Raw genomic sequence first — 57,671 nt, 5'->3', positions numbered from 1 at the left:
CGCGCTTCGGGCACATCCGGACTGATAAGTTGCAATTGGCTACTTGTATCGGCAAAGGCGAAAAACACCCCTTTATTGGCTGTAGCAAATGCCCATTCTTTGGTATCCAGCAAAAGGACGTCGGTAATAATCAAATCATAGAGCAATTCGTTGCTCAATCGCTTGGGATTTTGCCCAGACAAATCATCCATGACCCACCACTCGCCCTGGTCATTCAGCGCCGCAAAAGATCCTGAATGAGGCCCAGGAGCTAAGGCCGTAAAGGAAAATCCCCGATGAATCCAATGGACTTTGTTGGGGTCATTTAAAGCAATTCGGGCAAGGCCGTCACTCGTAGCAATAAGCACTTCGCCACCAAAAGATTGAGCCTGAAATGAGTACACTTCATCCAACCCTTCAGGATTGAAAGAGATCACCGTATCCTCGGTCAAAAATGAAAGTCCGCCGACTTGAGTCAAGGCCACCACACCGGAATCCGAACTCAAAAGGCCAATGATTTTGTTTCCTTCTAAATCCCCAATCAGGTGAAAGGTATCGGTTGTAAAATGGGCTAATTTACCGGAGAAGTAACCGGCATATTTATGGTCTAATGCGCCTTCGGCCAGGTGGGTAGGAAAATCACTTCCATCTTCCAGCAAAGGCCGCTCTTCCTCAAGAGCTCTGTAATTCTCTCCCGAATAACGGGTAATTCCCTTAGCTGTAGCCACCCAAAGGTAACCCCAGCGATCCTCCATCACATCGTAGATGAATTCATCCGGCAGTCCACTTTCCACATTGAATGACCTTACCTGGTAGCGGCTAAACTGCCCCAGCATCACCAGCGGCAACAAACCCAACCCGATAAGAAGCGGAAGTATTTTTCTCAAGGCTATTTGACTTTGACCTGTAAATTGTAGTCATAGGCCGGCTTCCCTCCAATCGGAATAGCGAAGAAGGGTACGGGCTTATCGTACTGATTGGTGATGTATACGACCATATCGTTGGCCGCGTTACCTGCTTTTACAAATTGCATATCTAAGCTGGCATTTTTCTCCCGATCTACAATCTCATGGGTCTGCTCTGCCCAATCTCCGTTTCCGGAAGTGGCAGATACGTGACGGTTTTTGGCCACGGAGTAAATCAGAATTTGTCCATCGGAATCGAAATCGAAATTGTGTTGCTTGATCGAAACCACATCACGGCTAAGAAAGGGGTACAAGTGAGCCACTGAACTCGGCTCCGATTTCATACGGAAGGAATACTCGTAAGTAAAGGCATTGGCGCCCAGAATGGCTTTGTTGGCCCCTACATTTTGACTGATAAAGTAGCGGTACAAGTTGCCATCATCTCCAGACAAACCTTCTGCAATAATCTTGAAAATACGGGCTTTTTGCTCAGGTGAGTACTCCCCTTCTTTGGGGTTGAACGGACCAAAGGTGTACCATCCGTTTTCGTATCGAGCTTCGTTGGTAAAGGTTTTAGTAGCCAACATGACTCCTTTGCGCAAATCGTTATTGGGCTCTACGCTTTGGTTGGCTTCGTCTGAAAAACATCCTTTTCCACCAAATACGGTATAGCGGAACTTAGAATCATACGCACCACCATGTTTGGCGTCAATTTCTCCACCTACTTCCGGATCATATACCCGAATGTAGAAGGGGCGAGTGTGAGATTCAGGAATAGCGAAGAAGAAAACCTGGGTAAAGTCATCATCCCCATAACTTTTTGACGCTTCCGGGCAAAAAGTAACGAGGTAGTCAATATTCTCAATTACATTGGGAACCTGTTGAGCTTCAAGCCGTGAGGCGAGCAACAAAAAGATTACGACCACAAAATTTTCCCACTTCATACCATCTCCAATTGTTGCCGAAAAATAATAGAAAAAACCTTAGCCCTGTCGGGGAATCACTGATCGAGCCAGGCTTTAAAAGCATTCACGCGATCGCGGCTTACCAAAGTTTCAAAAGGAGCAGCAGGTTTTAGCGACAACTTCAGCCTTCCGTTAAACCAGGTATGGATCTTGGAGATGCTGCGGTGATGGACGATAAGCTTTCGAGAAACGCGGAAGTATTCCTTGGGATCAAGCATTTCGGTCAACTGGTCCAGGGGATAATCAATCAAGCTCTTTCGTCCATCGAAATCCACCAGATAGGGTGTGCTCTGCTCCGAGTAGAACAGGGCAATTTGATCCACTGGAATGTACTTGAGCTGATCGCCAAGTCGTACCAAAAAGCGCTCCTTGTAGGGATTCTCTTTGATGGATTGTTGAACCAACTTCATCCAATCCATTTGTTTCATCGAATCCCCTTGACTGCGTTGTTCAAACTTGGTAATGGCCTGCTGAAGTTCGGCCTCATCGATCGGCTTCAGTAAATAATCAATGCTATTTACTTTGAATGCCTGAATGGCATAGTGGTCGTAGGCCGTGGTAAAAATCACCGGGCAGGTCATGGATACCTGTTCAAAGATGTTAAAGCTAATTCCATCGGCGAGTTGAATATCCATAAACACCAAATCAGGCAAGGACATGTTGCGGAACCAATTCACTGAATCTTCCACGGTATCCAACACATCGAGCACCTTCCAATTGGGCCGATGAGATTTGATCATTCGCTCCAGGCGTCGTGAAGCAGGCTTTTCGTCTTCAATGATTAGAATCTGCATACTATTCCGTTTCAATTAAGGGTAAGGCCACTCGAAAGTGGGTCTCACTCACAATGACTTCGGCCTCTTCTCCATTGAGAATTCGGTACCTGCGATTGATATTTTCAAGTCCGGTTTGAGTAGAGGCTTCCACCTGATTTTTGAGCTGCAAATTATTCGAAACCAACAAGCGACCATTCTCGATAGATGCGATTTCTATCGTTAGCGGCCGTTTATTAGACACCACATTGTGCTTAATGGCGTTTTCCAAAAGCATTTGAAGGGATAGGGGCACGATATGCTTGTCCATGTCCTCTGGGCTAATGTGGTTTTCGATGCTTAGGTTTTCTCCAAACCGGATATTGAGCAAAAAGCGATAGGCTTCGATACACTTCCATTCCTCCTGTAATGAAATCAATTCCCGGTCTCGGATCTCCAGAATGTATCGATAAACCGTGGAGAGCTTTTGAACAAATTCCACCGACTGATCCGGGTTCTCTGGAATAATGGAACTCAGTGTATTCAAACTATTAAACAGGAAATGCGGATTTACCTGACTCTTCAACGTCGCTAATTGAGACCGTAGATTCTCCTTTTTTAAACGCTCTCCTTCCAGGGTGGCATTTCGTAAGAGAAAGATGGCGTAAATACTCTCGTAGGTGGCCGTAATGGCCAGCGTAATAATTAGACTAACCAGGTAGTATCGATATTGTTCATGGTGGTATTTAGGCGAAAGCTCGGTTCGTAATTCCGGAAGTAAAAGTCCCGCCGCATAACAAATCCCAGGTGTAAAGGTTAGGATAACGATGGCTTGTAGGAAAATCCTCTTATTGTACTTGTAGTAACCAGGGAACTTCTTCCGGAGGTAGATCAAAATTTTTCGATCACCTAACCAGTAAGCCGCAGTAAAACCGATGGAGATTAAGCTAAACTTCCAGTATTCTATACCTCCGGTGGGTAATAAATCGAAAAAGACGATTGGAATCAAAATTCCAGTCACGGGAATACCCAAGAGAACCAACCAGAAATCGTTGAAACCCAGGAGTTCGATTCGTCTTTCCCGTCTTGTCATCCTTTCAAATTTAACCCTTCTGACTGCTTAGAAATAAATCTTGTACTGCACATCAGGAAAAAAGCCGCGCTGGTAGGTGGTTGCAATTTCTCCAGTTCGTGGATTATACCCGTAAGCAAACACATTCTGGTTGTTGGTCAGGTTTTGAATATCGATGGCAAACTGCTGCGAAATCTTTTTGAAATTGTGACGTAGCGTAATTTTAAAATCCCAACGGAAGTAGTCATTGTAGCGCTCGGAATAGGCCAGATCATCTTTCCGGATTTCAGTACCAGCCTGGCGAGAAGCCTCCAGATCGATGGGTGTGTATCTTCTTCCACCTGCATAGGTCACCTTGGTATCGAAGGAGAGGGACATCCCCTTTTTCAACTTAAACTCTTTTCCTGCCAAACCATTGAACACGTAGTTGGTGTTAAAGGCCGTGTTGCGAACGATGCCATCACTTCCCCGGTATTTGGATTCAAACAGCGATCCGGTGGTCAAGAAATAATAACCCCGTGAAAAGAACTTCTCCAGGGTCAACTCAAGACCATAATTGTAACCATCACCCTGGTTAACCATTCCAGTATTGGTGGTGATTTCAAAGTCCGACCCCTGATTGATCATGCTGAAGGAAGAGGAAGTGGCGTCCACAGGCACGTTGAACAGATACTGGTAATACACTTCTGATTTAAGGTGAAGGTTTTCGTTGATCAGGTAATTGTGCCCCAATACGAAATGAGCGCTTCGCGAAAAGTCGAGGCCTTCGTTGGGTAAAGTTGAATTCCCAGCGGCATCTTTTTCTTCTACAAAGTATACGGTGATGGGCTGAATCTGGCTGTACAAACCAGTTCCAAATTCAAACACATGCTGTCCGCTTGCCCTGTACTTAGCGGCAAACCGCGGCTCCAAATTAAAAGAGCCATTGTCTAACAAATGCTGGGAATGAAGTCCCAAATTCACTGACAGATCCTTATTGAATCGATGCTTCCATTGCACGAAGAGCTGCATCAAGTTAAACCCTCCGTTGAAGTCCGTAATGACTCGGTAGTAATCGCCCTCTGGTTTGTAAATGGAGTCGTTCACATCCATTTCGTAGCGATCAAAGATCACCCCACCATTCATCGTGTTGCGGGAGTTGAATTTCTTATTCAGTTTGTAATTCAAGGAATACTTGGTTTGCTGAAAATTCTGCCCGTAGGTATGAATCTCTGAACGATCCACATCGCTGATGGAGTCAATGTCTGCCAGCGTTTGGGTATAACTTGCCGCCACGGTCAGCTTGGACATAAGTTTTGGGTTGAAGAAGTATTTGTGGGAAGCACCGACAATGGCTGTAGTAGACGAATAACGGGTATTCGTGTAGGCATCGGAGAACAAGTCCAGGGAATCTGAATCTTCTGCTTTAAACTCGATGAAGGATGTTCCCCCTACTCCAAATACTGAAAAGGTTCCTGCTTTTTCCGTTGGAAAATTCATTTTAAAAGTCAAATCCTGGTATTGAGGAATGGCCGCTCCGGTACCCAAGTTGATGCCCAAGGCCTGAAATACGCCCAGGGTGCTGTAACGGTAGTTGGCCAGAAACGATCCTTTTTTCTTTTTACTAAAAGGCCCCTCGGCTCCAACCTCAAATCCATTAAACCCTACCTGGGCCAGGAACTCATATTTATCCCGGTTTCCTTCCCGAAGGCGCAAATCGAACACACCACTTAAAGCATTTCCATAATCCGAACTCCAGGCACCCGTTAAGAAATCGGAGTTGGCCAGGTTATTCAAGTTGAGCATACCCACCGGGCCGCCTGTTGTACCTAAAGTAGCAAAGTGGTTGGGAGATGGAATATCAATTCCCTCCATTCTCCAGAGAACTCCAGAAGGTGAATTACCTCGAATAATGATATCATTTCGGCTATCGTTGGCGCCACTCACTCCGGCAAAATTGGTGGCCATTCGAGCAGGATCCTGAAGAGCTCCCGAATAACGGGCAGCCTCTTCCACTGAAAACTGTCGAGCACTTACCATGGCCATTTCATTGATGGCTTCGGTCTTTTCTCCTTCTGAGGAAACAACCACCTCTTTCAATTGGGTAAAAGACTCCACCAGTTCAACCTGAATCTCCAATTCCTTTGCTCCCACAACCAACAGGTTCGACATCGTTTGGGTTTCATAGCCCAGAAAACTCACCTGAATCTGATGACGGCCAGGAGCCACACCTTCGATTCGAAAGCGTCCTTCGGCATCTGTACTCACTCCTTTTTTAGGTTCCACAGAAACCAAAACAACATTTGCTCCTGGAATGGTAAACTGGGAGGACTTATCCATCACCACACCTTTGATCACCGAAAGCTTTTCCTGACTATGAGCAAAGCCTGTGAACAGAATCAGGGCGAGAAATGCTAATACCGAGTTTTTCATGAGTCCATTTGAATTTGAAGGTACAAATGTTGAACAAGCAGCTCGACTACCCAAGCATTCTAGGCCGAGTGGTTAATTGAATAAACTGAATCGTAAATAAAACTGGTTCACTGGTAATCCCAAAAACGGGAAGTTATCCTATCAACAACGGGCGTCTTTTCGCTTTTTACCTACGCGACCCTTGTCGATAATGTTGTTGAGATAGGGCACAATGACTGGCACTTTGCAAGCTGTTCCACCCATTTCCACCGACACCTTACCAATTCGCTCTCCCATTTCCAGTGCCTTGTCGGTAAGAGAAGTGATGTAGGCTCCGCAGGCAATAACAAATCCGTTCATGGTGTAACGAACCCGGTTGGGCGCAGAGTGCACTTCCCGTTCCGCCCGATCCATCAAATTGGAATAGAGATCGAGGTCCAAATCCTCATCGGCCTTGCGAGAGGCCAAACTGGACAAGGTACACCAACCTGCTGCAGCTATACCCTCTTCTTCCGATTCAATCCACTCCAGGGCCAACTCCAACCCATAAGGGCTTTCCGCGGCCGTCCAGGGAACGGTGTATTCACTAATCATATACCAATAGGCACCTTTCACCCACTTCTGAAGTTCGTCTTTGGTGATCACGCTTTCGTCTGAAATCAATCCAGCGAGATACATTGCATCCGAATTGCCCGTTGCGTAAAGCTCCGAAGCCAGGGGTTGATCCTTTTTGACCTTTCTACGGATCTTCTGAAGATCACCCACCTTTACTCCAAAAAAAGGCTCTCTTGCTCCATGTCGGGTAAGTACCTTTTTGGTTTGTTCGCTCCCCATGGTTTCCAGTTGGCTTAAAACTTCTTGTGCAGTCATGACTTTGTGGATTTCAGTTATTCAAAACTATTAATTCCCAGCGAGCCAAAACAAAAGAACCCCGGCTATCCATGCTAGCCAGGGTTCACTCGGAACTAATGCTTTTAACTTCACCCGGATTCGGAACGCGCCGAATGAAATCGCATCAGTGCATAACTACTACTTTACCACCTGTATACGTTCGTACTGTTGATGATCTCCCACTTGAATGCGTAGAATGTACATTCCAGTAGTCATGTAAGTCTGTTCGTTGAGGTCAATTCGTTCTGTAACTTCCTGACCTGTATTCTCCAGATTCTGCTCGTAAACCAGTCTTCCTGAAGGATCCAAAACTTGAATCATAATCTGATCATCTTCATTCAACTGATTAAGGTCAATAGTGAAGGCTCCGTCGTTAGGATTCGGGAATACGGATACTACGGGTCCAGTCACCTCATCCGGCAGGATGTCTTCTTCCACCTCATCGGCGATGAAATCAGAACGGGTTCCGCCTTTAGAAGATCCACAGGTAGAGCTGCAGTTACCCAATTTGTATCCGCATCTCAATAGGGATTTAACAGCCCATTTACTTACCTCAATCTTAATGTCCTTGGTGTAAGTATAGGTTCCACCTTTGTGTTTGCAATTGCGGTGGTGGCGGTGGCCATGGCACTTATAGTGACATTTGTGCTTTTTGGTGTAAGTGATGGTTTTGCACATGATGACTTTTTCCACCTTGTACTCTACTTTCACCCATTTGCCTTTCTTACCCCATTTACCTCTTTTACCTTTCTTACCCTTCTTGCCTTTGTTTTTCACGTATTTCCACACGTAATACACTTTGGTCTTAGCCACATTGGCCACGTTCACGTCTACGGAATAGGTAGCCGTACAACCGTTGCTATCCGTCACCGTTAGGGTGTAGTGATATACATGACAAGAATCCTCTGGCAAGCTTGGCTTGAACACTGGGTTCGGGCTTGTTGGGTCATCCAAATCGGTCGTTGGGAACCAGCTGTAGCTATAACCTGGAGTTCCACCAGTAGCACTTCCAAAGAATTGGATTGAATCCTGTCCACCATAGCCTAACACGATGTGGGTCTGGTTACCAAAGGCATTGGTGTTTAATGAAGAATAAGACAGTGATGCAATCGAAGCAGTGAGCAATGGTGGCTCCGTAACGGTGTCACCCAAAGTGATATCACAGGAATTGGCATCCAATACAGTCACCTGATAAGTTCCTGCGAGTAGATTACTGATGTCCTCGGTGGTATCACCATTACTCCAGCTATAAGTGTAAGGCAATGTTCCGCCTGAAATGCTCAGGTCGATAGCTCCAGTTGCATTGTCTTTACAATCCACCTGGGTAACCACTGTTGTTGTTTCAAATTCAGCATTTCCTTCAACGGTTACCTGAGCGGTTTCAGTGGATACGTTTCCGTTGTTATCCGTTACCGTAAGCGTCACGGTGTTGCTGCCTCGATCGGCACAGGTGAAGCTACTCGGCGATACAACCATGGTATCAATTCCACAGGCATCGCTTGAGCCATTGTCTACTTGACTGGCCGTGATAGAGATAGTACCTGTTGCGTTCAAGGTCACATTCAAGTTTTGAGTAACGACCACAGGAGCTACATTGTCCTGAACGGTTACCGTAGCAGTGGCCGAAGACACATTGCCATTAGCATCCGTTGCAGTCAGGGTAACCGTGTTCGCGCCCACCTCACTACAAGTGAACGTCGCCGGTGATACCGTGAGGGTATCGATACCACAGGCGTCGTTCGATCCATCGTCGACATTATTCACATTGATGGAAACTTGTCCGGTGGAGTCAAGTTGAACCGTAATGTTCTTGGTGATCACCACAGGAGCAATCAAGTCCTGAACTGTAACTGTTGATGAGGTTGAGGACACATTGCCGTTGTTATCGGTCACGGTAAGTGTTACGGTATTGCTACCCACTTCCGAACAAGTAAAAGCATTGGGTGCAACGGCCATGCTGGCGATTCCACAAGCATCGTTTGAACCATCATTTACATCGGCTGCTGCGATTGAAGCATTCCCAGTTGAATCCAACTGGATCGTTATGTTTTTCGCCAAGGCGATCGGCGCTACGTTATCCTGAACGGTTACCGTAGCAGATTGCGTAGAAACATTTCCGTTGTTGTCCGTTACGGTCAAAGTCACTGTATTGCTTCCAACCTGAGCACAGGTAAACGAACTTGGTGCAACGGTCATACTGGCGATTCCACAAGCATCATTTGAACCATTGTTTACATCCGCTGCAACGATCGAAGTGTTTCCGGTCGAATCCAATTGAACCGTGATGTTCTTGGTCAAAGCTATTGGAGCTACATTGTCCTGTACCGTCACAGTTGCAGACTGAGTGGATACATTTCCGTTGTTGTCTGTAACCGTTAGGGTCACCGTATTGCTTCCAACCTGGGCACAGGTAAAGGCGCTTGGTGCAACCGTCATACTCGCGATTCCACAAGCGTCATTTGAACCATCGTTCACATCTGCTGCCGTGATAGAAGCATTACCCGTTGCATCCAGCTGAACCGTAATGTTTTTTGTCAAGGCTACTGGAGCTACATTGTCTTGTACCGTTACAGTGGCAGACTGAGTGGAAACATTTCCGTTGTTGTCCGTAACCGTCAAAGTCACGGTATTACTTCCAACCTGAGCACAAGTAAAGGCGCTTGGTGCAACCGTCATACTCGCGATTCCACAAGCATCATTTGAGCCGTCATTTACATCCGCTGCAACGATCGAAGTATTACCAGTCGAATCCAATTGAACCGTGATGTTCTTGGTCAAAGCTACCGGAGCTACGTTATCTTGTACTGTCACAGTTGCAGACTGAGTGGATACATTTCCGTTGTTATCCGTTACGGTTAGAGTCACCGTATTGCTTCCAACCTGGGCACAAGTAAAGGCACTAGGTGCAACCGTCATACTCGCGATTCCACAAGCGTCACTTGAACCATCGTTCACATCTGCTGCCGTGATAGAAGCATTACCCGTTGCATCCAGCTGAACCGTAATGTTTTTTGTCAAGGCTACTGGAGCTACATTGTCTTGTACCGTTACAGTGGCAGACTGAGTGGAAACATTTCCGTTGTTGTCCGTAACCGTTAAGGTCACCGTATTGCTTCCAACCTGAGCACAGGTAAAGGCACTTGGTGCCACGGTCATGCTCGCAATTCCACAAGCATCACTTGAGCCATCGTTTACATCTGCGGCTGTGATGGAGGCATTACCCGTAGCGTCCAACTGAACGGTAATATTCTTGGCAATTGCAACTGGAACCACGTTGTCTTGAACGGTTACCGTAGCATTCTGAGTAGACACGTTTCCATTGTTATCCGTTACAGTTAGAGTAACCGTGTTGCTTCCAACCTGAGCACAAGTAAAGGCACTCGGTGCAACCGTCATACTGGCGATTCCACAAGCGTCATTTGAACCGTCGTTTACATCCCCTGCAACAATTGAGGCGTTACCTGTAGAGTCCAATTGAACGGTGATATTCTTGGTCGATGCAACGGGTTGAACATTGTCTTGTACCGTTACTGTCGCATTTTGAGTGGATACGTTTCCGTTGTTATCTGTTACGGTTAGAGTCACGGTATTGCTTCCTACCTGAGCACAGGTAAATGAACTTGGCGAAACAGTCATACCCGCTATTCCGCAAGCGTCATTCGAGCCGTCATTAACATCGGCAGCTGCGATGGATACCGTACCAGCGGCGTTCAACTGTACAGTTATGTTTTGAGTCAAAGCAACCGGAGCAATAGAATCAACTACTGTTACTGTAGCGGTACAGCTGTCTGATGAACCAAAGGTATTGGTAGCGATCAGGGTTACGGTTTGGGTGCCTACGTCTGCACAACTAAATGCTGTTTTGGAAAGCGTTAGAGACGATAAACCAATCAAACTGTTACTTCCATTATCGATATCGCCAACCGCCAGGGTTGCATTTCCAGAAGCATTCAAGTAAATCGTTGCATTCTGGCAAAGGGCCACAGGTGCAGGCTCAATTACATAAACGTTTGCGGTACAGGTAGTCGAATTACCAGAGCTATCGGTTACTGTAACTACCACAGAATTATCACCCACGTCAGCCGTAGTAAATGTTGTTTTACTGGCCGAAATACTGGCAACTCCGCAGTTATCCGAAGATGAGGCTACCAAGTCATTAGCCGAATTTGAAACGGTTCCACTTGCAGTTAACAGCAAGGTGTCGGGTTGACAAGAAACGCTTGGAGCAATGGTATCTAAAACGGTAACGATGGAAGTTGCTGTTGAACTGTTTCCAGCAACATCGGTCACGGTGAGTACCGTTGACACGCCTGAAGAAGAAGAGCTGGCAGCCTGTCCAACCGAAATGTATACCGGGTTATTCAATCCTGTCTTCAAAACCGTTTTACCGGTACCATTTGCATTAATAACACTTACCCGCTGTGCACCGGATGTTTCGGTGAAATAGATTTTACCATCTCCATCATTGAAGAAAACACCGTAAGGCTGAACCAATCCGCTCACCAAAGTAGTTACGCTTCCGGCACCCACTTTTTTATAAATACGGCCTTGATTTCCTCTATTCCAGTATAGGGTTGAAGTAGCAGCATCAAAAGCAACATCGCGGCAATCACCCTGACCGGAAACGACGGTGGTAATTCCTGTACCGTTGGTGCTCATTCTTTTGATGGATCCAGATCCCAAATCAGCCCAATAGATATGGTTATTTACCCGATCCAGGTAAATACCCAGTGGACGAACGGCAGATCCAGAAGCCAGGGTAGTAAGTCCTGTCCCGTCGGTATTCACCCGTTTAATGTATTGCCCTCCGTAGTCACTGAAATAAACATATTGTCCATCCGGATCAATGGCTACGTCACGAGGACTTCCCATTCCTGAAGAAACCAGCGTTACCTGGTTTGCTCCGTTTTGATCGGACTTCATCAACCTCTTCGAAGAAGCATCAATCCAGTACAATTTGTTCGTTGAAATATCGTAAGCTGCTCCGCTCATATATTGGCCGCCATTGGTTACAGGGGTGCTGAAACCAGTACCATTATTATTCATGCTGTGGAGCTTGAAAGCACTTGGGAAGTACAATCCATTTGGCGATCCAGCACTTGAATTTCCGGTGGAAACATCGCTACACCCAAAAGACGTTACCGACAATGTTCGCGAAGCTATTGAACAGTTATCCGTAGAGTTGCTATCTACATCATTCACGGTCACTGAAGCAGAACCATTGGCATCCAGATAAACGGTCAAATCATTTGCCGAGGCTTGTGGTGGCACGTTGTCAATGACGGTAACTGTGGCTTGACCTGTTCCTACATTTCCAGAGGCGTCGGTAGCCGTGATTGTTACGGTATGAACCCCTGCATCACTGCAATCAAAAGCGGTATCGCTAAGGGTTACACTAACTACACTGCAATTGTCACTGGTGGTGCTCACGTCGCCGGCCGAAATCGTGGCCGTACCATCGGCACCCAAGTACACGGTTAAATTCTGAGGTTGAACGACCGGCGCCAAAGTATCCAGGATGGAAACATCAGCTGTGGATGTGGCTGTGTTACCCTGGGCATCGGTTGCCGTTACAGAAACTGTTTTTGCCGTGGAAACGAAGGTTTTGAAATAAGCATCAACATTGGAATTAGGGTTCCATGAACCGCTGATTTCTTGAATCAAGTCACCATCTGGGTAAGGATTGCCCAAATCGTTGTGGAAGTACACCAATCCACTTGGAGACCCGTTTTTCACCACCCATACATAATTCTGACCCGCCGTTACTACAGCCGGAGTTGGGAAGTTTACTTTGTACGTAGTCACGGTTGTGGTCAAGGCAACTGGAGCAGATGCCAATAGCGTCCCTCCCACTGGATTTGACCCGGTGCGCAATTCAAGCGTACAAGTCACATTGGAAGGATGTATCCGAGCCATGATCTCAATATCGGTGAGAGGCCCTGTTTGACCTGCCTTAAAGCTTTGTCCGGCTCCTCTAAATCCACCAGCCAGGAACCATCCGCTGGGCTGACTTTGATCCACGGGGTCTCCTCCTGCATCGGCACAGGTAAATGCCGATTGACTCAAGGATAATGTGGGGTTACCACAGTTGTCGCTGGACGAACTAACTACATCGGTTGAAGCCAAAGTGGCCTGACCATTCGCATCCAAATACAGGGTTGTATTTTGAGTAGTCAAATTGGGCGCAGTGGTATCTTTTACGTCTACAATGGCTGTTGCCGAAGCAGTATTTCCACTGTTGTCTGTACCGGTTAAAGTAACGGATACGCCGCCAGCACCTGAGGCTGCCGTGGCTTGAGAATTTCTTACAAAAAGGTTCAAACCCTGGTGCGCATTTTTATAGGAACCGTGGGTACCAGGACCCCAGCCATTTTCACCCCAGAGCATACCGTTAAATATGTTGTTCGAGTGAGAACCTTCACCACCAATCCATGGGTCTTCAGGTTGCGATGATCTGAATAGCACATTGGTATATCCACCAGCGGTAATTCCGGTTCCACCTGAGGCGATAACCTGACAGTTTGGTGACTGCGTTCCGGTTACGGCCCGGGCGCAGGTAGGATCCAAAACCAACCACTTGGCGTTGTCTCCACTGGCAAACATCAATTGATCATGACTAACGTTGGAATAGCTCCGGTAGAAATCGGTGCTGGCCTTAGGGTCGGCCACGTAGGTTCCGTAGTTAAATGTGGGGCTAAGATTGGAGTTATAGGGAGCAAAGGCTCCAGTATTTTTTTGGTGAGCTACCAGCATCCAACCACCACCATCGGTAGTCATGTCACAGTAGCACTGGTAAGGTGCTGCTCCTCCAGTTCCGTCAGGATCGATCCAGTAGGTTCCGTCGGTGGCTGAAGAATCTGTTTTCTTAATGGTCGCACAATCGAGACCCGGATTAGAAGAACTGGTTCCCAATGTGGATCCAGAGCCTACATCTGCACAAGAAAAATTGGTCTGACTCAGGGCCAATGACGCAAGGCCACAATTATCAGAGGATCCATTGTCAACGTCTGCTGTAGTAATCGAAGCAGAGCCGTTTCCATCCAGATAAACCGTTACGTTACTGGCTGCCATGGTAGGTGCGGTGTTATCCGAAACGGTCACCTGCATGGTATCCATGGAGCAAGCTCCGTGAACATCAAATACGGTAAGTACATAGGTATGAGTACCTAAGCCTGGAGTCACGGATATGGAAGCTGATGTTCCAATCACGCTTGATCCATTTTTCCATTCGTAGGTCAAGGCCTGACCTTCCGGATCTGAAGATCCGCTACCGTTCAGAGTTACGTTTGCCGAACATGAAACGGCAGAAACCGGAACCGATTGATCAGAACCTGCCACCGCGATAGGGTCGCTGTTACACGTTCCGCTGGAAGTCCAGTTTGAGGCCGATCCATTGAGTCCGAATTGGATTAGGGTTCCATTGTTGTTTCCTGCCTGATCGACAACGGCAGTTACTCCTGCGTTGTTTCCATTGGCAGTACCATTGTTAAAGGTGTAATGGTGGATCAACCCAGGTTCGTTTCCATTGAGCACACAGGCTTTATTGGCAACTTGACCGGCGTTCATGGCATAGTTGTAGATTCTTACTTCATCCATCCATCCGTGGAAGGATGGTCCGCCCGAAGAATTTCTGCGGTCACCGCCGATTCGGGGCGTTGAAGTGAGGTTAATGTCTGAACCAGCCGTTCCATGATTAATTTCCAAAACACCATCGATGTAAGCGTAAAAACGATTAGCCGATTTATCTCGAACAAAAGTCAGACGGTGCCATTTGTTATCCCTTAGATCTTTGGTTCCGAAAGCATTAATCTGCCCGTTGTTCCAATAGATTCTCACTTGGCCTTGGGCGTGAATTTCAAAATTCTGGTTCGGGTTGGAGCTGTAGTTACCCATCAGGATTCCTACTCGTTCATTATTGACCAAATTACCTTGACCAATTTTAGGTACGCGAACCCAAAACTCTGCTGTAAGGCTACTTGAACCGTAAGTTAGAGCCGAGCCCAGTTGAACGTAATCATTGATCCCGTCAAAATTCAAAGCATTGTTCGGCAATACGGTTACGGTTACCTGATCAGTGGCTGAGCAACCATTGGCCGAGCCTGTCACGGTGTACGTTTGGGTGGATGTTGGGTAAAAAGGAACTCCGTTTACCACTCCATTATTCCAGGAATAGCTGGTTGCTCCGCTTCCGGTAAGAGTAACGGCTTGGCCTTCTTGAATAGTAATATCGTTTCCTGCATTCACAGCCAAGGAATAGGCGGTGCAGGTTCCGGATGTTCCACTTCCACTAACGAAGTTGGACGAACTTCCAGACTTGGCCATATTGTAAAGGGTTCCGTTACTGTTCCCCAACTCATCGGTCAAGGTGCCGATTGAACCGTTAGCTCCATTGGCCACGCCTTGGTCCATTTTATAGTAGGCCACCAAGCCGGATTCATTGCCATTGAGGTAGCAATTTTTGGTGTGGTTAATCTCAGCGCCGCAGCGTGCATAATTCCAAATCCTCAACTCATCTATGGCGCCATCAAAATAAGATTGACTACCGCCCAGGTAAGCTCCAATTATTCCACTTCCATTATAGGTTCCCATGGTTCCCGACCAGGTCCCTTGAACGGGTTGAAGAACCCCATCCACATAAAAGAGAATTTTATCGGTTGAAGCATCGAAAGTAAACGCGATGTGATGCCAACCCGTTAAGCTATAAGGATTGTCTACTGCCTTTCCGCCAGAACCAGAATTAAGCTCTACTCGAACATTTCCGCGATAAAAGTGCATCGCGTATCCAGGAATTCCCCAGCCACCGCCATTAAATAGAACGGGACCTTCAGAAGAAGTGCTGTTAGGCTTCACCCAAGCTTCTACGGTGATGGCCTGATTAATATTTAAGGAGGAATGATTTCCAATATTTACATAGTCATTGACCCCGTCGAAGTGAAGGGCATTTTCAGTGATTACATTTACCGAAGTAGCAGCCGAGGCACTGCTTGTGCAACCATTGGAATAGGTAGCTGTAGCCGTATAGGAACCTGAGGTAGAAATAGTAGTTGAAGACCCGCTATTCCCATTGGACCAAGAGTAAGAAACGGGTTTGTTGGACACACTGGCCGAAGAACTAACCCGTGAATTCCCTCCCAGGGTACCGGTGTTTCCATTGGACGTTGCATCATAAGTAGAAGAACCACTGGTTTCATTAAATTTCCAATAGGCCACCAATCCACTTGTTGCCGGATTGATGCTGGTGGAATAATCACTCGCAATTTGCGATCCTGATCGAGCCACATTCCAAAGACGCAACTCATCGATCTGTCCACTCATTATATTACACTGGCAACTTGCCGGGTCTTGGCGACCAATATTCAAGTTACCCGAATCGTAGTTAAGCGATCCACCTCTATAGTGGGTACTCATCAAAGATCCATTGAGGTAAAAAGAAATGTACCCCGTACTTTGATTCCAGGTCATGGCCACGTGAACCCATTGATTGGTGGGCACCACCCCACTTCCATAGGTCCAGCCACCGCTGGTGTTGTAAAACCCAAGTCCAGATTGTCCATTGGGTCCGGCCATGAACAAGAAGTTGTAGTTCCCCTTGTCCACAATCGCATTGTTAACGTTGTCGGTTTGATAGATCCATGCTTCTATCGTCATGCTGTTTGCCATGGCGGTAAACACACTGTTGTGCGGAACCGTTACATAGCTTGAATAGAAGTTAAGTGCATTTCCTGCATCACTTTGGTTAGAAGCCGATGCTGTAAGAGTTACCGACCCACCTTGATTAAAGGTCGTGGGTCCATTTGCAGAAACCGTTGGAGCGGGGCATTGAGCTTGAACCTGCAAGAAGCTCATCAGTCCCATTAGAACTGCTCCAAAACACAATAGCGAAGTAATTTTTGTTTTCATCATCAACAGTCTTTAGAAAAACGAGAATTAAAAGTAGAGGGACCTTTTCGCGTGGGATGCAAAAAGTTAGGTACATAACCATGTACCATGAATTTAAAAAGCTGATAAACAGCAATCTAATTCAATCCGAAAGGATCAGGATTACGGCCCAAATCAAGGAAAAACCGGTCCTCAGGTGAGAATCCCTAAAAAGGGTTAAAAGAATTGACCTTTTCGGCTCCTGGGTGTTACCTTAGTATAGCATATAAAAATCGAAATCATGGCTACCGAAACAACGTCCGAATGGACCGCCGAAAAAATCACCGAAGCCTTTGTTCATCATGTATTAAGAGAGGGTATTCCTCCTCGATCTGAATTTGCTTTCGCCGAATCTTTGGGCTTAAGTGAATCGGAGTTTTATTCCTTTTTCTCTTCGTTCGAATCCCTGGAACGCGATCTCTGGACCGGACTGATGGAAACGACTCTCGAAACGCTGAACCAGGATGAGAATTATGGTTCGTTTACGGCCCGCGAAAAATTGCTGGCTTTCTACTTTACCCACCTCGAAGTATTGCTGAAATACCGAAGCTATATCAAGCTACGCCGAAAAGCTTTGAGGCAGACACCACACACCCCCATTGGATTGGTGGCTACAAGGAACAGTTTCTGGAATATGCTGGAAGTCTTCTAGCGGAAGGAATGGAACAAAAAGAGGTAAAGGATCGCCCACTTATTGGCAACCAATACCACAAAGGAATTTGGGTACAATTACTCTTTGTATTGGACTTCTGGTGCAAGGACAACAGTGCCGAATTTGAACAAACGGATGCGGCCATAGAAAAAGCAGTCAATCTGACTTTTCAACTCTTGGGTGAGTCTGCTTTAGACAGCATGATCGACCTCGCCAAATTTCTGATGCAATCCCGATAACGATGAAGGAACAGCACAAAATTCCCGTCTCCAAAATGCAACGTGCTTCCCGGTTCTTAGGAACGGGAGCAAAAATTGGTGGCAACGTCATTAAGTACTACGCCAAAAAAATGGTGGATCCATCTACTGAAAGGAGTGAATTGGATGAGGCCAATGCGGAGGACATTTACAATTCATTATCCCAACTGAAAGGAAGCGCCCTCAAGGTAGCCCAAATGATGTCGATGGATGAGAATGTACTGCCAAGAGCCTACACTCAAAAATTTCAGATGGCCCAGTACAATGCCCCGCCCCTTTCCTATCCGCTGGTGGTTAAAACCTTTCGGCGTTTTTTTGGGAAAAATCCGGATGAATTGTTCGATTCCTTTTCGAGAAATGCGGTGAATGCAGCATCCATTGGACAGGTTCACAAAGCAACGATTGATGGAAAAGAGTTTGCCGTAAAGGTGCAATACCCAGGCGTGGCGGATAGCGTGAGCAGCGACTTGAAAATGGCGAAACCCATTGCCATGCGCATTATGAACATCAAGGCCAAAGATTTAGACAAGTACATGCAGGAAGTTGAAACCCGGCTTTTGGAGGAAACCGACTATGAGTTGGAGCTCAAAAGATCGGTGGAGTTGAGTGAAAAGTGCTCTCATTTCAGCAACCTGGTTTTTCCAAAATACTACGCCGATTTTTCCAGTAAACGGGTTATCACCATGGACTGGATTGACGGTATTCACCTCAGCGAATGGATTGAAACCAATCCTTCTCAAGAGGAACGCAACGAGATGGGTCAAAGGCTGTGGGACTTCTACAACTTTCAGATGCACGAACTTAAAATTGTGCACGCCGATCCGCACCCAGGAAACTTTATCGTCACTGAAAACGGGGACCTGGGCATCATCGACTTTGGGTGTGTGAAGGAAATTCCCGAGGAATTTTACTATCCCTACTTCCAATCCATGGAGCCGGGTTTGGTTGAAGATCAAAAACGATTTGAAGCTTTGTTGGAGGAACTGGAATTTTTCCTCCCATCAGATACGGATGAGGAAAAAAGGTATTTGCTCAGTATCTTCACCAAAATGGTAAGGCTCATTGGACGCCCCTTTTCGGAAGAGGTATTCGATTTTGGAGACAAGGAATTCTTCGGCTCCATTTTCAACTTGGGTGAAGAGATTTCAAAGGATAAGAAGTTCAGAAAAACCAATGCTGCCCGAGGATCGCAACACGGTATTTACATCAACCGAACTTACTTCGGTTTGTACAACCTATTGCATCAAATTCAAGCTGTGATCACTCCACGGGGAGATGAAATTCGCAAGAACTTTATGCCTTTTCAGGTGGTTTAGATTCGAGACTTGTGGTAGCGAGCTATGAGTTCGCCTTTGCTGTTGATTTCCAATTTTCGATACACCCGGCGAATGTATTTGCGGACAGTATCGATGGAGATATCCAAACGATCGGCAATGAGCTTGTAGCTTAAGCCATCGACAATTCCTCTAACGATATCTTTTTCACGGTCGGTCAGGCCCTCTTCGACGTGGTTGGACGGTTGAAAATAGTCAAACACTTTACGTGCTATGGATGGGGTAATGGGAGATCCTCCCTCTTTCAGAGAGAGTAAGGATTCTTTGATTTTGCTCAGTGAGATTTCTTTATCGATGTATCCCGATGCGCCTGAACAGATGGCCTTGAAAATGCTTTCGCTGTCCGTCAAGGCAGATACAATTACCACCTCAGCCTCGGGCCATTTTTTCTTTACCTCACCAATACCTTCGATGCCCGAAATTCCGGGAAGGTTGATATCCAATACAACGATATTGGGCGTAAAGTCCGGTGCATTTTGAAACAGCATTTCCATGCTCTCATGGCTGGAGATCAACTCAAAATGATCGGTGTCTCGTTCGAGGTATCTGTGCAAGGTATCCCGAATACCGGCGTCGTCTTCAACAATGATTAGATTCATCCTGCTCTTTTTAGTTCCACCAACTGCGGCGAATTTGTTTGGCAACCTTGACCTCGAATCCCTTTTCGGTGGAAATGGACAATTGGGCTCCAATACTTTCGGCCCTCATTTCCATATTCTTTAATCCGCTGCCTGCCTTTCCCTGATTTGCATCCAGGCTACCGTTATCAAAAATAGAGAGCTCCAGGAATTTTCCATCGTGATGTACATGAACATGTACCTGATCTCCATTCGAGTGCCGTAGGATATTGTGGACCGATTCTTTAAAAATAAAGAATAACTCCTTCTTCTCGGTTGGATTTAGAGGAATGGTTTCCAATCCCTTATCCAAATGAACTGCTGCCGTAAATTGACTATTCTCAAACATTCGTGTGGTATGCTCATTGATTTTATCAAAGAGGCTGACCACATCCAGATTCCGGGCATCGATACTCCAAACCACATCACGCATATTGGATAAGGCCGTTCTACAGCTTTCCACTATTCCAATTAATACCGGCTTCTGTTCGGGACTCACTTCATCTTCAATAAATTCAGCCTGCATGGCCACCCGGGTAAGTACAGAGCCCACATCATCGTGCAAATCAGAGGAAATGTGAATACGCATCTGAGCCAGTTCCTTGTATTTTTCCAGGCGTTGACGCACAATGTACCAAGCAATGGAAGCAAACAGGGCCAAAACAGCAAGAATAAACCACGGCGATTTGTAAAAGATTTGAGCCACATGAATGGGGATTACAACTTCCTCCTTGCTCCAAGATCCTTTGGAGCCAGCCCCTCTCACAATCAAGTTGTAATCGCCAGCAGGAAGAGAGGCAAAACGCACTTGATTTTGGGTACCCAAAAAGCTCCAATCCTTGTCGTAGCCTTCCAGTTTGTAGGTATACACATTTCTTCCAATTCTTAGGAAATCGGTATAAGCAAAACGAATGTTCAGGTGCTGATTGTTGGCCGGTAAACTAATTCCAGACGCAATATTGGTTCGACCAAAAAGGCGCACCAGGCTATCCGACTCGTTGAAGTATTCGGCACTGGATAAAAGAATGTGGGTTTGCGGTTGGTCCAGGGTATCCAAGGGCTGACATAGGCTCACTCCATCCACCCCACCGAAAAGCAACTGCCCCGATCTGAGTAGCAGCGCCGAACCATGATTGAATTCATTGTGGGCCAAACCATCATCTCCGTAATAGTTGAAGATTAGGTTTTCTTCCGGATGAATGACCGAAAGTCCAAAATTCGTAGCGACCCATACATGGCCATTCCCATCAATCAAAAGTGCCCCGACTTTATTATCGCAGAGTCCGCTTTCTTTAGAATAATTGGTTACTTCTCCTGTTTCCCGATTCAGGCGGTCTACCCCACCATCGGCCTGCCCTATCCAAATGCTACCATCCTTCCCTTCTCCAATCGAATTGATCTCATTTCCATTTAGAATTCCATAGTCCTGGGCTCCGGATTGCATCCATCGAATAGGTTTTCGGTTCTCATCCAATTCTACAAGTCCCTCGGCACCAGCCAACCAAAGATGCTGGTCGGAAGAAACAAAAAACTGTTTGATACGAAATTGACTGTGGTCCTTACCATCCAATACCACGGGTCGATCAAAAAACTTTCTCCGAACGGGATCAAATCCTTGCACACCAGAATAACCGGCCAACCAAAATGTTCCATCCTTGGGGTCTTCAAACCCAGCAATGAAATACTGATACTTGTGCCGATACTGGTCTGAAAGCGGATGGAGGTAGGTCGTGTATCCAAAGTTTTGTTTGTGCACGCTCATCACTCCATTTCCCTCGGTAATCAGCCAAAGGGAGTCTAAAGTATGAGGTAACAGTGTGTAGAAACCGTAAGAGGTGTTGGGAATCATTTTCTGGGCCTTCCGAGCCCCCTGGCGGCAGACATAAAGTCCACCATAGCTGCAGAAGTAGAGATCTCCGTTGGTGTCTTCATAAAAACCTCGATAACTTGGTATGGGGTTGTTCATAGCCGAATCACCTAAACCATACCGGGCTCGAAATCGGGTGGATTCGTTGGTTACTTTAAAAAGACCGTTGTTGGAACACATCCAAAGGTTGTGTGAATGGTCTTCGAAAAACTGAAAAAAATGGACATTGCTTCCCGGGTCAAACTGCCCAATTTCCAGGCGCTCCATTTCGCCCTGACCATCCAATTTCCAAATCTGCTTTCGCTCTTCACCAATAATCCATTGATCTCCTTTATAATCCACATAGTTTTGATAAACCGACTCTGGGACAGGCCAATTTTTCGGCACCAAAGTGTCTCCGGTAGGATCGTATAAAAAGGATTGATTCTCGACATGAATCAGGATGTCTCCACCCGAGGTATTTCCCAAATTCCAAACTTTCCAAAAGGTATTTTGCAAATGGGCTTTGTGGATGCCCCTGGATTTCAAATCCACCTGAAAACATCCATTGGCCTCCGTACCTAACCACAGGTATTTTCCGTCATCAGCTAAGATGGCCCCGGAGCCAAAAGATCCCAAAGAGTCACTCGGGTTGGTCACATTTTCAAACGATCGCCCCTCGGTCCAGGCAAACAAATCACCGAGTTGATTGGCCGCCCATACGGTTCCATCTTGTGAGCAATGAATTGAAACAAATCGCTGGCTACCGCTAATGGACTTAGGAAAATAAACCTTCAAAGTGTAAGATCGAAGGTCTAAAGCATTGATCCCATCTTCAGTGGCCAACCAAAGGATGGAATCCTGATCTTCAACCAGGTCATTCACATAGTTGGAAGAAAGGGCAACCTCTGTGTTTCTTCCGAAACGCTGAAATTCGTAGCCATCAAATCGATCGAGACCGTTCCAGGTAGCCAGCCAGATAAACCCATCACTTCCCTGCAATCCCGCATTGACGGCACGGTCGGAAAGCTGCTCATGTTCGGTCCAATGCTGAATGGACTGGCACCATAAACACAAGCTGCATAGCACTCCAAAAAGGGTAAGGGGTAATCTAAGAAACATGAATTCCTGCCTAATGCGAATCCCAAATATAACCTAAGTACCTAAAGGAGAACTCATCCACGCCTTCTCAAAAAAAATGAGGCAATTGGGCCAAATTGATAGACAACGAATCGAAAAAACTTCCGTCTTAAGATTAGTTACAGCCTATCCGGTAGACCTCCTTTACAACCCGGATTTCTTTTCTTATTGTCTCAGGACATAATGTGCATTGGACTTACTCGACCAAAAAGGGAAGTCACATTTATGTGACAGGCTGTGACTATTTGTGGCCTATTTGATCCTGCCAATTATCCAGTAATTCTTCCACCACACCGCTAAACTTTTTCTTCAAAATAGGATAAAGCAATCCATGCTGAAGTTTGTTTCGAAAGCGAAAGCTAAATATCATTTTGACCCGGGTAGTCTGAATGGAAACGGCATCAACCTCCCACTCTCCCTGAAGCTCATCAAAGGGATAAGGGTAATCAGGTGCTTTGGTATTGACCTCAAAAGCGTATTTCTTTCCTTCTATCCAAAGGGAGCACGTTTCAGTCCATTGGTCCTTTCCGTGACTGCATTGGCGTACCATACCCCTTCCTTCTCCAGATAGTATTTTCACCCCATCAATGTTAGGAGCAACTGTATAGTAATTGGCTACATCAGAAACCACACTCCAGGTTTTCTCCTGAGAACCCTTCATGATTCGTTCATAGGTCAAGGTCCGAAGTTCTTTGGCTCCCGTTTTTGTGCGGGAAAGAGCAAAGATTTGGTTGATCGCCATGGCCAGAACTAGGAACCCCACAACTTCGATGAGACCAATCCCCAAACCCGATATTTCAAAAGGTTGAAGGATTAGGAGGAGGAGACTAGCTATCACCCAAAGCAAATCCTGCACGATGATCAACAAGATTCCAGCCGTATTTTGATGCTTGATTTGATAGGCAATGGTGCCGGAGAAAAAGAGAAGACCAGCACCAATTAAGGCAAATACAAGTCCTTCATCCAGACCAAACCAATTACTCACAGTTCTATTAGCCGCGATTAGAATGATTCCTGAAAGGCTCGAAAAGCTGGCATTCAGGCTAAGTGCTTTTTGTAGGTAATTCATTTTATACTCGATTTGATTTTGAAATAAGTCGTCATGTTTTGATGCCGTCGCCTAAGCACCCCTTTGGCCCAGAGTGCGGTAAGACCGGTAAGTACTCCGCCATGCAGCACCAATTGATCGGAAAGGATGGAAGTAGAATCATTAAGGGATTTTATTTGAATCTGGTTGTCCCAAACCTTCACATATCCTCCGTATTCCCGGGTTTGTAAAGTGCCCAACTTGGGATCAAAGGATTCCCAATAAATCATGTGCTTTCCAAAAGGTATGATGCGATTGACGGTAAGCTTGAAAGTATCTGTTCTTCCCGGCTTAATCCAGATCGGGTCGGATGTGGGTTGGAGGATTACCTTGGGTCGCAGCATGGCTGTCCAAAAACTCAATACATGCATTTCTTGAATCAATGAATCAGCGGATGTCGGAACCTGAGATTCTACCCGCCACTGGATTCCTTGTTTGGCTTTACCGTTCACTTGTACGGTCACTTTTTGTTTGCTAAACGTAGGTGATTGAAGCGTCGAACAGGCGGCTAAGAGAATCGGAGATAGGGCTAATGCTATCCAGGGAATAATGCGTTTCATACGTGATCATGTTGGATGCAATTTTAGCCCGGACAGGTTCGAAAAGATTGATATTTTACGCCAAAATGAATGCGGCAGGTAGTGACCGAGAAAGATTATACCTACCTTCATTCTTCCAAAAAATGCTCAGAAACAATGGATCGAGTTGCGGCTCCTTTTGTAGCCAGTTTATATGAATATGCTTCGCTTATTGGGGTGGACGAAAACAGGCTAAGAAGTCAGCTAAACCAACCTGATGTAGACCTTTGTTCACCCGAACAATTTGTGACTTCTCAGGAATACCAAGACACCTTCAAGTTTCTTTATGAAGCATCCAAGGACGAGCATTTTGGACTTCACCTCGGTACTTTTCTCAACCTCAAGGCACTCGGATTAATCTATCAACTGTCCATCCAATCCAGCAGTTTCGATCAGGCTCTATTTTTGGTTTCCGAATATTTCTCCCATGCTTTTCCAGTAGTTTCTGTACAGGCCATTCAGGACGACCCTTAGTGCTTGAACTCAGCTGCACCATTGCCGAAGAGGAATGGCGATCACAGTTGTTGGATGCCGTGATTTGTTTCGTTTTTCGGGAAGTCAGTCAAATGGTCAACCCGGAGGATTTGCCCCAGGTTTCAATTCCTCATACCAAGGTCGAAGCCTTTGGACAAGCACTGAATGCACCAGTTACTCAAGGGCCAGGATATCTACTTCGATTTCATCAAAAGGCATCTGAGCTACCCGTGAACCAGAAAAGATTACGAGAAATTGACCTGCTCTTGCCTCCGTTTTTAAAAATGCTGGGCAAGAAAAAAGAGGAATATGGCCCCTTCTCATTTCAGGTGAGGGAAATGCTCCTAAACATGAGTCAGCCCGAATTGCCCAATTTTGAAGAACTGGCACATCAGTTTCCTCACAGCCATCGGACCATTCAACGAAAGCTAAGAGATGAAGGTTTGACTTTTCGAAAAATTGTGGATGAAATCAAGCAAGAGCTCTGGTCTCATTTGGAAATGGGCCATTCGATAAAGAGCAAAGACATCGCTTATATCCTCGGATATTCCGAAACCAGTGCCTACCTACATGCAGTAAAAAGGTGGAAGCAAAATGCATCGATCTCTCTTTCGTAAAACCCCCTTTTGGCCCAGAACGAAACATAAAAATAACACGCCAACCTGATCAGGAATAGCCTTTCGTTTTATTTTTGCAACCATTCTAAATCCATGAACGAGAACCGGTTATTCATCCTTCCTAATTCCCTTTTTGCCCTTCTTTTCGCGGTCCTTGTTATGGGTATTCTTCCCCACTAAAAGCCCAGGATTCAGATTACCAGAGAAAGGGTCGTGTCTATCTTCATTGGGGATGGAATAGAAGCGCTTACACCCGATCTGACATTCAATTTTATGGTCCGGGCTATGATTTCACCTTGTATGATGTGCATGCTCAGGATCGACCTACGGAATTGAGTATGGAAAACTACCTACAGCCCGATCAAATTTCCGTTCCACAAACCAATTTTCAATTGGGTTATTACCTCTCGGATCACTACAGTATCTCCATCGGTTTTGATCACATGAAATACGTGATGACGCGCATCCAAAATGTGAATATGGAGGGTTATATCCGAGGCACGGATACGGATTATGATGGAGTCTATCAAAACGAACAAATTGAACTAACCCCTCTACTTCTTACCTACGAACACAGCGACGGTCTCAACTACCTATTTGCTGAATTCAGTCGGCACGACCGGGCTTTAACGCTTTGGGACAATGCCTTCCAAATTGAGATGAGTGAGGGATTAGGAGCCGGTGCGCTATATCCAAGAACAGCCTCTCGGTTTTTGGTAAATGAACTGGCCGACGACTATCATTTTGCGGGTTATGGTTTTCACGGCCGGGTAGGAATTCAATTCTTGCTCTTTAAGTATGTTTCTATTCAAACCAATCTGAAAGGTGGCTTCATTCATTTACCCGATGTAGTTACCAGCAACCGAGCAGGTGAAGGCGCCCGACAGCACTTTTGGTACCTGCAGGGGAATCTGCTTTTTGGGGTTAGCATCCCCGTCTTTCACCGGGCCAATTAAAGGGACGGTTCATCCCAAATATTCGCTTCTCGTCGTATATAAACCTCACTTTAAGCAACTTACTTCTTTTTTCTCCGTATAAAGCTTGCACGTTTTGAAGGAGTTAGCATGTTCTTATCATTTCGAAAACTCAAATTAAAACGTCTATTCGATTGCTACGACGCCAACGGTAACGGTCATTTGGACATGAACGACGCGGTGGTCATTACGAACCGGTTCTCCCAGGAATTTGGCTGGGATACAGGGAGTTTTGCGGATCGCAGTTTCAAAGGCGCCTTTTTTAAGGGGTGGTCTCGCATGTTCCGTCAAGCCGATGCTAACCACGACTACCGGATAACCTGGCAAGAGTTTCAACACTATCATCAGGAGGCCAGCTCAGATGACTCTCATTTTTACCGTGATCTCAAGCCCTTTTTAGACGACATTTTTCCCTTTCTCGACCCTGATGGGGATGGTCTCATCCATAAATCTACCTACCTGTCTTTTTACCGGGCCATGTGCAATTCCAACTTGGGAGAGGAAGAAGCCTTCGAATCCTTTGATCTTAACCACGATGGCGCGATTTCGCACCTGGAATTTTACACCATGTTCTACCATTTCCACATGAGTGCCGATCCGGATCATGCCAGCAAGTTGTTTTTCGGTCAATTAGAAAATACCCCAAGAAAACCGCCTGATTCCCTTCTCCTCGGTACTTTGTTGTAATTTTATTCCGAACCTAAATCCTAGGGATGAAAGAGGAAAACGAACGTTCGATTTACGCCCTGCTAATCGGCCTAACCGTTGGCTTTGCTTCTGGAGCCTACTTGTTTAGCCGAAAAAATAGCGTTGTTAGAGACAAGATTGAAGCGGAAATCAAAAACTTCTACCACGACAAGGTAGAGTTGAACGATAAACAGAAAAATGAAATCAATCGGATCAAAAGCTCTTTGCTTTCCATTTTGGATGAATTGAGTGGCCGAATCAAAAACTCCATGAACGATGGAAAAGAGTCCTAACGACAGGCTTGAAAAAATGCTTGAAATCGTTCGCGAAATGCTGGACGAAAACATCAAGGATGCCAAGTTGGTAGCCATTGAGTTCTTGGCCCTCATGCTCGGCGCCTTGTCCACCAAATTAATGATGGCTTCCCTGGCACTGATTGGCCTCTTATTTTTGGCATTTGGAGCAGGAAACATGCTCAATGAAATGTTCAACAGCACCTACCTGGGTTACTTTGCCATGGCTGGTTTCTTTTTGGTTGTCATTCTGTTGCTACAATGGATTCAGAGCATTCGCAAAATTCCCTACTTCACCAATTCCTTCATTCGTTTATTTGTAAGCCTGTTTTATTATGGAGAGAAGAAGGATTAGAAACCTCAATGAATTGCGTATTGAGCGTGACTTTCTGAAACAAGAAAGACAACTCAAACGAGCGGAACTCAAAAATGAGTACGACGCTTTTCGTCACGAATTGATGCAAAAGCTATTCGTGGGTGCCGTACAAAAGGTCTTTGGATTTTTCGGATCTCGCAAATGATGAAATACTTTTCTTTTCTCGCCCTTATGGGGCTCCTCGCTGCCTGCCAAATACCTGAGCACAATGGATCCGCTAAATCGGTGGTCACCAGTTCCCGCTTCCAAATTGAGGCCGGCGGCATTCGAGCACTGAAGGCCTATAACGATCAGGAAGTTTGGTTTTCCGGAACAGGTAATCGCTGGGGATATACCCAAGATGGTGGAGAAAATTGGACCATTAGCAGTGTTCCCAATATCTCGGACAAAGTAGAATTCAGATCCCTGGAAAAGACCCCGAATGGTCACCTGTATTTAGTTTCCATTCAGTCTCCCGCAGCCGTATACCGCTCCGTTGATGGGGGCGAAAACTGGAGGCAGATTTTTACTGATACAAGTAGTACTGCTTTCTTCGACGCTGTAAAGTTTTGGGATGATTCCCGGGGCATTTTACTCGGTGATCCGAAGGAGAATCATTTTCAGGTATATCTCACCGCCGACGGTGGCGATACCTGGACCCAAGTCGATACCAGCGCCCTTCCCAAAGCGTTGCCTGATGAATTTCCCTTTGCTGCCAGTAATTCCAACTTCTCCATTTTTGGAAGCCACGTTTGGTTTGCTACCGGAGGAAAATCAGCCTCAAGGGTGTACCACAGTCCAGATTATGGACAGAGCTGGGAGGTCTTTACTACGCCCATTATGAGTGGATTGGCCATGACCGGCATTTACGCGGTCGATTTCAAAGACGAATTAACGGGTGTTGTTGCAGGAGGCGATTGGAGTGCCCCTGATTCTGCGGGCACTTCTCTGGCTCTTACACAGGATGGGGGTAAAACCTGGCAGGTGCTCAACAGTTCTGTAGCATCCGGTTACTTTTCCAGTATTCGCTTTGCCCCAGGTTCTTCCGAAACGATTATCGCCGTTCAGGGTAGAATGCGTGATATCAAATCCAAAATTCTTGTTTCAAAAGACTTAGGCCAAACCTGGAAGGCCTTTCCTGAAGCTGGATGTGTAGCCTTCGAATTTGCCTCCGATTCAAGTATTTGGCTCTCGGGAAGTAACCAATTGACTCACTGGAGCTGGAGCGACTAAAGCAGTTTTGCACGGTTTTTGACTCACGTTTCTCAAAATTCTATTTTTACCGCTGCAAACCCGTATTGGCCATGACGTTTAAACGTACCCTCTTACTATTCCTGGCTTCCTTGACCATTTTGGTATCTCAGGCCGGTGTAAAACCAGGTTTTGATCCCGTGGAAGCTCGTGATATGATTGCGCTCTGCAACAGCTTTACCTTTGAGTTTTTGTACGGAACCGACGAAGCCATAATTCCCACTGGGTATGAGAAGGTATTTACCTCCAGCATTCAGGGAATGGACAACAAATTTCAGGTGTACAAAAAAGGAGACATCGCGGTCATCAACTTTCGTGGATCCACCGAAAAAGCCATAAGCTGGGTAGAGAATTTTTATTCAGCCATGATACCCGCAAAAGGGAAAATCGTCATCCAGGAAGAATCCCACCCTTACACGTTTGCCACTGAAAAAGAGGCTTCCGTTCATGCCGGGTATGCCCTGGCCGTTGTCATCCTTTCTGAAGATATTTTACGGGAAATCAAACAACTGAATGACCAAGGGATTTATCAGATTTACATCACCGGACATAGCCAGGGAGGCGCCTTAGCTACCATGACTCGGGCCTGGTTGGAAAATCTACCCAAGAAAGCTTTAGATCCAAAAAACGAATTCAAGACCTACGCTTTTGCCAATCCCATGTGTGGGAATCAGGAATTTGCTGATGAATACGGGGAACGCTTTGTTGAAACGGAAACGGCTTTTAGCATCATCAATCCACGGGACATCGTACCTAAGTTGCCCTTGAATTACGAAGAAGGGAAAATCTTTAGCTCGGAGCGTTTTGCCCAGTGGCTGGAGTCTGGTATCGATACCAAAGGACTGGGTAAAGACATGCTTATGAAAGTTTTTGAGGGCGGAGTGAAGGGCTACATCACCAAGTCGAATGCTTTGATGACTAAATTGATCAGCGCCAAATTTGGATCCGTGACGATGCCCGAATTTGTGGACGACATCAACTACTTCCCTTGTGGCGATGTGAAGGAACTTGAGCCCTTTGAATACCCTAAAATTGAAGTAGATACCGCCGGAATGAGTGAAGATGAATTGGAGCGATGCGAACAAGGTGAAGATGGAAAGTGGTACAAACTCGAACCCAAATTCTACCAGCATAATCCTTACAACTATTTCGTAGGCACACTTAAGGCCTTCCTGCCCAAGCAATATGGCCGCCTGGAAAAACGATACCTGGAAGCCAACCTATAGTTCCCAGGCTTATTTAGCCGACTTTCCCGAATTATATATCAAGGCAACAGCCGATCCCATGATGGCTCCAATGACCAAGTGGGCGATGGTATTGAGTACGAAAATGCCGTTGAAATCCACCGTCCAAATGGAACGCACCACCAGGGCCGAAGGAATAAACATCATAGCAGACATAAGAATCCCGTAAACCAAAGAGCGGGAAACCACTGGTCTGGATTGAAAGAAGAAAGGAAAGAAGTACACAAACAATCCGGCGTAAATCAAATGATTGGCCATTAATCCCAGGTAGTTCACCTCAGGCCTTCTGAAGGAAACCATGTTGGCCTCATCCGCTCCCATGTACCACATGGTGGTAAGAATATTACTCAGGAAAAAGGCTGCGATGGTAGCGAGGATATACTTTTTCGTTGTCATAAGCTTTGTTTTGAGTCAAAAGTATTTTGGTCAATTTCAATTAAATTGGCATTTTGCGACAAAGTAGATTTCATGTTTTTCGCCGGTAGTTTCGTGCTCGATCTAGAAGAGTTTTCTCAGCAAAGAGGCTGGGATGCATTGGATTTATTCGAACTGACGGGAATGGATTCGCACGAATTAAGGAAAGCAGGTTGCACGGTGGACTTTCAAACGATTGAGCGAATATTCAAAAAACTCAAGGGTCCTCAATCGGAGTACATCGGTTTGGAAATGGGCGACTTGATTAACCTAAGGGCCACTGCCTTTGTAGACCAAATCATGGAAAGTTGCTCCACCGTTCAAGAGGCCTTCGAGTTTGCCATAGGCTACAGCCGGTTGATCAGCGATTCGATGGACTGCCAACTATCCATTGAGGAAGATCAATTTGAAGTGACTTTTGCCCTGCACCCAAAATGGTCGCTTTGTGATGATTTTGCCATTCGCCAAAATCTGGAATTGGCCCTGCTTTGTGCCCAAAAATCACTGCAACGATTAACGGAAAAAAAGTACCACCCCAAGCAGGTCAACTTTCACTTTCCCAAAACCGGTAAGCCCGGCGAATACTTCCGTCGATTCAATTGTCCTGTTCGGTTTAATCAGGCCATTTCATCCATCGTTTTTGAACGCCACGTGCTGGAAGAAAGTGCTCTTGGTCAAAATCTGGGGCTTCGGGAACGGCTTACGCTTGAGGCGGATTCTTTGCTTCATAAATTACCCTTGGACGACCCCTGGAGCAACGCCTTCCAAAAAAGCATCTTAACCCGATTGGCCCAATCCGAATTTCAAATTGAGGCCGTTGCATCCGATTTACACCTCAGCCCGAGAACCTTACAAAGGAGATTGAAAGAGCAAGGAAAAACCTTTAAACAAGCCCAAAACGAACTCCGGTTTCAACTGGTAAAAAAATTGATGCAGCATCATCGATATTCACTCGATGAAGTGGCCTGGATGACCGGTTTTTCTGAAGCGAGTACTTTGATCAGAGCGTTTAAGAATTTCGAAGGAGTAACTCCCAAACAATTCCAGATTCAGCAGGAAACAACAACCTAAAGGCCGAATCGGTATTGCACCCCACCCAAAAATTGATCCCGGGTACCCAGGAAGCCATATTCTCCACGAATCATCCAGTGTTTGTTGATTTGAAACTGGGCACCCACCACCAAATTCCATAGATTTTCCTGGCGTTTATCCAGTGAATACTCTACGGTAGATTTAGAAATACCAGAAGCCGCGGTTTCCACCCCATTCAACAGGTCTCCGGCCTTAGAAATGGCAGCCTGAGCAGCTGCATATTTGCCCGCATTTTGGGCTTTTTGCTGGGGCGTAAGTCCTGCCCACCAGGTATCCAATTGTACCTGAGCTTCATCTAAGTGGATGTACCCATTTTCAATTTTGTTGGCTAAATCTTCGAATTCAAAAAGAGAGTTTAGGGGCAATTGACCATCCGTTCCACTGGCAATGTCTACCCTAAAGCCTCCAACCCAAACAGCCAAAGCTCGCTCGTCTTTGAACCTAAAATTCTTTCCTATTCTTGGCCCAAATACAAAGGCGTAGGCAGGTTTGCTCAATTCGGGAATATCTGACCAACTGAAGTTCATGTCTAAGGCTATAAATCCGCCATGAACACCAAAGGTGGGAGTGAGACCAAAGCCCACCGTGGTGGCTTGAAAATCAGCCTGCGTATTGCTGTTTAAAATTTCGGTGTACCCTGTTCCATTGGGAATGTTGATGGAAAAATCGACGGTCGTACTGGTCTGTGAATAGGCAAAGATTCCATAAACATTGAGGAAGGGAAACAGCCAGACATCAGGCCTAAAATTCATGGCATCGGTGCGAGCTGTTGCGTCGTTGAACCGGATGATATCATCCAGGGGAAACAACTGACTTCCATTGAAACCAACCTGAAGATTTCGAATTAAAATGGAGGATTCCTGGTAAAGATAATTGGCACTTAACCCAGCCGAATAGGGCAAGTCATAACCTCTATCAAAGGCCCTTCTGCCCAAAATAGGTAAGGCGTCTTCATAAACTTCACCGGAGTCTCGTTCCAGGGGTTTGTCTTTTCGAACCTTGTCCGTAAATACCTGTGCCGAGGCATGGGGAATAAGTATAAGAGAAAGGATAACACTGCTGATTACAAGTAGTATTGTTTTCATTAGAATGCCTGATTAAAGTTAAAATAGATGCCACTGGATTCGATACCAATTCCGTAGTCCAGTCGAATGTTCATTCGAGGTTGTACTTCAAAGCGATACCCAACTCCAAGGTTGGGCAACCACTTCAAATTGTTGTTATCCAATTCATCTCCATCGAATACCGTTCCCGATCCCAACCAAGCCACTGCGCTGTGCTTGGTCAATTCCTGATCGGCCCCGTAGAAGGTATGGCGGTATTCAGCGAGAAAATAAAAGAGGTGGTCATTTCTGTAGCGTCCCCATTGGTAACCTCGAAGATCGAAAGGAGTACCAAGTTGCGACATTTCACCGTAGGGAACGTCCCCATAGGCTAATCTCAATTTGGCTTGCCAGGCCAAGGTTCTGCCTTCCCTATGAATGGTTTGAAATTGACGATAATCGAGTAAATAGACTTGATAATCATTATCGCCTCCTAAGGCATCTGAGTAAATGGTCCCTCTAAAGTCAAGATATAGACCTTTGCGCGCATCCACGGGAACATCTCGGGAATCATACCTTAGAATTAACCCTAACCCGGTGTTTAAGGGCCTTCGGTTGTATTTGATGTAAGTTAAATCTGAACGCACTCCCAAACTTGGGTCGGACCCTTCGGTATAATTAAGGTCTACGTTGAGTCCAACGAAGTAATGTTTTCGCACCTGAAAAAGAAACCGTGGATTGACCCACCACCATTGCCGCTGAAAGGCTGTAGTGGAATCAGACTTAGGAACCTCCCGACCTGCATCATAGCCCACTCCCCAGTAATGATCGGGCATGTCTTTGTACCAAAAATCTCCGTTGATTCTCAATCTATCCTTCAACCAAAACGAGGTCAAAATTCCATTGGCTACAATAGCTCCGGTGGTGGTATAACCAATGGTCATGGGAAAGGATGAACGTTGAATCAATGTGTCTTTCCGATTGGTTTTGAAAGTAGGCAATCCTCCAATCGCGATTAAGCCACCGAGCTCAGGAGTATAGCCAGGAGCAGCCACCGGAGTGATCATAAAACGACCTTCGGCTAGCTTTTGTTCTTTCTTCGCCTTTCGGGCCGCTTTTTTCTCCGATTTCGGGAACGTGTCCTCCTGAGTTTGAGCGGGTAAAATGAATCCGACAACGAAAGCCACAACAATTAGTAAGGTGTACCAGTGATTCATAGAATCCAATTTTCAGAAGACCACGGTTGAGCTTGATCTCCAATAGACTAAAAATAAAAATTACTGGGAAACTCGTAAAATCAGGGTGAAGCGGAAATGGTCAATCGCTAAAAGGCCTGGTTAAAATTGAAATAAAATCCACTCGACTTTAACCCAAATCCGTAATCGATTCGAACATTCATGCGAGGTTGTACTTCAAAGCGGTATCCGAGCCCTACATTAGGCAGCCACTCCATCCGGTTCTGTTCGAATTCATCGTTATTAAACACCGAACCTGCTCCTACCCAAACGGCAGCACCATGCAGACTCTTTTTTTGATCCGGTCGGTAAAAAGAATGGCGGTATTCGGTGAGTAAATACACCATGTGATCGTTTCGATAGCGCCCCCATTGGTAGCCCCTTAGGTCGAAGGGAGTGCCTAATTGAGACATCTCGCCATAAGGCACCTCACCAAAAGCCAGCCTCGTTTTAAATTGCCAGGCCAACGTATGTCCCGGCTTTTTGAGCGTTACAAATTGGCGGTAGTCTAATCGGTAAGTTTGGAAATTGTTATCTCCCCCCAGGCCCTGGGAATAGGCTACAGCTCTGAAATCGAGCAAGAGTCCTTTTCGAGCATCAACAGGTACATCTCGGGTATCGTATCGAAGAATAACCCCCAAGCCACCATTCATCGGGCGATTATTGTAGTGTTGATAAACCGAATCCTGATCTACACCTGCACTCGGAGAAGTTCCTTGGGTATAGTTGTAGTCCACATTTAATCCTACGAAGTAGTGCGTTTTAACTTGATATAAAAAACGGGGATTAATCCACCACCAAGTGCGGTTGTAAGCCGTTGTGCTATCCGATTTGGGCACGTTTAAACCATTATCAAAACCCACACCCCAGTAATGATCGGGCATGTCTTTGTACCAAAAATCACCATTGATCCGAAGTTTGTCCTTGAACCAAAAAGAGGTCAAAATTCCGTTAATCACCAAAGCTCCCGTTGTGGTATACCCAATGGATCCCGGAAGTGAAGAACGCTGAATTAGCGAATCGTTTTTGTTGGTCTTAAAGGTGATTAATCCTCCTGCGGCAACAAGCAAACCCAACTCGGGTGTGTAAGCCGGAGCAACAACTGGAGTAAACATGACTTGACCAGCAGCCAGTTTTCTTTCTTTTTTGGCTTCGTAATTGGCCTTGGTTCGCTGAAACCAGGTGGTGCTATCTGATTGAGCATGCCCGGTTATTCCTCCCGCAAAAAGGAAAACCAATACCCATAAACCGGCCTGGCAAGAAGAAAGAAAACGACAGCAAGAAAAGTGGTGCATTCCCGAACACGCTTTGGGCTGTGAAATTAGGGATTCTAAAATTTACCCCCATAGAGCGATTCCAAATCACCCTTTTGGGCTATTTAACGGGCTTGGATTATTAATTCCATCTACCTATCTTGCTTACTGTCTTTAACTTAAACCTTAACGCCATGAAATATTACGCCGGATTTGCCTCCATTTTTGCTGCCATTATGATTCCCGAAGAGGCAGGTATGCTATACAAAATTCTGTTAGGCGTTACCGGAATCATATTCATCGCATTAGCCATCAAAGAAGGTAACGAAAAGGACAAGCACAAGAACCAGGTTTTGAAAGTCACCCAATCCTTGAAAGAGGCACTCAACCGAGTGGATCAAGGAGAATCATTGGAACAAGTAGCAGAATGGATGCGGGCTGAAAAGGACGTTCCAGAAATTATTACGGTCAAATACTTGGCCTACATGACGGATTCCTACGTCACCGACAACCTGGTAGGCATCATCCAGGAAGGAAATTTTCAGGAAGTGGCTGATCGCTTTGCTTTGATTGAATACCTCTCCGAACCCTTTCTTAAAACACCGCGCACCGTGGAGGAAGAAATTGATGCCCTGGATGAAAAAGTGAACCTTGTTTTTATGCAGGAAAATGCCATGCTTCAAGAGGTAAAGGATGAAAATAAGAAGGGCAAAGGAAGCGGAACTCTGATTGTAACTACCCGGTATTTGTTTTGGTTTCCAAAAACGTTCAACCTGGAGAACCTTTGGAATGACGGCAATATGCGAAAACTGGCCAGTAAGGTGGCCGAACAAATTCCGGGCGTTGGATTGGGCGTTAATGCCTTGCTTTTTACTGACTCCACCATCAAAGGCTTTTCCAATGAACCTTTTTTCACCGATGAAAAGAAAGCCGACCTAAAGAAGCTGGCTCAACACAAAAAGTTTTTGGCCATTCCCATTCGGGAGGTGCAGTCCATCACCGTTCCAATAAAACTGAAAGACCGGCTTCTGGCCAACAGTTCTACCATATCCCTTAGCGATGAGCGAAAATTCCACCTCATCGTCATGGAAGACGGATTGACCTTTGCGGAAAACATGTTTGAACAGTTCAAACTAACCGCGCTCCTACATGGCCATCTGTTCATTCCTGAAGATTTCAATAATCCCAAAAACTGGGTGGTTTGGGATATTCGGGACATGCAAAATCCCGAAGCTGAATAGCTAAGAATTTTCTCGGAATACCCTTATTTAAGAGCCCATCGAACAACCAGTGGATATCCTCTTTAAAGCTGATCAAAGTCAGCCAAAATGGAAGGTGGATGCCCTAACTTAGTCTGGTAATTTAAACCTGAATTGCCATGAGTAATACTGAGCAGAAAAAGAAAATTCTGGCCGCTGGGATGGTCAAAATGGAAGAAGTGGTGAGCGACTTTTTGAGCCGCGTAAATGAATTAAAAACCGAAACCACCGAAGGAGCCAGTGAAGAATCTGCTAGTCAAACGGAAGCCCGTAAAGATGCCGATCTGGAAATGCTGGACAACCTGAATAATCAACTCAGCTTTGCCCGACAAGAGTTGGACACCTTGAGAAGCATCGACCCTAAACTGACCCACAACAAGGTGGAATTCGGAAGTGTGGTGATTACGGACAAACGCAATCTTTTTGTTTCTACCGGCATTGAAGCATTTAGCTGTGAAGGCACCGATTATTTTGGCCTAAGCACTCAAGCTCCCTTGTTTAAAAACATGGCCGGAGCCAAAGCAGGCGATAAGGTTTCTTTCCACGGGATAGAATACCAGATCGAAAAGGTATTTTAAGACCTTTTTGATTACCATTTCCATTATCATGCACCCGGTTAAATAATCGGAATGCAGAAATCTACGATGCTCTTTTTTTCGGGATGCTCCTGAAAGTTGTTGTGGTAGATTTCGAAAGGATTCTGATCTGATTTTTCGTAGCCATTTTCATTCATCCAAAGGAACAGGCTTGTCCAGGAGGCTTCATATTGCTCCAGCCCGATTTCGAAGCGGCCCACGATGTGCTTCCCGCCCGGAAGTTGTGACCTTCCTATTTCGCCTTCAACTTCGATCGGCTCGTTTAGGACAATACAGGCACTCAGCCTAACCTTGTCTGGATGGGTTACTTTGAAACTGTCGTGGTATTGTGTGAGTAATTTCGCATCGGGGGTCATTAGCCCTTTTTGTCCGGCCCAGGCGATCAGTTTTTGAAAGGCAGAGGCCACGTTGTGATCTCCAAAATGGGAGACGTATGCCAACTCTCTTTCCGGGAAATTTTTGATTTCAATTTTTGCGTTCATGGTTATCCATTTTTTTAGGTTTTCCAGCTCGCAAATGTATTTTTCGAGGTCCGGGTAGGCTTGGCCATTCTTGCTCTTCAGTTGGCGAATCTTGCTAAAGTGATGCGGGTTTTGATTCCTAAATTCCGATGGACTGATTTGGTAGAATTTCTTGAACGTTCGGGTAAAAGCAGCATTATCCGCATACCCATATTTCAGGGCAATTTCCGTTATACTCCAAGGCTTATGAATTAAATCTGCCGCCGATTTTTCAATCCGACGACGGGTAATGTATTGAAGTAAGGTTTCTCCAGTAATTGCCTTAAAAATCCGGTGAAAGTGATAAGGCGAAAACGCCGCTACTTCAGCTACATCAGCCAATACCATTTCCTGATCAAGGTGCCTATCCATGTAGTCAAACACCTGGTTCAATCTTTTCCGATAATCCTCTTGGGTAGTTGATGCTGTGGGCATTTTTCAAAAGTAATAGAGAAATCAGAGGCGAGACCCCGATGGTCATCGGGGAGAGGCGAGGACGAGGGAGAGGACGGGTGCGGGTGCGGGTGCGGGTGCGGGTGCGGGTGCGGGGAACTTTCAGAATTCGAGATTCGAGATTGAATATTCAAAAATCCCCTAGTCTTTCTCAAATTGGTATAAACCCTAACAGCCAGCCAAGGCTCTGATTTCAAATTTGCCTTTGAAGTTGATCGATAACTCGTGGCGCTTCGAATGGCGAATTCCGAAAAGCCACAAACAGAGTAGGACCATTTTAATACTAACTAAAATGAATGCATTAGAACTAAAAACCCATTCCTGGAGAAATACCCTGGTATCGGTTTTGGGGTTGAACGAAAACTCCTTTCAACTTATTCAAGGGTCTTTGCCGATTGGTAGCACCTCTGAAAATCTTTACTTGATGGCAGATAGTGTGCCTCCAGCCTCTTCCAATTTCCAATTTAACGCCAGCCAATGGAACCGGTTTAGCGAGGATTATGGCTCATTGCTTCACTCTTTGAGTCCTGGAAACAACTCCAGCCAATTACAAGCCGTGTTGGGTGACAACTACACCAACTGGATCAAATTTCGCAACGCTTACTACGCCAAAGGAAATCAGAAATCCCAAGCCGACGTATTCAAACTCTTTGCGGATGAAATGTTGGATCCGGGAGTCGCTCAAACGGCGATTAACACCTTTGCCCAAAGTGCCCTTTCTCCTTTGGAAGAAGCCATGGCAGATTACACCAATACGTCCAACTTTTTGAGCCTGACTTCACCCAGTGGACAGGTAACGAAAGTACCCGTATACAACACCACGATTGAAAAAGCCCAGGCAGCGATTCGCAAAGGTCGTAGTGCTTCTATCAATTACGATTCTACCTCTTCGAACGAGAAGAAGAGTTCTTTTTTCACCGGAGCCATGGACGGTGCATTTGGTACTGTGTTCGCTGTAGCTGGTGCTGCGAGTGACAAGAAAACAAGCCAGATGATCACCAATTCCAAAATCACCATTTCAGGTTCTATTAACAACTACGCCACCCTTCCTGTAGGACCTGGTGACTGGTTTAATTCAGGCGTGTTTAACAATGCTTTGAAAAACAAGAACGACGATTACGTTTGGAACCCTGATTCTTCATCAGGATGGTCAACCTTCTTTGGTGCTGGCGGATCTATGGATCGTGTTATTACCGAATTGATCATCGCCGATGGCATCGATTTGACCATTACCGTGCACGAGACTTTTAGCGATGAACAATTGAGCAGCATTCAGCAAGGTTTGGGTGGAGGATTCTGGCCCTTTTATGCAGGTGCAGAGGGAAGCTCAAAAAGCAACACGGCTTTGTCTACTCAAGACGGAAAGCTTCACATTCCTTACAAAACCAATATCGGTGACATCAGCATCCTGGGTGCCAATGTAACGGCCATTGAATCTGCTTTTTAACCCTTAAAATCCTCTTGAAATGACACTTGAACTTATACTCGGAATACTCCAGAAGCTGGGCATCGCCGTTAAAGTCGCACCGAAAACCCTAATGGTTATTAAGGGCGGAATTAAAGTCCTTGTCGGGATTGACAAAACGGGCAAGGTGACATTGGGTGATGCTGGGTACTTAGCCAAAGTGCTCCACATCAAGCTTTAACCTTTATCTCCTGATCAGTTAAAGCCTTTGAAAAAAGGGCTTTAGCTGTTCATTTGTTTAGACTCCCTTCCCCGCTGATTACCTCGGGGAAGGGGCCCGAAAGGGCACAAAAACTACCCTTATGAAATTCAGAATATCCAGTGGAGCATTGGAAAAAATCCTGCTCATGCTTAAGATCGTGATCCTGCTCAAAACCATCGTTCTGATGATTGCCGGAAGCATAATTTGGTACCGCCTCCACCTCAAAAAAATGATCCAAAAGGATCGCCAAGAAAAAGAAAAACCAGCCTTAAAATCCAATTCATCTCTCAACCAAACTCAGAAGGTATATGGGATCGACATTGCGAAATACCGCTTGAAGGAACTGGAAGATTTAAGCCCTGAAGACAGCATTTCTTTTGTGTACCTCAAGGCGACAGACGGATTAGGATACAGCAATCCAAACTTGTATTCGGAATGGAAAACAGCCGTGAAAAAGAACCTGGTATATGGGGCTTATCACTTTTTTAGAAACCATGATGATGGTCAAAAACAGGCGGAGTTTTTCTACGAACAAATCAAACCGATTTACAAATCAGCCTCCATGCCTTTGGTGCTGGATGTGGAAACCGCCAGCATCACCCATTATCCCTTTGACGAGAATGTAAAAAACAACGTCAAACTCTTTCTGAACCGCCTCGAAAAACTCACCCAGACCAAACCGATGATCTACACCAACTACTATTTTGGAGAGGCCTATTTAACCGATTCCAACTTCGCTCAATATCCCTTGTGGGTAGCCGACTACACCTCCCAAAAAGAACCCCGTGTTCCAGCTGTTTGGAAACGAAAAGGCTGGAGCGTTTGGCAAAAAACCAACACCTATGAACAACACAACGACCTGGATTTGGCTCAACCTGCTTTTTACGAAATCCACCGGTAATTCACTGAATCACTAAACCGCATAAACTTCCGCTTATGAATCCCTCTACAACTGCTCCAAACTCTTCCACCGATTGTAAAATCACGAATGACTCCAACAAAAATCTGACGGTGAATCTGGTGATTGATGAAAACCCAAATGGCAATGTGGCTGCACACCTTTATGAACAAGGAATGGATACTCTGAATTCTCAGAAAAACCAGCGTATTCTTTCGGTTGACGAAGTGGCCATTTACCCGCTACGTCACCAGCAAAATCCAGCCCCAAAGATGTTCCATCTGCTTATCTGCACATCGGATTGGTTTTTCCCCATTTGGAATGAACGCATCTTACCGAACTCCGCTCCTATAGTGGTAAGCAACCAAGACGAGCAAACCATGAAAGCGGCCGAAACTTTCTACCGGAAAATTCAGGCCCAGCCCAACTCCAAACAGGTTAAACAATACCTGGCAGCCACCCAAAAAGGCATGATCCTGGCCCGCCAAGCCGCCAATGGAAAGAAGGGCTCTGCAAAGCAGAGCTTTGAAGCGATGGCCAATGTGGTCAATGCATTTTTTGAAAGCACCACCGCCTATCAGCAGGTAACCTTGGAAAAAATCATGGCCATTGATAGCTATTATCACAACTATCCGTTTGGCTATACCAATTATGGTGATTGCACCTTTTATCTCTATTCAGGAGATGGAAAGAAAAGTCAGTTTGTTGGAAAACTGGTGATCGAAAACAAGGAAGGCATCGACCTTTCCATGCCTAATGGAGGGCTTTCCTGCATCTTCTACCCCTCCCTTAACCCCAGTAAACCAGAAATGACCGAAGTAGACACCAAGTGTCCGCAAAAGGTGGTTTTTTCAGACGGTGTGTTTAATCTTCAACATCCTGAATCGACCAAATCCTGGAGCCTGAAGCCCCATTGTATTTTCAAAAAAGTCATTTCTCAAAAATCATCTGACACGGAGATTATACCCTCGCTTATTGGTCAAATTGGTGGAGTACAAGTAGTGGGAGCCCATGGCGCTCACCCACCAACCGCCCGGGAAGTTGCTGCCGACAAAAAGAGCATAGCCTCCAGCTCGGCTAAACCTCAAACGCCCAGCTATTGGCACACACTTTTTCATCCGAAAACCACCCAACAGACCATTCAATCGATTTCCACGATCACCGGGCTCTACATGTCGGCGCATTTGATTTTAGGCCTTGTGATGACCATCGCCGGATGGATCAAATCTTTGGTTTCCTGGGGCTATCAAAAACTGACTCAAAAAAGATTGGATGAAGAAAAAGACATGGTACAGAATGAGGCCGAGAAGCGAGATGCGGAAATTCGGGAGGATACGGGGATTGAAGAGAAAGGCCCCCAACAACCAGAAGAGAGCGATGATGATCTTTCTTTTGATGATTCCGATGATGTTCAGACAGTGAAGAGTCAGATCCGAAAGGAAGAAGGGGAGTTGAACAATTTGATGGAAAACGATCCAGACCCGAGTGGAAACGAAGAGGCTCAGATGGATAAGGTTGCCATTGACCTGAAAAAAGACCAAAATCTAATAGAGAATTCCGATTCTGCTAACTCCAGTCCGGTGATTCAAAAAGTAGAAAAGCAAGTCACCGAATCCGGCGAAAACATTGAGCAAATGGACCAAAGCATTGGAGCCACCACGGCTACTTCTGCAGCTCAAGATGAAGCGAACAGCATCAATCAAATAGGGCAGTTTCAAAAGGATAATCAAGCGAGCAAAGACACTCAGCCTCAAGAAGAGGATGAAGCTGATGATCTCATGATGGACTAATCTTCTTTACTACCCCTAATCCTAAAAACAATGACGACTTCAACTCCTTCCGTTCAGATTCAGAATGACTTGACCACAGCGTTGGATATTTACACCCTTACACTCCCGCCAAAGGTAAGTCCCCACCATCCCGAACAATGGTACCCATTGTATACCCAAGTGGGTACAGTAGCGGCTCAAACTCAACATGGCACCTACTCTACCCCAGCCGATGAGCCTCTACAAAGCCTCGTATTTGCCCTGCCCGATACAGGAATGCCGGTTGCACATGCATCCACGCATATAGTGGGTGAGATTCAGGTTCATATTAGCTCCAATGCGCTTCAGCAAGCTCAGGATGCCTTTCAGTTTTACAAAAAATTCAAGGGAAGGCCTTATTCACCAGAAGCCCTGCAGCTCAACGAGTTTTTGCGAAATCCCAATCAATTGGCTAAGCAAAAAACCATCCTGAATACCTGGTTTAAATCTAAGGAATTCTCTTTTGACTATGATCTTTTCGCCGTGGTAATGCATTGGGCAGAAAACGATGCCCGGGCTTGGGTTGGCACCTACTATTGCTATGCCATTCCACCAGCCAAACCCGAAAAACCTTTGGTTCTTCCCACCCACGTGCTGGGAACCTTTAGCATTTCAAAACAAGGACAAATTGAGTACAAGGAAGGGGATCAACCGGCCCAGGCTTTTCATTACCGCAAGGGAAAACTGATAGATGCCTCCGATACCTCGGCCAAACCCACTCTTGCTGCCCTTATTCAGGATATGGTCATTCATGATGGCGCTCCAAACACCTTCGACTTTTTCATTACCGGGCACCTCATGGGTCAAAAGGTAATGGCTCAACCCTATCAAAAACCGAAAATCGCCTGGTGGATGGTGGCCTATGATCTGGCCTACCTGTCGTTTACGGCGGTCAATCTCATTCTCGTTGCCCACACGATAATCTCCTTGGCCAAAGCAGTTCCCACTTTGTTTCAGGCCTTGCAAACCCAAGGACTTTCGATCCTTCAATCGGTAAGAAACTCAGTGAGTCAGGTGGCGCAATCGCTAAGGTCCTCTTCCCTGGACGAATTCGACTCAACGATAGATCTCATCAATACCGATGTGGACACCGACATTGATACGGACGTGGATACCGATGTAGACACCGACGTGGATGTAGATGTGGATATTGACGTGGACATCGATGCCCTGGTGGTAGTGGATGTAGACGTAGACATTGATGTAGATGTGGACACCGTGGTGGACAATGTCGTGGATGTGGATACCGATATTGACACGGATGTGGATATTGATGCTGCTCCGCCTAACCAGTTACTCAACCGAATTGGATCCTCCTTATGGTCCAACAAAGGGGCCTTGTTCAAAGCAGTGCTCAACAACGTTGCCTTTATGGGAGGAATGATGGCCGCTCAAAAAATGCTTCAGCTGTGGCATCAAAAAGCCAATCATCATCTGGCTCAGGAGCAACCCTCTCAATCAGCACCACTTGGAATGTTGATCAACTACCTGCTCAACCCAGCCAATAGCTTGGAGGAGCGGTGGACGACCATGGCCGATTTTGTGCAGCAAGGAGCCTCAGTAACCGAGCAGGAAGAAGTGCTTACCACTTTGCTATCCACTCCAAATGCGGCGGCCGACAAAGCCCTCAAGAATTGGAAATGGCCCTCTAAAATCCAGGAAGAATTGAATAAAACCCTGGGTCAGGTATCAGCTCCCTACTTGATGTATCAATCGCTGGCCAAATACTCCTGCAAAGGCCATCCACTACCCCTAAAAGTGGCCACAGAAGTTCTACTCCATCACCTTCAAAAAAACCAGAAAACCCATGGATAAATCACATTCTACCAACTACCCCACTGCTGAAGAACATCTGCAGGCCTGGGAAGAATTAGCTCAGGGGATTGCCTCCAGTCGGGCCTCCGTTGAAAAGGCTCAAACTGAACAACCGGCACCAGAGTCCAAGCCAGGAGAGCTCCTGATTTTGGGCTCAGGCATTGAATCCATTGGGTTTAGTCTTGGGGATAAAAAGCTGATTGAATCAGCTGATAAGGTCCTCTTTTGCGTAGCTGATCCGGCCACCCACGTTTGGCTTAAACAACTTCGACCAGACGCCTTGGATTTGTACGTGCTCTATGGAGAAAACAAGGTGCGGTACACGACCTACATGCAAATGACGGAGGCTCAACTCTACTGGGTTCGTCAAGGGCTAAAAGTGGTGGTGGTTTTTTACGGCCACCCGGGAATATTTGTCCTTTCTACCCATCGGGCCATCCTGCTGGCTCGAAGAGAGGGCTACCGAGCGGTAATGAAGGCCGGCGTGTGTGCGTTGGATACCCTTTGCGCAGATTTGGGAGTGGATCCCTGTCATCCGGGGCTACAGACCCATGAAGCCACCGATGCTTTGATTCGCCAACGCAGAATTGATCCCTCACTACATGTTATCCTTTGGCAGGTGGGATTGATTGGTGAATTGGGATACCGCAGGCAAGGCTATTTGAATTCCAATTTTTCCCGGTTTATCCATTGGCTTCAGGAGATTTACGGAAAGGATTATGATGTGATCCACTACATCGCGTCCCGCTACCCCACCTTAGATCCACTTATTGAGCGCTACTCTTTGGAAGAGCTTCATCGACCCGAAAACCAAGCCGGAATTACAGGTTTGTCCACGTTTTACCTGGCTCCAAAAGAGGTGGTCCCAACCAACGAACAAGTAGCCCGGGAGCTGGGTGTACTTAAAGAGGGGCAACAACTGATTACGCCCACTTCACCCTTGCGGGAAATTGGGCTCTATGGTCCCCGGGAAATGAAAGCCTTTGATGCCTTTGCTGATTTTTCCATTCCAGGCTCCTATTCCTGGCAACCTGAAACCGAGGCCAGTAAATTTCTTATCTCGCTCTACTTCGACCCTGAGCTTCAAAGGATGTACCGTCAAAATCCTGAAGAAGCCCTTGATGATCCTCGCTTTGAACAATTATCACCTCGGGAAAGGTCGCTGCTAACCACCCGAGAATCAGGTGCGATTCAGGTGGCATCCAAAGGACTTTTTCAGCGATCCACTTCCACGGAAAAGGTGATTATTCATCTGCTCAAAAACAAAAAGGCCACTGCTCAGTTGGGAAGGAAGTTAGCCGGCTTGAATCGGCGAGAAGCAAAGTCGGTGTTGAAGGATTGGTTGGTTGAAAATGACTTGAACTGGGAATGGTCAGCACTCACCCGTACCATTGACTCGATCAATCGGGCACAGCTCTTTCCCTGGACCGGCGTGTACCTGGATTCCCAAAATAAACGGGTGATCACCTTAATCGGAAATCCCAGGCGCTGGCAAAAAAGTGTATTGTACATCAACGATGTTCGAATTCGGGCGTTCCGCTACCAGCAGGGCGTTTTGAGTTGGGAAAGTCAGCCTGATGTTCCTTTGAGCGGATCACTTCGCCCCGACGCTCCTTTGAACGGAAACCGCCAGTTTATTGGAAAAACCTGGTCCGATTCCAGCCTACCCATCCACCAGGTTAATTGGCAGGCCGAGGAAATTGATCCGCAGCGGCAACGGCTGTTTTCAAGTACCCAAACCCAAGGTTATGAAGACTCCTTTTTCTATGGTTTTTATGTATTAAGGCGATCGGGAATTGGGGTGGATCATCCTGAGAAACTTCAGCTCTCGGAGGGCCTGCTCGAAATCGGATCTCAAACGGTCACCACTTTTCAACTGGAAAAAGGAAGGTTAAGTTGGAAGGCCCAAAAAGAACTGCCGGCAGGAGAAATACAATTCATTCTGGACCCGATCATTGGCTCGCTGGAATTCTTCGGGCATCTAATCGATTCCCAATCCCAGGAAAAAACCTCCATTTACGGGGCGAAAAAGATCCATGAAGACCCGTCCTACCAAGGCCCGGACATACCCGACTGGGCAGCCGAACACCTTCGGGCCATTGCCTGGGAGAACTTAGAAAAGGGAGGCCTGTTTCTATGGCACAAGTGGGAAAAGCAGCACCTGATTAGCCAAGTGGTAAATCGAATCATTGCCCGCCTGTCATGACTCCAAGGATAGTAGCGCTCCACCAGAGCCTGGTATTGAATTACGATGTGCTCGAGTACCCCTTCCAGCAAATCCTCAGCGAAGAAGTATTCCGGGTCCCTAACCTGGGAGCCTTACACCGGGTATGGAAAAAACAAACGGGTAAGGTCAAACTCAGCTATACCGACAATCTGGTGCTTCGAAAACTCATGCAGCAAATCCCGGATGATTCTGTTTTTTACCAAGTTTATCACCGCTGGGTAGCCGAAGTAGTAGCTCCACATTTCGGACATCGCATTCGCTATGCGGCACATCCCAAAATGCGTGTTCACCTGGCCGGAACCCGATCGGTAAGCGATTTTCACCGGGATGCAGAAGTTACCGGTCGCCCCGAGCAAATCAATTGCTACCTGCCCTTTACCGATGTGTTTGGAAGCAACACCCTGTGGTGTGAAAACGACTACGGTGAAGGCAACTACCGTCCGTTGGAATTGCGCTATGGTCAAGCCCTTTTGTGGGATGGCGGAATGCTCGAGCACGGTACCTACGCCAACCAAACCGACCATACCCGAGTAAGTTGTGATTTTCGCTTTCACCCCAAGGCTCCTGAATTGGTGAGTCCCCCTTGGAATTCCATCTTGAATTCTCGGCCAAAAGCAAAAGAAGATGAGGCCTCAACCGCCCACCGAATAACCACCAACCTTGGTAAAACTGGTAATAACCCTAACGACAAAAAACGGCGGGCGGGACACCTTTGAAAATAGAATTCAACAGCCAAATTCTTTGAGTTCTGGCGGAATCTGAAAAGCCTTAAGAGTAAGAATTATTTAAAAAAAAATAGATAGATGTTAATTGTAATTACAAAAGATCCAGTGGTTCCAGCAGCCATCAGCATCCTCCGTAAATCTGAAGGAGATAATTGGGGTTGGGGAAGAACCTTTAAAATCAAAAAAGGATGCGATCAAAAACAAGCAGAAACTCAAATTGAGGGCTGGGTTTCAAAGTTAAAACCCCAGGAAAATCTCTGCTTAGTAGGCCATGGAGATAAGGACCATTTGGGTGGCTCAAACGAAGGCATAGACCTCATTGCCTGGACACCCGATGAAGTAGGTAATCTATTAAAGTCCTCATTGCCTGAAAATTGGACCAACAGCATACTCATTAGATCCTGTGGCGAGGACGGCGAAAGCTTTGCTTCGGGTTTATCTGCCCAATTGGATGTTGCTCGACCTGGAATTAGCGTTTTTGGGTATACCAAAGAAATAATAAAAGTGCATAAGATTCCCAATCCCAACCAACTTGAAGAAGAAAGAAAAAATGGTGAATTAGTTGAAGAAAGAACAAACCCATTCGGTTTCATGGACGATGTACCCGGCGCCGATCCCAATGCCGAAAACGCCATGGCTGTTGACCCTCCTCAAAACGAAGGCAACAAAGAGTCAGAAGGCGATACTGATATGATCGAAGCGTAGGAATCTCCTACTCCATGACCCGAATTAAGACCCAGAGTTTGATATGAAAAATCAAGGTTCCACAGCCAATCAACCAGACGACAAAGCCTCTGATCAGAATAAGAAAAGAGAGCTCAAAGAAGAAGAAAAAAAGGCGACTAAGAAACAGCACCAAGAACAGACAGAGGGCAAACAAACCCCAGATGATCAGCAGCAGAAAGAGGAAAACACCGGCAATCAAAATCAAGGTACCGGCGACGCCCTACCCTATGCGGATTGGGAAGAATATGAGGAAGAAAAGGATGAGCCTCAGCGCTACCGAGACGATTTTTACCGTCCTGAAAACATCATTGGACATACCGGAGATTTAAATAAAAATCCGACTGTCTACTTCCGAAAAGGGAATGAAGTTGGGCGAATCACCCAAAAATTTGATAGGAATCCGCTAAATGAAGGAAGAGAAAAAGTAAGGTCAATGGATGGCTATAGCATAGACAACTATTATGTACCCGATGAAGTGGAGAAATATAAGCCAGAAGAAGTAGATCGATTAGTATCTAAAGATCAAGATCAACCAGAACATGGTTACCGAGAAGGACTTCGTTCTGTAGAAATAGCTAACAACGAAAAAGGTGAATCAGTAATCAAGCATTTCAGCCGAAAGGAATTTCATCCCGCAGATCAAAGCGAACCCGAGGAAATTGAGACCCTGTCAAAAGCTATTGATAAACATCCCAATTTGAAACCTAAAAACGAGAAGAAGCCCGTAGAAGAACCCAAGGAAAACCTTCAAGGCCTCTTTGCCAATGTGCCGGGTGAAAATGCCGCTATTGCTGCGGCTGAACCAGCCGAAGATCAAGCTGAGGAAAATCCGGATTCAGAGCATGAAGAATCTGACCTGGAATAGATTAGAGAAAATCTTGAAGGAGCCACTACTCCAACAACACTAACTCATCTGCATCTACGAGTCCGTTTTGAACGGCATAAATGATAAGACCGGCTGTATTTTTTACGCCGGTTTTTTGCAATAATTTGCTCTTATGGGCCTCCACGGTTTTGGTGGTAACGAATAGTTTTTCGGCAATTTCACGAGCGGTAAATTGGGCACAAATGAGCCGGAGCACTTCAATTTCACGTTCACTTAGCGCATCCTTGGAATGGGTATGTAATTGCGGAATCTTTTCGGTGATTTGCGAGCGCAACACGGTTACCTGATCTTCACTGAAAAAATGCCCTTTCTGGTATACCTCATGAATAACCTGTACCAGATCTTCTTTGTCCGTTTCCTTCGGCAAAAAGGCATGAACCCCGGTACGAAGCATGTAGCCCATAAAGGACGACTTGTAGTAAGAAGAAAGAACGATGATACGAATCTTGGGAAAATCCCGAATGAGCACTTCTGCCGCATTCAAGCCATTGCCATCCTCCATTCGGAGATCGAGGAGAACGATATCGGGATGATCTTTTGTAGCCTGCAGTTTTTCAAGAAGAGAATTCCCACTAAAGGCAGTTAAACATACCGACAGGCCGTCTAGTTGATTGAGGTAATCTGACAAAAGCTGGACAACCAGTTTGTCGTCATCTATTAGTCCAAGTTTGATGATTTGTTCCATAAGTAGATCAATATTACGATAAAGAATGCGGCTTGGAAAATGAGGCGGAATAAGAAAGAAGCAAGGTAAAAGTGGTGCCCTTTCCGGATTCGGATTTCAAGCGGTATTTCCCACCCAAAACCTGAACGCGTAACTCGATGTTTTTTAGTCCCAGTCCGGTGGCCTGATCGCTGTTGAATCCCTTTCCATAGTCGCGTACGACCAGAGCACAATAACGCTCGGTTTCACGAAATCTCAAGTCCACCTGCTTCGTATCGGCATGCTTGTCCACATTGGTCATCACTTCCTGAAATACGCGAAACAACTGCAATCTTTTGTCCACTTCCAAAAGGGAAGAATCGAGCCCCTTTAACCCGAGGGAAAACTGATACTTGTTGCGGTAAGGTTGGATAAAATCCAGGATAATTTCCTGCATGGAGACCTCTTTCAAAAGCGGAGGAACCAGGTCGTGTGAAATGGTGCGGGCCGTTTCAATGCTATTCTTGAGCAAGTCGTTAACCGCACCTTCCTGGTTTAACAACTTAATTCGATGCAACTGGGAAATGAGGTTATCATGCAATTCTCCGGCAATGCGCTGTCTTTCTTTCTCCTGAATACTAACGCTGGATCGGAGTAGTTCCTTTTGGTGCTCCAATTTGAGTTGTTCCTTCTCCCGTTCTTCCTTCCAGGACCAATCCAGGTGATTTTTGACTAAAAAGAGGAGAAAGGCGAGAATAATGGTTAGAATCAGAATCCCCCCAATGAGTAGCAACAACCAACTTAACTCTTCTTCCATAAGGCTTGATTTGCATAGATCAAAAAGACGTAGTAAAGAATGAGAAAAACCGCCCGGAAGAACCAGAACCAGGCGACAACCGTGAGATTAACTTTGGAAATTAGGTAGTTCGTACCCATGGACAAAAAAGCGTCTATGGTAAAAAACAGAAGTACCGCACCACTCAGATAAACAACGGGCTTGTTGATCTGAACTCTTCGTTGAATGAGCCAGGCGAAATAAACCAAGCTGTAGCAAAACAATAGGCTGGATAAAAGGGCTCGATCCCAGGGTTGAAAGGAGGTGATTTCCAAGCCTGGTAAAAAGTAAAACGGAAAAGGAAGTAAAGCGATGGCTACCGCAACCGGCCGTTTTAGGTTAAGCTTTAAGGCATCGATGTAGAAGAGGGTCAAAAAGGCAAAATGAATAGCCGATGATAGGGAAAACACAAAAAGATTCTTGCCCTTGATAACGGTGAAAATCATCCCAGTGGTCTCCATCATTAACAAGAGCAGCAAATAGAGACTCAAGTACGAAAAATTCCGCTTCCAAACGGCCAGGATTACTCCTCCGGATAAGGTTAGGATGGAGGTCCAGATTAGAAGCCTTCCCGCCAAATCAAATGCATTCATAGTCCCGAAAAAAAAAGATGGAGCCCATTACCGGGCTCCAAAATTAAGGGCTATTGGCTTAGGCCTGAAACAGGTTAAACGGCTGCTGAATCGTTGAAAAGGGAGGGCTTGGAGTTGTTAAATCCTGCACGATATAGGTCGTTACCGGTTGCCCGGACTGATAGGCTTGAGCATCTTCAATGTTGCATAGAAGCATCTCAATTTCATTGGGGTACAATACCGCACCCTGGGCATCGGTGTAATTCTTGATCCCGTAGAACAAGAAGGCCTTGCTCACATTGGCCGTTTGAAAGATGTCTGTAATATCATCAAAGGGAACGGTGAAAACACGAACTACCCCAGCCTGATCAACGTCTTGGGCGGTTTGGGCTTCATGTTGCTTTTGCTGAAACCAATTATCTGAATACAAAAACCAGGAAAAGGCAGACTCAAAAGCCGTTTCTATCGGAACCTGACTTCCCTTTAACGGCCTCAATTTGTTCGCAGAAATGGGAAAGTTATTCGCGGTTTGAGCATCATCTCCCCTCGCATAACTCTTGGTGATCAAATTATGGCCTTCTACATAACTCTGGGCGGCATCGGTATGGCTATCGGTGAGGTAAAATTTTATCCCCAAATCGTCGATTCCGATGTAGAGGTGAATATTAAAATCGCCTAATGCAATGCCGGCTGCCGTTCGAATAGCCTCCCATCGGTTAAAATCATCCATTTCAATCTCGACACCATAGCCTGAAGTCAGAAAGTTGAACCCCACCAGCGTGTTCCGAATTTCATTCCACTGCTGGATATTGTCTTTGATAGTTTGAATCATAGCTTGTATAAATTGATCGTTTGTAAATCGCATTCATCACGATCAATCCTGCTACCCACAATAGCACTATTGAGGATGAAAAAAATCACCCTTAAACCTATGCATCAATCATCGTACGTATCAGGAAATCAACCGTGGCTTATACTGCAAACTACCGTTTAGTTCCTTAATTGCTGAATAGGCTAAAACTATAAAAGTTTGAATGGACAGCGGCTATGAAACGGTCATAATTAATAGGCCATTTCCACTATTTTTTCCACGTCATCGGGCTTGAGAGATCCGTGCTCTCCAATTCCCTTCCACCCTCTTTCAACGAAGGTTTCAGCGATTTTTTGAGCCGTTCCAGAAACCTCAACACCATACTGTGATAATCGCGTATCGATTCCTATGGAATGGAAAAAGGTTTCGGTTTTTTCAATAGCCTTCCGGGCCTTCTCTTCGGTTGAACCTGTTGAGACTCCCCAGACTCTTTCGGCATATTGGGCCAATTTTTCCTTCTTGCTCTCCAGGTTGTAGGTGTAATGACTCCCAGCCAAAATGGCCAGGGTACGAGCATGATCTATCCCGTACAAAGCAGTCAATTCATGGCCCATGGCGTGAATAGCCCAATCGGTAGGAACCCCTTTTTGGATTAAACCGTTGAGCGCCATCGTACAGCTCCACATAAAGTTGGACGCGGCTTTGTAATCGTTGGGATCGGCCAAAATCTGCGGGGCCGTTTCCAAAATGGTTTGTAGAATACCTTCAGCCATTCGATCTTGTAAGGAAGCTCCAATCGGATAGGTCATGTACTGTTCCAGCACGTGGGTAAAGGAATCGGCCAAGCCATTGGCGATTTGACGTTGCGGAATGGAATGAACCACTTGGGGGTCGAGAATCGAAAATTGAGGGAACAGCCCAGGACCACCCATACCCAATTTCTCCTGGGTTTCTTTTCGGGTTATAACTGCACCAGAATTCATTTCAGAACCTGTAGCTGGCAAGGTAAGAACGGTACCAAAAGGCAAGCCGACCTCAGTTCGAATTCCTTGCTTTAAAATATCCCATGGAGTGTCGCCTTCGTAAAGCGCAGCAGAGGACAAAAACTTGGTGCCATCAATAACCGATCCTCCACCTACTGCCAGGAGAAAGTTAATGTCTTCCTCTTTGATCACCTTTAAGGCCTGGAGCAAAATATCGTACTCAGGATTGGCGGGTATTCCGCCAAACTCCACCACTTCAAACTCTTTTAAGGCCGCCTTTACCTGATCGTAAATTCCGTTTTTCTTGATGCTTCCACCTCCATAGAGCATTAAAACTTTAGCGTTGGCAGGAATTTCATCTGCCACATGAGCTATTTGGCCTTTTCCAAACCGGATCTTAGTGGGGTTGTAGAATTCAAAATTGTTCATAGCTATTCGATCTCTGTTATCAATTCATTTATCGGCTTCCTAACCTTGACCAAATTTACCAACCAATCCTTTTCCTCGTCACGATATCCTACAGGAAGCATCACGCAACTTTTCAAACCTTTCTTTTTTAAGCCCAATATTTCATCCACCGCGACCAGGTCAAAGCCTTCCATAGGAGTGCTGTCCAATCCCAAAAAAGCCGCAGCAGTAATGGCTTGCGAAAGGGCAATATAAGCCTGCTTAGCGGCGTGACTAAAATTCACTTCAGGGCTTCTATTGGGGTAAGCGGCCAGCAGTTTTTGCCGGTAGTTTTCCCAGCCCTCATTTCGAAATCCTCTAACCTCATTGGTCAAATCGAACATTCTATTGATGCGATCTTCCGTGTAAGTATCCCAGGCTGCAAATACCAATAGGTGTGAACAATCCGTCACCACGGATTGATTCCAAGCTACCGGCCTGATTTTTTCTTTGATTTCCTGATTGGTAATAACCATCACTTCAAAAGGCTGCAATCCACTTGAAGTGGGAGCCAGAGATATGGCTTCAATCAAAGCATCCATTTTTTCCTGCGGCACTTTTTTTCCATTCATGGCCTTGGCCGCATAACGCCATTTTAATTTGTCAAGTAATTCCACTTCTCTTTTCAATTTTGTTTGGTCCAAGTCTCTGTACTGAACACAAATCCAACATATCCTCTCAACCTCAATTGATTGTTTTCCACCCAAATCTTACCCTCATAGTGGTTTCCAGATTTTGGGTCGTACAACTTTCCATTTTCCAATTCCTCGCCATTCCACTCAAAATCCAAAATGGTGTTCATACCAAGAATCTTTCTGTTTCTTAAATGCTCTTCAGGATTGTTGACATCCAAAAAGGGCGATCCATCTTTTTGAGTTGCCGGCATCAATTGGACAACGCGCCCATAGAACTTGTTCTCTTTCTGGTAAATTTCCACCACTGCATCTTTGTCCTGGGTTAGCCATTTACCCACTAGCTCCTGTTGCGCAAAAAGGCTGGTCCCCGAAAGAAGCAAAACCACTACCAATCCCATTATTCTATTCATCTCTTTTGATTTATTTCGTTCTTTTTTAACGATGATCCCTTATTCCGGCCCAGGCTTTCCACCCACCGATCTACCCACTTTTGAACCGTAGGTGCAATCAGTAAAATCGCAGGAATCACAAAGAGATACGCCAAAACCCAGGATTTCATCCACAAGCTTAGAAAAGAAGTGTTAAATCCCAGGTTTATCGCTACCAGAGCAAAGGAAATGATGCCGGTTGTTATGCCCCCCATTAGGAGAGCAAAAACAACCTTCTTGATCATTTCCAACTTTCTTTCATCTTCGGTTCTCTCCAATCCTCTAATTAGCTTAACAGTTTAACAATTTTCATGTTCTTTTCGTTGTAGCCGTAGTATTTGAGGTTTGTTTCAATGGCCGTAGGCTTGTCCAAAATGGCTTTGAAATGAGAAAAACACTCAAAACTGTACTTACCATGGTAACGGCCCATACCACTATTTCCAACACCTCCAAAAGGCAAGTTGGGATTAGAGATTTGCATCACACAATCGTTGATAGCTCCGCTGCCAAAAGGGATTTCGTTCAAAAAACGCTCTTTGGCTATGGCACTATCAGTGAAGATGTACCCAGCCAGCGGTTTTTCAAATTTTTTGATAATCTCAAAAGCCTCGTCCAGGGTTTCGTATTCAATTACCGGAAGGATGGGGCCGAATACTTCCTCCTGCATCACCGCATCATTCAGATCCACGTTGTTCAAAATGGTAGGCTCAATATAACGTTCGGCTCGATCGTGACCTCCTCCATGATAGACCTTTTCGGGGTTAATTAGATTGACCACCCGATCAAAGTTCCTCTCATTGATGATTTGAACGTAGTTGTTGTTTTCCCGAGAGAAATGATTCTTTTCAATTTCCTCCACTGCATACTTCAAAAAATCATCTTTGATATCCTTATGCACCAAAGCATAATCGGTGGTGATGCAGAACTGACCAGAGTTGACAAACTTGGCCCAGATCATTCGTTTTACACTCATTTTCAAAGAACAGTCCTTGGTAAATACGGCCGGATTTTTACCACCCAATTCTAAAGTCACATTGGTCAGGTGCTCCGCCGCGGCCTTGTTAACGATCTTTCCAACCATCGGACTTCCGGTGAAGAAAATCTTGTCGTATCGCTGATTCAATAAAGCGGTAGTTTCAGGAATAGCGCCTTCCACCACATGCAAAAATCGAGGGTCAAAATTTTCATTGATGATCTTGGCCATTACCTTGCTGGTGCGGGCCGGAAGTTCACTCGGTTTAAGAATAGTAGTATTTCCTCCAGCAATGGACCCCACTACGGGTGTTAGGGATAGGTTGTAGGGAAAATTCCAGGCCCCAATAACCAAAGACACACCCAAGGGCTCGGGCACCAGATAACTCCGCGCAGGAAAGTTTAGCAAGTTGGTTTTGACACTTTTGGGTGTCATCCACTTTTTCAAATTCTTAATCGCTACATTGATTTCATCGATCAAGGGAAAAAATTCGGTCAACTGATTTTCGTACTTGGATTTTCCAAAATCCTCGAAAATCGCTTGATGCATTTCTTCCTCGTGCTCAAGCAGTAGCGCTTTAAACTTTTTGAGTTGCGCAATTCTAAATTCCACCGGTCGAGTGGTATTGCTCATGAAGTATTCTCTTTGGTCTTTTACCAACTGTTGAACATCCATTTCGAAGGCGGTCACTTTTATTTCTTCAGTATTCATGATTTCTAATTTTTAAAGGCATGCACCTATTAATGAGCTTGTTGTTTTTTAATTCGATCAATGAGGGCTTTTTTAGGAACAAATGGGATAAAGGCAAGTTCCATTTTCTGCTGAAAAGGAAGTCCGGCAATTACCTCCACCTTTCCTTGTTCCATAGCACGATAGCCTTCTTCGGCAACGTTCCTGGCACTTGCAGGCTTTTTGTAGATGGCCGTCTTGTCCATTCCAGAACTGGCTCCGAAAGCCGTTTGAGTAGCACCTGGCAACAAAGCCGTAACGGTGATGGGGGTATCACTTAACTCTCCGTACAAGGAATTGCTAAAAGAGGTAACAAAGGCTTTCGTGGCAAAATAAATGGCCTGAAGCGGCCCTGGAACCAAGCTCACGGTAGAAGAAACATTGAGCACTCTTCCAGAATTGCGAGCCACAAAATCGGGTAAAAACTGTCTGGTCAAACCTACCAAGGCCAACACATTCACTTGAATCATGGCCAGGTCTTTATTCCAATCTCGTTCATGAAATGCACCAACGCCTCCAAACCCGGCATTGTTGATCAAATAATCCACCTCAATTTTTTGATTCTTGAGCTCTTCGTGAATTTCCTGAGGAGCTTCCAATTCAGTCAGGTCTTTTACAATCAGATAAACCTGGATGGAAAACTCTTTTTCCAATTCTTTTTTAAGGGATTCAAGACCTTCTCGATTAAGATCTACGGCTACAATATCTCCTCCTTTTTCGGCGTGGATTCTGGCAAACTCTTTTCCTATTCCGCTTGCCGATCCAGTAATTAATGCAACTTTTTTCATCGTAGTAAGATTTTGATGTTTAAATCGTTACCGCAAAGTTGCAGGGTGCCCGTCAGGTAAAAATTACCCTATGGTAAAAAAGGAAATGACCTCAAATATTTTTACGAATCCGGCTCAAACTCTGGGGGGTAATTCCCAAAAAGGAAGCTATGTGAGAAAGCTTGGCTTTTTGAAACAAGAGCGGGTAATCCTTAAGTAGCTTCAAATATCTATCCTCGGCCGACTCGGTGTGAATACTCATAATTCTTCGGCTAAAAACCATGGCAAATTCCGCATACAAATGCCTCACCGCTTCCTCTGTTGACTTGAATTGATTGATGATGGTATCCAATTGTTGACGGTTGATCAATAGGGCTTCTGTATCCTCCAAAGCTTCAAAAAACAATATGTTCTCTTCGTCTTTGAAAAAACTCAAGGGAGATGTAATCATGCAATCCTCTGGAGTGAACCAATGGGTTACCTCGTTTCCTTCCAGATCAATGTAATAGACCCGAATAAACCCCTTTAAGATGTAATAGAAGTAGTTGCAACGCTGCCCCTCCAACAGGAAATACTCCCCTTCTTTTTGGAACGGGTGGTTAGTCCCAGATTCAGACTAATGTTCCATTCGATTAAATCTTTGGCTTTTATGTACTGATGGGAATTAATCATTTGAGCTTGTCCCGTTATTCCATCATGCCCTTCAACATGATAGGTGGGTTAAAGGTAGAACTCCAGCTCAATTCTTACAAGCACTCCATGATGGAAACCGTGCATTAGGTCGGGTAAATGTCGGTTGAACGAAAAAAAGAGCGGCCAATGGCCGCTCTCTGCACAAACTATCAAAGGCCTTAAGACCAATTGACACTGTCTACCCAATCTTTTAGAGGTTGGGGCGCCACCCCTAATTTGGCTTGGGTTGCCGCAAAATCTTTGGATGTAATACGATCCATGTTGCGTTCCACGTAGCGG

The 57,671-nt window shown here is 45.7% G+C and carries 51 protein-coding genes (2 of these 51 cut by a window edge); 23 read left to right on the top strand and 28 right to left on the bottom strand.

Going from position 1 to position 57,671, the window contains the following annotated elements; translation table 11 throughout:
- The 7 genes from KFE98_08285 to KFE98_08255 form a co-directional block, all read right to left on the bottom strand.
- On the bottom strand, nt 1-866 hold the 5' portion of the coding sequence (locus KFE98_08285; GenBank protein ID UTW64123.1) for a hypothetical protein. 1,699 nt of this gene lie to the left of the window's left edge; 866 of the gene's 2,565 nt are visible here — the first part of the coding sequence; its start codon is at nt 864-866; its stop codon lies off the left edge, out of view.
- A 2-nt stretch (nt 867-868) separates the two neighbouring features.
- Nucleotides 869-1,828: a hypothetical protein gene (locus tag KFE98_08280; protein ID UTW64122.1), complete on the bottom strand. Its 960-nt coding sequence runs from the start codon at nt 1,826-1,828 to the stop codon at nt 869-871.
- Nucleotides 1,829-1,884: 56 nt separating this feature from the next.
- Nucleotides 1,885-2,643 carry a response regulator transcription factor gene (locus tag KFE98_08275; protein ID UTW64121.1) on the bottom strand — a complete coding sequence of 253 codons (759 nt, stop codon included), beginning with the start codon at nt 2,641-2,643 and terminating at the stop codon, nt 1,885-1,887.
- A gap of 1 nt (nt 2,644) precedes the next feature.
- Nucleotides 2,645-3,694 (bottom strand): histidine kinase, encoded by a 1,050-nt coding sequence (locus tag KFE98_08270; GenBank protein ID UTW64120.1) that lies wholly within the window; start codon nt 3,692-3,694, stop codon nt 2,645-2,647.
- Between the two features lie 27 nt (nt 3,695-3,721).
- On the bottom strand, nt 3,722-6,085 hold the full coding sequence (locus tag KFE98_08265; protein UTW64119.1) for a TonB-dependent receptor: 2,364 nt from the start codon (nt 6,083-6,085) through the stop codon (nt 3,722-3,724).
- 141 nt (nt 6,086-6,226) lie between these two features.
- A complete protein-coding gene (locus tag KFE98_08260; GenBank protein ID UTW64118.1) occupies nt 6,227-6,934 on the bottom strand; it encodes a DNA alkylation repair protein in 708 nt (235 codons plus the stop codon).
- Nucleotides 6,935-7,093: 159 nt separating this feature from the next.
- The gene (locus KFE98_08255; protein UTW64117.1) at nt 7,094-16,858 is read right to left on the bottom strand and encodes a T9SS type A sorting domain-containing protein; all 9,765 of its coding nucleotides are present in this window, start codon (nt 16,856-16,858) and stop codon (nt 7,094-7,096) included.
- A gap of 513 nt (nt 16,859-17,371) precedes the next feature.
- On the opposite strand from KFE98_08255, the gene KFE98_08250 reads away from it, so the two are divergent.
- Nucleotides 17,372-17,764, top strand: a complete 393-nt coding sequence (locus KFE98_08250) for a hypothetical protein (protein UTW64668.1) — start codon at nt 17,372-17,374, stop codon at nt 17,762-17,764.
- Nucleotides 17,755-19,098, top strand: coding sequence for an AarF/ABC1/UbiB kinase family protein (locus KFE98_08245; GenBank protein ID UTW64667.1), 1,344 nt, complete (start codon nt 17,755-17,757; stop codon nt 19,096-19,098). The genes KFE98_08250 and KFE98_08245 overlap by 10 nt, the downstream gene beginning before the upstream one ends.
- On the opposite strand, the gene KFE98_08240 is transcribed toward KFE98_08245, so the two are convergent.
- The 4 genes from KFE98_08240 to KFE98_08225 all read right to left on the bottom strand — a co-directional run bounded on the left by KFE98_08240 (nt 19,095) and on the right by KFE98_08225 (nt 24,366).
- Nucleotides 19,095-19,715, bottom strand: a complete 621-nt coding sequence (locus KFE98_08240; protein UTW64116.1) for a response regulator transcription factor — start codon at nt 19,713-19,715, stop codon at nt 19,095-19,097. The two genes, KFE98_08245 and KFE98_08240, sit on opposite strands and share 4 nt — an antisense overlap.
- Nucleotides 19,716-19,725: 10 nt before the next feature.
- Nucleotides 19,726-22,701, bottom strand: a complete 2,976-nt coding sequence (locus KFE98_08235) for a hypothetical protein (protein ID UTW64115.1) — start codon at nt 22,699-22,701, stop codon at nt 19,726-19,728.
- A 259-nt stretch (nt 22,702-22,960) separates the two neighbouring features.
- Nucleotides 22,961-23,788, bottom strand: a complete 828-nt coding sequence (locus tag KFE98_08230) for an SRPBCC family protein (protein ID UTW64114.1) — start codon at nt 23,786-23,788, stop codon at nt 22,961-22,963.
- Entirely contained in the window at nt 23,785-24,366 is a 582-nt protein-coding gene (locus KFE98_08225) for a hypothetical protein (protein ID UTW64113.1), read from the bottom strand. Before KFE98_08225 ends, KFE98_08230 begins: the two co-directional genes overlap by 4 nt.
- A 135-nt stretch (nt 24,367-24,501) precedes the next feature.
- On the opposite strand from KFE98_08225, the gene KFE98_08220 reads away from it, so the two are divergent.
- From KFE98_08220 to KFE98_08180, 9 genes are all read left to right on the top strand, one after another.
- Nucleotides 24,502-24,858 carry an AraC family transcriptional regulator ligand-binding domain-containing protein gene (locus tag KFE98_08220; GenBank protein UTW64112.1) on the top strand — a complete coding sequence of 119 codons (357 nt, stop codon included), beginning with the start codon at nt 24,502-24,504 and terminating at the stop codon, nt 24,856-24,858.
- Nucleotides 24,858-25,475, top strand: coding sequence for a hypothetical protein (locus KFE98_08215; protein ID UTW64111.1), 618 nt, complete (start codon nt 24,858-24,860; stop codon nt 25,473-25,475). Before KFE98_08220 ends, KFE98_08215 begins: the two co-directional genes overlap by 1 nt.
- Before the next feature lie 338 nt (nt 25,476-25,813).
- Nucleotides 25,814-26,431, top strand: coding sequence for a hypothetical protein (locus KFE98_08210; GenBank protein ID UTW64110.1), 618 nt, complete (start codon nt 25,814-25,816; stop codon nt 26,429-26,431).
- A 108-nt stretch (nt 26,432-26,539) separates the two neighbouring features.
- Nucleotides 26,540-27,136, top strand: coding sequence for an EF-hand domain-containing protein (locus KFE98_08205; GenBank protein UTW64109.1), 597 nt, complete (start codon nt 26,540-26,542; stop codon nt 27,134-27,136).
- Nucleotides 27,137-27,162: 26 nt separating this feature from the next.
- Nucleotides 27,163-27,429 carry a hypothetical protein gene (locus KFE98_08200; GenBank protein UTW64108.1) on the top strand — a complete coding sequence of 89 codons (267 nt, stop codon included), beginning with the start codon at nt 27,163-27,165 and terminating at the stop codon, nt 27,427-27,429.
- On the top strand, nt 27,413-27,784 hold the full coding sequence (locus tag KFE98_08195; GenBank protein ID UTW64107.1) for a hypothetical protein: 372 nt from the start codon (nt 27,413-27,415) through the stop codon (nt 27,782-27,784). The genes KFE98_08200 and KFE98_08195 overlap by 17 nt, the downstream gene beginning before the upstream one ends.
- A complete protein-coding gene (locus tag KFE98_08190; GenBank protein ID UTW64106.1) occupies nt 27,765-27,950 on the top strand; it encodes a hypothetical protein in 186 nt (61 codons plus the stop codon). Before KFE98_08195 ends, KFE98_08190 begins: the two co-directional genes overlap by 20 nt.
- Nucleotides 27,950-29,017: a hypothetical protein gene (locus KFE98_08185; protein UTW64105.1), complete on the top strand. Its 1,068-nt coding sequence runs from the start codon at nt 27,950-27,952 to the stop codon at nt 29,015-29,017. The genes KFE98_08190 and KFE98_08185 overlap by 1 nt, the downstream gene beginning before the upstream one ends.
- A 71-nt stretch (nt 29,018-29,088) precedes the next feature.
- A complete protein-coding gene (locus KFE98_08180) occupies nt 29,089-30,261 on the top strand; it encodes a lipase family protein (protein UTW64104.1) in 1,173 nt (390 codons plus the stop codon).
- Nucleotides 30,262-30,270: 9 nt separating this feature from the next.
- On the opposite strand, the gene KFE98_08175 is transcribed toward KFE98_08180, so the two are convergent.
- Nucleotides 30,271-30,675, bottom strand: a complete 405-nt coding sequence (locus KFE98_08175; GenBank protein UTW64103.1) for a hypothetical protein — start codon at nt 30,673-30,675, stop codon at nt 30,271-30,273.
- A 45-nt stretch (nt 30,676-30,720) separates the two neighbouring features.
- Here KFE98_08175 and KFE98_08170 point away from each other — a divergent pair, with 45 nt between their 5' ends.
- On the top strand, nt 30,721-31,764 hold the full coding sequence (locus KFE98_08170; GenBank protein UTW64102.1) for an AraC family transcriptional regulator ligand-binding domain-containing protein: 1,044 nt from the start codon (nt 30,721-30,723) through the stop codon (nt 31,762-31,764).
- Here KFE98_08170 and KFE98_08165 read toward each other — a convergent pair.
- The 3 genes from KFE98_08165 to KFE98_08155 all read right to left on the bottom strand — a co-directional run bounded on the left by KFE98_08165 (nt 31,761) and on the right by KFE98_08155 (nt 35,358).
- Complete coding sequence (locus KFE98_08165) at nt 31,761-32,870, bottom strand: hypothetical protein (protein UTW64101.1); 1,110 nt, start codon at nt 32,868-32,870, stop codon at nt 31,761-31,763. The genes KFE98_08170 and KFE98_08165 overlap by 4 nt on opposite strands.
- Nucleotides 32,870-34,045, bottom strand: a complete 1,176-nt coding sequence (locus tag KFE98_08160; GenBank protein UTW64100.1) for a BamA/TamA family outer membrane protein — start codon at nt 34,043-34,045, stop codon at nt 32,870-32,872. Before KFE98_08160 ends, KFE98_08165 begins: the two co-directional genes overlap by 1 nt.
- A gap of 107 nt (nt 34,046-34,152) precedes the next feature.
- A complete protein-coding gene (locus tag KFE98_08155; GenBank protein UTW64099.1) occupies nt 34,153-35,358 on the bottom strand; it encodes a BamA/TamA family outer membrane protein in 1,206 nt (401 codons plus the stop codon).
- A 152-nt stretch (nt 35,359-35,510) separates the two neighbouring features.
- Here KFE98_08155 and KFE98_08150 point away from each other — a divergent pair, with 152 nt between their 5' ends.
- Nucleotides 35,511-36,557, top strand: a complete 1,047-nt coding sequence (locus KFE98_08150) for a hypothetical protein (GenBank protein UTW64098.1) — start codon at nt 35,511-35,513, stop codon at nt 36,555-36,557.
- A gap of 137 nt (nt 36,558-36,694) precedes the next feature.
- Nucleotides 36,695-37,153: a hypothetical protein gene (locus KFE98_08145; protein ID UTW64097.1), complete on the top strand. Its 459-nt coding sequence runs from the start codon at nt 36,695-36,697 to the stop codon at nt 37,151-37,153.
- 38 nt (nt 37,154-37,191) lie between these two features.
- Here KFE98_08145 and KFE98_08140 read toward each other — a convergent pair whose 3' ends face one another.
- A complete protein-coding gene (locus tag KFE98_08140; GenBank protein UTW64096.1) occupies nt 37,192-38,106 on the bottom strand; it encodes an AraC family transcriptional regulator in 915 nt (304 codons plus the stop codon).
- A gap of 310 nt (nt 38,107-38,416) precedes the next feature.
- Between KFE98_08140 and KFE98_08135 the strand changes: the two genes are divergently transcribed.
- From KFE98_08135 to KFE98_08095, 9 genes are all read left to right on the top strand, one after another.
- On the top strand, nt 38,417-39,571 hold the full coding sequence (locus KFE98_08135) for a hypothetical protein (protein UTW64095.1): 1,155 nt from the start codon (nt 38,417-38,419) through the stop codon (nt 39,569-39,571).
- A gap of 19 nt (nt 39,572-39,590) precedes the next feature.
- Complete coding sequence (locus KFE98_08130; protein UTW64094.1) at nt 39,591-39,770, top strand: hypothetical protein; 180 nt, start codon at nt 39,591-39,593, stop codon at nt 39,768-39,770.
- 121 nt (nt 39,771-39,891) lie between these two features.
- Entirely contained in the window at nt 39,892-40,692 is an 801-nt protein-coding gene (locus KFE98_08125; protein UTW64093.1) for a hypothetical protein, read from the top strand.
- A gap of 35 nt (nt 40,693-40,727) precedes the next feature.
- Nucleotides 40,728-42,479, top strand: coding sequence for a hypothetical protein (locus KFE98_08120; GenBank protein UTW64092.1), 1,752 nt, complete (start codon nt 40,728-40,730; stop codon nt 42,477-42,479).
- Between the two features lie 30 nt (nt 42,480-42,509).
- Nucleotides 42,510-44,312 carry a hypothetical protein gene (locus KFE98_08115; protein ID UTW64091.1) on the top strand — a complete coding sequence of 601 codons (1,803 nt, stop codon included), beginning with the start codon at nt 42,510-42,512 and terminating at the stop codon, nt 44,310-44,312.
- Nucleotides 44,305-46,518, top strand: coding sequence for a hypothetical protein (locus tag KFE98_08110; protein ID UTW64090.1), 2,214 nt, complete (start codon nt 44,305-44,307; stop codon nt 46,516-46,518). The genes KFE98_08115 and KFE98_08110 overlap by 8 nt, the downstream gene beginning before the upstream one ends.
- The gene (locus tag KFE98_08105; protein ID UTW64089.1) at nt 46,515-47,255 is read left to right on the top strand and encodes a streptomycin biosynthesis enzyme StrG; all 741 of its coding nucleotides are present in this window, start codon (nt 46,515-46,517) and stop codon (nt 47,253-47,255) included. Before KFE98_08110 ends, KFE98_08105 begins: the two co-directional genes overlap by 4 nt.
- Nucleotides 47,256-47,342: 87 nt before the next feature.
- Entirely contained in the window at nt 47,343-47,969 is a 627-nt protein-coding gene (locus KFE98_08100; GenBank protein UTW64088.1) for a hypothetical protein, read from the top strand.
- A gap of 43 nt (nt 47,970-48,012) precedes the next feature.
- Nucleotides 48,013-48,855: a hypothetical protein gene (locus tag KFE98_08095; protein UTW64087.1), complete on the top strand. Its 843-nt coding sequence runs from the start codon at nt 48,013-48,015 to the stop codon at nt 48,853-48,855.
- A 25-nt stretch (nt 48,856-48,880) separates the two neighbouring features.
- Here KFE98_08095 and KFE98_08090 read toward each other — a convergent pair whose 3' ends face one another.
- The 12 genes from KFE98_08090 to KFE98_08035 form a co-directional block, all read right to left on the bottom strand.
- Complete coding sequence (locus KFE98_08090) at nt 48,881-49,561, bottom strand: response regulator transcription factor (protein UTW64086.1); 681 nt, start codon at nt 49,559-49,561, stop codon at nt 48,881-48,883.
- Nucleotides 49,562-49,574: 13 nt separating this feature from the next.
- The gene (locus KFE98_08085; protein UTW64085.1) at nt 49,575-50,336 is read right to left on the bottom strand and encodes a histidine kinase; all 762 of its coding nucleotides are present in this window, start codon (nt 50,334-50,336) and stop codon (nt 49,575-49,577) included.
- On the bottom strand, nt 50,321-50,947 hold the full coding sequence (locus KFE98_08080) for a hypothetical protein (protein ID UTW64084.1): 627 nt from the start codon (nt 50,945-50,947) through the stop codon (nt 50,321-50,323). The genes KFE98_08085 and KFE98_08080 overlap by 16 nt, the downstream gene beginning before the upstream one ends.
- A gap of 58 nt (nt 50,948-51,005) precedes the next feature.
- On the bottom strand, nt 51,006-51,758 hold the full coding sequence (locus tag KFE98_08075; GenBank protein ID UTW64083.1) for a hypothetical protein: 753 nt from the start codon (nt 51,756-51,758) through the stop codon (nt 51,006-51,008).
- 230 nt (nt 51,759-51,988) lie between these two features.
- Nucleotides 51,989-53,149, bottom strand: a complete 1,161-nt coding sequence (locus KFE98_08070) for an iron-containing alcohol dehydrogenase (protein UTW64082.1) — start codon at nt 53,147-53,149, stop codon at nt 51,989-51,991.
- A 2-nt stretch (nt 53,150-53,151) separates the two neighbouring features.
- Nucleotides 53,152-53,784: an NAD(P)H-dependent oxidoreductase gene (locus KFE98_08065; protein UTW64081.1), complete on the bottom strand. Its 633-nt coding sequence runs from the start codon at nt 53,782-53,784 to the stop codon at nt 53,152-53,154.
- An 8-nt stretch (nt 53,785-53,792) separates the two neighbouring features.
- On the bottom strand, nt 53,793-54,212 hold the full coding sequence (locus tag KFE98_08060) for a DUF2147 domain-containing protein (protein ID UTW64080.1): 420 nt from the start codon (nt 54,210-54,212) through the stop codon (nt 53,793-53,795).
- Nucleotides 54,209-54,475: a DUF2798 domain-containing protein gene (locus KFE98_08055; GenBank protein UTW64666.1), complete on the bottom strand. Its 267-nt coding sequence runs from the start codon at nt 54,473-54,475 to the stop codon at nt 54,209-54,211. Before KFE98_08055 ends, KFE98_08060 begins: the two co-directional genes overlap by 4 nt.
- A gap of 41 nt (nt 54,476-54,516) precedes the next feature.
- Nucleotides 54,517-55,878: an aldehyde dehydrogenase gene (locus KFE98_08050; GenBank protein UTW64665.1), complete on the bottom strand. Its 1,362-nt coding sequence runs from the start codon at nt 55,876-55,878 to the stop codon at nt 54,517-54,519.
- Between the two features lie 65 nt (nt 55,879-55,943).
- Complete coding sequence (locus KFE98_08045; GenBank protein UTW64079.1) at nt 55,944-56,720, bottom strand: SDR family oxidoreductase; 777 nt, start codon at nt 56,718-56,720, stop codon at nt 55,944-55,946.
- 91 nt (nt 56,721-56,811) lie between these two features.
- Nucleotides 56,812-57,264, bottom strand: coding sequence for a Crp/Fnr family transcriptional regulator (locus KFE98_08040; GenBank protein ID UTW64078.1), 453 nt, complete (start codon nt 57,262-57,264; stop codon nt 56,812-56,814).
- 286 nt (nt 57,265-57,550) lie between these two features.
- Nucleotides 57,551-57,671, bottom strand: the 3' end of a protein-coding gene (locus KFE98_08035; GenBank protein ID UTW64077.1) for an NmrA family NAD(P)-binding protein. Its footprint extends 746 nt past the window's final position; the window shows 121 of its 867 coding nt (coding positions 747-867); its start codon lies off the right edge, out of view — the gene reads right to left on this strand; the stop codon is at nt 57,551-57,553.

This window comes from bacterium SCSIO 12741, from assembly GCA_024398055.1.
GTDB lineage: Bacteria > Bacteroidota > Bacteroidia > Flavobacteriales_G > Salibacteraceae > SCSIO-12741.
The sequence above is the reverse complement of the archived record's forward strand: the minus strand, read 5'-3'. Positions and strand labels throughout refer to the sequence as shown.

Bases quoted from the DNA above. Each gene is read 5' to 3' on its own strand.
- KFE98_08160 (UTW64100.1), bottom strand. From the start codon at position 34,045: ATGAATCACTGGTACACCTTACTAATTGTTGTGGCTTTCGTTGTCGGA.
- KFE98_08095 (UTW64087.1), top strand. From the start codon at position 48,013: ATGAAAAATCAAGGTTCCACAGCCAATCAACCAGACGACAAAGCCTCT.
- KFE98_08090 (UTW64086.1), bottom strand. From the start codon at position 49,561: ATGGAACAAATCATCAAACTTGGACTAATAGATGACGACAAACTGGTT.
- KFE98_08150 (UTW64098.1), top strand. From the start codon at position 35,511: ATGAAATATTACGCCGGATTTGCCTCCATTTTTGCTGCCATTATGATT.
- KFE98_08085 (UTW64085.1), bottom strand. From the start codon at position 50,336: ATGGAAGAAGAGTTAAGTTGGTTGTTGCTACTCATTGGGGGGATTCTG.
- KFE98_08070 (UTW64082.1), bottom strand. From the start codon at position 53,149: ATGAACAATTTTGAATTCTACAACCCCACTAAGATCCGGTTTGGAAAA.
- KFE98_08055 (UTW64666.1), bottom strand. From the start codon at position 54,475: ATGATCAAGAAGGTTGTTTTTGCTCTCCTAATGGGGGGCATAACAACC.
- KFE98_08210 (UTW64110.1), top strand. From the start codon at position 25,814: ATGGAAAACTACCTACAGCCCGATCAAATTTCCGTTCCACAAACCAAT.
- KFE98_08045 (UTW64079.1), bottom strand. From the start codon at position 56,720: ATGAAAAAAGTTGCATTAATTACTGGATCGGCAAGCGGAATAGGAAAA.
- KFE98_08115 (UTW64091.1), top strand. From the start codon at position 42,510: ATGACGACTTCAACTCCTTCCGTTCAGATTCAGAATGACTTGACCACA.
- KFE98_08205 (UTW64109.1), top strand. From the start codon at position 26,540: ATGTTCTTATCATTTCGAAAACTCAAATTAAAACGTCTATTCGATTGC.
- KFE98_08135 (UTW64095.1), top strand. From the start codon at position 38,417: ATGAATGCATTAGAACTAAAAACCCATTCCTGGAGAAATACCCTGGTA.
- KFE98_08125 (UTW64093.1), top strand. From the start codon at position 39,892: ATGAAATTCAGAATATCCAGTGGAGCATTGGAAAAAATCCTGCTCATG.
- KFE98_08190 (UTW64106.1), top strand. From the start codon at position 27,765: ATGGAGAGAAGAAGGATTAGAAACCTCAATGAATTGCGTATTGAGCGT.
- KFE98_08075 (UTW64083.1), bottom strand. From the start codon at position 51,758: ATGATTCAAACTATCAAAGACAATATCCAGCAGTGGAATGAAATTCGG.
- KFE98_08060 (UTW64080.1), bottom strand. From the start codon at position 54,212: ATGAATAGAATAATGGGATTGGTAGTGGTTTTGCTTCTTTCGGGGACC.
- KFE98_08260 (UTW64118.1), bottom strand. From the start codon at position 6,934: ATGACTGCACAAGAAGTTTTAAGCCAACTGGAAACCATGGGGAGCGAA.
- KFE98_08110 (UTW64090.1), top strand. From the start codon at position 44,305: ATGGATAAATCACATTCTACCAACTACCCCACTGCTGAAGAACATCTG.
- KFE98_08130 (UTW64094.1), top strand. From the start codon at position 39,591: ATGACACTTGAACTTATACTCGGAATACTCCAGAAGCTGGGCATCGCC.
- KFE98_08180 (UTW64104.1), top strand. From the start codon at position 29,089: ATGACGTTTAAACGTACCCTCTTACTATTCCTGGCTTCCTTGACCATT.
- KFE98_08220 (UTW64112.1), top strand. From the start codon at position 24,502: ATGGATCGAGTTGCGGCTCCTTTTGTAGCCAGTTTATATGAATATGCT.
- KFE98_08275 (UTW64121.1), bottom strand. From the start codon at position 2,643: ATGCAGATTCTAATCATTGAAGACGAAAAGCCTGCTTCACGACGCCTG.
- KFE98_08140 (UTW64096.1), bottom strand. From the start codon at position 38,106: ATGCCCACAGCATCAACTACCCAAGAGGATTATCGGAAAAGATTGAAC.
- KFE98_08105 (UTW64089.1), top strand. From the start codon at position 46,515: ATGACTCCAAGGATAGTAGCGCTCCACCAGAGCCTGGTATTGAATTAC.
- KFE98_08120 (UTW64092.1), top strand. From the start codon at position 40,728: ATGAATCCCTCTACAACTGCTCCAAACTCTTCCACCGATTGTAAAATC.
- KFE98_08195 (UTW64107.1), top strand. From the start codon at position 27,413: ATGGAAAAGAGTCCTAACGACAGGCTTGAAAAAATGCTTGAAATCGTT.
- KFE98_08270 (UTW64120.1), bottom strand. From the start codon at position 3,694: ATGACAAGACGGGAAAGACGAATCGAACTCCTGGGTTTCAACGATTTC.
- KFE98_08230 (UTW64114.1), bottom strand. From the start codon at position 23,788: ATGAATTACCTACAAAAAGCACTTAGCCTGAATGCCAGCTTTTCGAGC.
- KFE98_08050 (UTW64665.1), bottom strand. From the start codon at position 55,878: ATGGATGTTCAACAGTTGGTAAAAGACCAAAGAGAATACTTCATGAGC.
- KFE98_08240 (UTW64116.1), bottom strand. From the start codon at position 19,715: ATGAATCTAATCATTGTTGAAGACGACGCCGGTATTCGGGATACCTTG.
- KFE98_08255 (UTW64117.1), bottom strand. From the start codon at position 16,858: ATGATGAAAACAAAAATTACTTCGCTATTGTGTTTTGGAGCAGTTCTA.
- KFE98_08235 (UTW64115.1), bottom strand. From the start codon at position 22,701: ATGTTTCTTAGATTACCCCTTACCCTTTTTGGAGTGCTATGCAGCTTG.
- KFE98_08265 (UTW64119.1), bottom strand. From the start codon at position 6,085: ATGAAAAACTCGGTATTAGCATTTCTCGCCCTGATTCTGTTCACAGGC.
- KFE98_08185 (UTW64105.1), top strand. From the start codon at position 27,950: ATGAAATACTTTTCTTTTCTCGCCCTTATGGGGCTCCTCGCTGCCTGC.
- KFE98_08145 (UTW64097.1), top strand. From the start codon at position 36,695: ATGAGTAATACTGAGCAGAAAAAGAAAATTCTGGCCGCTGGGATGGTC.
- KFE98_08165 (UTW64101.1), bottom strand. From the start codon at position 32,870: ATGAAAACAATACTACTTGTAATCAGCAGTGTTATCCTTTCTCTTATA.
- KFE98_08080 (UTW64084.1), bottom strand. From the start codon at position 50,947: ATGAATGCATTTGATTTGGCGGGAAGGCTTCTAATCTGGACCTCCATC.
- KFE98_08100 (UTW64088.1), top strand. From the start codon at position 47,343: ATGTTAATTGTAATTACAAAAGATCCAGTGGTTCCAGCAGCCATCAGC.
- KFE98_08175 (UTW64103.1), bottom strand. From the start codon at position 30,675: ATGACAACGAAAAAGTATATCCTCGCTACCATCGCAGCCTTTTTCCTG.
- KFE98_08155 (UTW64099.1), bottom strand. From the start codon at position 35,358: ATGCACCACTTTTCTTGCTGTCGTTTTCTTTCTTCTTGCCAGGCCGGT.
- KFE98_08225 (UTW64113.1), bottom strand. From the start codon at position 24,366: ATGAAACGCATTATTCCCTGGATAGCATTAGCCCTATCTCCGATTCTC.
- KFE98_08200 (UTW64108.1), top strand. From the start codon at position 27,163: ATGAAAGAGGAAAACGAACGTTCGATTTACGCCCTGCTAATCGGCCTA.
- KFE98_08280 (UTW64122.1), bottom strand. From the start codon at position 1,828: ATGAAGTGGGAAAATTTTGTGGTCGTAATCTTTTTGTTGCTCGCCTCA.